We start from the raw sequence: 56,296 nt of genomic DNA on the forward strand, positions 1-56,296 counted from the left end.
GAGCTTGCCGAACTGCCGGATGTGGCAGCGGTGATCAGTGGCCTTGTGGCTACGCGCCCGGGCTCCACGCCTTAATCGTCGTGTTGATCTTCTTCAGCTCATCGGCAACATCATGGATGTCCCGCGTGTCCAGGGTGGTGACGTCGCCGAAGACGGCGAGGTCGAGGAGGTAGACCTCCGGCGTGACCACGCCAAATGGCCCGGTGCACGCAACGGTTGCTGTGTACTCCATGGGTTCCGTGGAGTTGACGCGGTTGGGTCCGGTGTCCAGGAAGGCCGTCAATCGCTGACCTGGCGGGAGCGTGGGGATCCCCTTCTTGAACATCGTCACCTCAGCGATGACGTAGCCCTCCGATGGCTTGGCGCTCGTCAGGGGCGGGTCAAACACGATCCTGACGTCACGCGCCACAGACTGGCCGACGTTCTGGACAACCACGTTGAACGTCTTGCGGATAACCTCGAACGAGACGACGACATGCGGCTCGAGGCTCTCGCGGCGCGCCTGGATGGCCTGTTGAACTTGCTTTTCAGCGGCTTCGGTTTGACGCCGAGCCAGCTTGAGGGTGATCGGCGCCGCAACAATGGCCACCAGCAACGCGACGCAAGCAACGATGAACGACCACCATTCGACTGTCATGTTCGGACGGTAGCCATACACCGTGAGTGTCCTGCCTGGATTCGGCCGAATGACGGCATGCCGAAGGCCGGTACCCGGGCCTGCGCGCTCCGGGTACCGGCCTTTCGCATGACCCATGGCCCGGGGCGGGGGCGTGTGGGTCGGCCCGCGTCTGTGCGGCGCGGGGTTGGTCGTCCGCGGCCTGTGGGGGCCGGTTGTGGCGCGCGGACGACCGTCTTAGGGGCAGGGCCGGCGGTGGGCTCCCTGATTCCCAGGTGCCGGCCCCGCGTCCGTGGTGGCCATGGCGCGCTCGCGCGCGGCGTTGCCACTGTTAAGGCGCTCCTCGTGGAACGCGGCGAGGTCGAGGCCGAGCAGGCGTACGGCGAGTTCGCGGGCGGGTTCGTCGAGGACGGCGAGGAGTTCCCGTACCCGGGCGACGACCTGGTCGCGGTCGAGGAATACGAACCGGTACTCGCCGTCAGGGCAGACGAGCGTGATCGCTGCGGAGTCAGGCTCACCACCGCGCGAGACCTCGAGAACGTCCAGGATCACGAAGCGCCCCCGTGGTTGTGGTTGGCAGTGTGGAGTTCGGGTCGGCACACGGGACACCGGCACGCTGGGTAGGCCATGGTCGACGGCATCAGGAGTTCGCCGGCGACGACCGTCCGCGGGGCGGCGAGTTCGGTCCGAGCGCCAGTGCCCGGCTGCACGCGATACACCCCGATCGTCATCTGATGGAGGCGTGGCACGCATCCGAGGTCGTCCATTGCCGTCGTCTCCCGGGTCGATGGGTGCGCTGCTGTCCAGCAGGGTGCCGGTGCTGGAGCGTGGGCGGGACGCTTGCAAAACGGGCGCAGATGCGCGCGATTCACACGGGGTGTGAACACGCCGTCGTTACGCTCGACATGAGAGCAGCGAAGAGCCGACGAGGCGGGGGCAGCATGAGCCCGAACAGTTTGCTGGGGGCGCTCCTTGACGAGGCCGGCGTCTCGCGGGCGGGACTCGCGAAGCGCGTCAACGACCTTGCCGCGGCGACCGGCCGAACGACCCGGTACGACCACACATCAGTCGGTCGTTGGATTCGCGGGCAGCGCCCACGGCCGTGGGTGATCGAGCTGGTCCGCACCGCCGTCGGGGAGCGTCTGCAACGCCCGGTGTCCGTCGAGGACATCGGCATGGCGGCACCCGGAAGCGTCGACCCCACCACGGTTCCGCTACCGACATTCGTGGAGAGGGTCCCCGCGCTGTGGCGTGCCGATCAGCGGCGCCCGGACGAACGCGACGACGCCCCGGCGACCGGGATGGACGCGATCGCTCCGGTGTGGCAGTGGGAGAACCCGCCCGACGACCGCGACGTCTCGCACCGCGGGAGCACCCGTGTCGACCGCGACGACCTCGAGGTGCTGCGCGCCGCGCGGACGCACTACGAAGCGATGTACCGACAGGCCGGCGGACTCGCCGCGCACCCGCGAGTCCTCGGCTTCCTGACCGACTACGCCGCACCCGCGATCCGCGGCAGCTACAGCGACACGACCGGCCGCGAACTCCTGCGCGCCGTCGGGGGCCTGGTCGCGGTCGCGGGTATCTGCGCGTACGACTCCGACCGGCAGGGCACCGCACAGCGCTACTTCCACCAGGCGCTCCGGATGGCCAAGGCCAGCGGTGACCGCGGGTTCGGCGGGTACGTGATCGCGCTGCTCGTGAACCAGGCGCTGTACCTGCGCGAGTACCGGCAGGCCACAGCTTTCGCGCAGGCTGGCATCCGGACCGCAGGACCGCATCTGTCCGCAGCGCTTGCGGCTGACCTCTACGTCATGCAGGCAAAGGCGTACGCGAGGATGCGCGACCAGGCCGGCGCACACCAGGCGATGCGGCAGGCAGAGCAGGAAGCATCGTCGATCCGCCGCAGCGAGGAGCCGCCCGAGACCGCGTACGTACAGCCGGGTCTCGTCGAGGCACAGTGCGCTGAGACGCTGCTCAGCCTCAACGACCCCGCCGCCGCCCAGGCGTACGCCGAGGAAGCCGTACGCGTCGACGCTCACGCCCGTGGGCGCGTTCACCGGCTGGGGACGCTGACGAGCGTTGCGGTCGCCTGTGGCGACGTCGACCGTGCGGCGACGACGGCAAGCGCGATGCTCGACGCGTTGCAGGGCATGGAGTCCCGTCGACTCCACGACCACCTTCGTGGCGTACATCGCCGCCTCGCGCGGCACGCCGACGCCCGACCGGTACGCGACGTTGTCGACAGGGTCGAGACTGTCCTTGCGATGCCTGTCTGAGGCAGGCCACCCCGGCGCAAGGAGTCGACACCCGATGCAGTGGCGCAACCTCGGCGAACGCGACGTCTACAGCAACCAGTGGTTCACCATCAAACTCGCCGACGTCGAGCTGCCCGACGGTCGGCATCTTGACCACTACCTGTTGCGACAGCGCCCGGTCGCGCTGGCAACGATCGTCGACGACCAGGACCGTGTTCTGCTGCTCTGGCGCCACCGGTTCATCACCGACACGTGGGGGTGGGAGCTGGCGGCCGGCGTGGTCGACCCCGGCGAAACGATCGAGGACGCGGCGCGGCGCGAGATGGTCGAGGAGACCGGCTGGCGCCCCGGGGAGCTTCATCACCTCGCGACTGTCGAGCCGTCCAACGGGTTCTCCGATGCGGCGCACCACATCTACTGGTCGGCCACCGGTGAGTACCTCGGCCCGCCTGTCGACGACTTCGAGTCGGACCGTGTCGAGTGGGTGCCGCTCAAGGACGTCCCGGACATGGTCGCCCGCGGAGAGGTTCGGTCCGCGAATGCGGTCGCCGGCCTCCTGATGCTGCACCGCCTCCGGGGCCTATAAGGCCCGTAAGGGGCGCAAGATCGCTGGTCGCGGCCTTGCGCCCCTCATGCGGGCCCCGCATGATCCTTACGGGTTCCCCGTGATTTCTTCCGCCCCCCTTACCCCGGTTCCCCCAGCCTGTGGGCAGCGGTTTCGACGTCGTCCCGCCGGTATCCGCGGCGCGTTCCGGCCCCGGGGAAGTGCATGGGGTTCGGGGTCACGCCGAGCGGGCGGAGCAGGGTGGCGAGGTGGTCGACGTCGTCCGCCTGGTCGAGCTTGTCCGCCAGCTCTGCCGACGTGATGCGGTCGCGGCCGTCGCCGATGATGTCGAGGACGTTCCGCAGCAGCACCGCCCGCGGGTCGTCGTCGCCAGCACCGGGCAGCGTCCCGGCCTGCTTGCGCAGCTCGTACGCGCGGCGGGCGACGTCGTCGGCGTGCGCGTCCGGGGTGTAGAACCCGCGGACCCGGGTCGGGGTCGAGGACTCCGACAGGAACAGGCCGGCGCCCTGGTGTTCTTCGGCGAACTCCATGGCGTTGAACCCGCGGCCGGCCATGCCGCGCCCGAGGATGGTGTCGGACATCTCCGGTGTCGAGCAGCGTCCGGCCCACCGGTATTTGATCAGGTCGCGCAGGAACGACGGGATCACCTTGTCCTCCGGCTTCTGGGTGAGCAGCACCGGCACGATGCCCGCCGCGCGTCCCTCGGCGGCGATCTTCCGCAACAGCTCCTTGATGGTCTTGCCGTGGTCGGGGTCGAGGCACAGGCCGGCCAACTCGTCGATCCACAAGAACAGCAGCGGCAGGCCCATCGCGGGGTCGAGCTTCTTGGCGCCCGCGGCGAGGATGACGTCGTACCGGCGCCCCATCTCCTCGACCGCGTCCTCGAGGAGCGCCACCACACTCGCCGCGTCGTCCGGAACCGACAGGCGCGTACAGATCGGGTGCCACGCCATCGTGTCGACGCCGCGTTTGACCGGGGTCAGCCACAACTCGGCGTGCGGGTCGAGGCCCACCGCCATGAGCAACGCCAGCGCGCTCATGCTCTTGCCCGCCCCGGGTTGCCCGCCGTACAGGAACGAGCCCTCGAACGCCGAGACGGTCACCGGGCGGTCGCGGATGTCGCGGAACAGCTCGACCCGGCCCCACATGTCCGTCTGCCCCGCACCGGGGCGCGCGAGCGGGTTCGTGGGCGAGTCGCCGGTGAACGGGTGCTCGTTGTAGACGCGCAGCAGAACCCGCCCGCCGTGGCCGCGTACGTGCGCGAGGTCGACCTGTGCGGGGTCGGTGCCGAACGCGGACGCCAGCTCGGCGCCGCGCCTCACGGCCTTGTCCGCCGGGACCCCGCCCGGCAGCTCGACCATGGCCACCCATGCCGTGCCGTCGCTCGCCACCGGGCCGACCACCCGCACGGCGCCGAGCTTCGCCGCGGCGAACGCTTCGCGGACGGCCTTGCTGCCCAGACGTCCGGTCACCAGTGCGGGCCCGGTGTCGGCGGGTACGCGCCTGCGCTTCTCGACCGCGGCGGCCGTGCCGAACACCGCGGCGCCGAGCAGGTACGGCGTGGCCGGCCACTGCGCGACGTCGCCGACGGTGCCGAGCAGGCCCCCGACGGGCCCAAGATGGTCGAGGAGCCACCCGACCGGCTTGTCAACGACCGGCAGCGCATCAACCGCCGTGAACCCGGCCGTCCCGCCGACCGACCACGTGAGCGTCTTCCGCCGCCGCGCCCGGATCTTCTCGACCATCTCCGGCTTCTCGGCGCGGTGGTCGGCGTACTCGTCGGCGCGCACCCACCGCCACAGGAGACCGGCGCCCCGCGCGGTACCCGCCAGCCCAAGTACGAGCGTCTGCCCGGCCACCCTGGCGACCACCACGGGCGCCACCCGACGACCACCCGTAACCCGGTGCACGAGCCGCTTGGCGGTCGTCGAGGTGGTGTCATTGACACCACCTGCGGTGGTCGTCTTGATGGTCGTGCGACCGGCCGCCGCGGCGACCAGCGGGACCGTGGAGCGTGTCACGACCGCGCCCTCGACGAGACCGGCCTGACGCAGCATCTCGTCGGTGTCGACGACCGGGATGGTTACATTTGTAACCGTTGCCTGGGGTGCGAGAGCACCGGACGGGCGGCCGTGCACGAACTCCGGCTCGTCCTCCGGCCGGTGCTGGATGACCTCGGTCACCGGCCCGCCCCCACGACCTCGCGCCGCAGCTCGACCGCACGCCGCCGGGAGACGCCGAGCGTGGTCCGCAATGCGTCGACGGTCACCGGCCGGCGCGTGGTCTGCAGCGCGTCCCGCTGCAGCTTCCGCGCGGCCCGCCGCAGCTCGGTGTCAGACAAGACCTGTTGTCCGATGGCCTCGACCGCGTCGAGGTCAGGGATACGCGCGGTCTGCGCACCCTCCGCAGTGAGGGTCGGGACTACTCCCGACCCTTCGGTGACCGTGGCGATATGAGCACGGTTCCGACTGGCATCTGTGGTCGCCTGGACCGTGGTTGCGTCTGCGCGCGTGACGGAACCCGCGGCCGGGAATACGAGCGGCTGGTCGACCACCGGCGCGACCATCTCCCCGGGATCCCGGGAAGTTTCCGGGTGGTCGTGCGCCTGGTCGTCGAGTCGGTCATCCCGTACCGGTGCCGACGACCACCCGGCGACCACGGCGGGTGCATGGGGTCGGTCGGCCGGCGCGCTGTGCGTGGGGTCGGTCATCTGGTCGTCGAGGTGGTCGTCTGCCCGGTCGTCCCACGGGGCCCGCCACGGCTCTTCCCACGACGACGGCTCGTCGGCGGAATCGGTAACAATGTCAAAGGTTTCCGCCCCGGCGGCGACGGGGTCGGTACTACCGACGTCATCAGCGCCGACCATTTTCGCGGCGCCCCGAAGATGGTCACCCGCCGCCGCGGCGACCTCGAGGGGGATGGCATCCGTACCGCGGACGTCGTCGACGACGACCTCGAGGTGAGGGTCTCCAGACTGTGGAGACCCGTGGGCGCGCCCGTCGTCGAGCAGGACGTGAGTGCGCCACAGCACCAGCGGCGCCAGCGACGACACCGCCACGACCACCCCGACCGGCGGCCCGCCCGGCGGGAGCAGGTGCGCCGTCGCGTTCGCGCCGATCATCACCAGCACCGCGGGCAGCACCTCGCGCCGCGCCCGGATCGCCGCGACTGCGTACGCGTCCAGGCACACCGGCCCCGCCGCGGACACCCACCGGCCGAACCCGCACCCGGCGTACAGGGCGTACTCGCCCGCCGCCGTCAACACCACCGCCGCAAGCAGCGCCAGCCACGCCAGCGCCCACGACACCCTGTCGACCCTCACCGGCTGGCCTCCCCGTGCGCGCTGGCGACGGCGTCGACCAGGCTGCCGAGCATCGAGGCCAGTTGGCCGTGCCCGCCCGCGTAGTCGAGATCGCTCAGGCCGGCCTGCCGCCGCGCCTCGATCTCGCCGAGCAGGCACCGGGCCCGCTCAGCCACGGCCACCAGGTACCGGACCGCGTAGTCGTCCGCCGGGAGCTCGGGGCGCGTCTCGTTGCTGCTCATGCCCGCCCCCGCTCGTCACGGGTCCACGCGAACGGCTCGGTGTGCTGCGCCCGGTTGTAGACCTCGATCGCCCGGCCGTCGCACCCGGGGAGCGGGTAGACGCGCGGGCGGATGAGGGACGCGTACAGCCGCGCGCCGTGGTGCACGCACGCGGACGCGTCGCCGCCGAACTGGTCGAGGATGCGCACGATGACCAGGCCCTCGCAGGGGTCGGGGTCGTCGGCGTGCGCGGCCGGGCAACGGGCCGGAGGGGGTTGTACGTTGCTCATCACGAGCGGACTCCTTGCGGATGAAGGGTCCGGCCGTAGGCCCCGGTCGAGGTGTTACCGCACCTCGCCGGGGCCGTCTCGTTCCCGTACACATGCCGTACACATGGGTCCGAGACTGGCCGGGATAACGAGGGATATGGCGGGATGCCATATCCGCAGGTCAACCGGCCTGTGAGGCTCTTTGCGCTGGTCAGGGGATCAACCGGAATGCCCTCGTAATGCGTAGGTCAAGGGTTCGATTCCCTTAGGCGGCTCCGAACAGGCCAGGTCAGACACTGTCTGACCTGGCCTTTTGGTTTTGTGTGCCTGGTGGGTCACGCCGGGTTCGGGGTTCCCGGCCGGGTCGGCGGAGGGTGCCGAGGTACTGGACGGCGCGGTAGGCGGACGCGAGGGCACCGTCGACGGAGCCGGGGGCGGCCTGGTCGGTGGTGGCGACGGTGAGGCGGCCCATCGGGGTGCCGATGATCCGCGATGCCGTCCTGCATGATCTCGACGGTGTCCGCGCGGAACCGGTCGCCGAGGCGCAGGCCGGCACGGCGCTCGACGAGTTCCGGGATCTGCTCGGCGCCGCGGTCGCGCTCCCACCACAGGGCGCCGGTGACGCGCGCGGTGGGCAGGCCGCGTTCGACCGCCTCCCCACCCCGTTGTCGTAGGGTCGCGGTATGGCGGAGCGCGTGGTCCCCGAGCCGCAGCGGCGGCGCAGGCGGCCGACCAAGCAGGGCACGGTCCTTTCGCAGGAACTGATCGTCGAGACGGCGTTGCGGCTGGTCGGTCGGCACGGGGCCGACGCGTTGTCCGCCCGGCGCCTCGGGGCGGCGCTCGGCGCCGATCCCACGGCCATCTACCGCTACTTCCGCAGCACCGACGACCTCCTCCTCGCCGTCGCGGACGAGCTGCTCGGCCAGGCCCAGGAGGGCTGGACCGCCACCGGCGACTGGCGCGAGGACCTGCGCGAGCTGGGCCTGCGGCTCTACGCCGCGTACGCGCGGCACCCCCAGGCCGCGCTCCTGGCGGCGCACCGCACCACCGGCCGCGGCAACGAGATCACGGCGGTCGAGACGTTGCTCGGCGTGCTGCGCTCGGCCGGATTCCCCGACGCCGAGGCCGTCCGGATCTACCACGCCTTCGCCGACCAGACCCTCGCGTTCAGCTCCCTGCGCGCGGCCTCCGTCGCCCTGCCCCCCGAAGCCCTGGCCGCGGACCGGAAGGTCTGGCGGGAGACGTACGGCCGTCTCGACCCGGACGCGCACCCGAACATCGCGGCGACCATGACGCTGCTCGAGACCGAGATGGCGGGCAGCGGCTATCCGGCCGCGCTGGAGCTGCTGCTCGACGCCGTCGAAGCCCGCCTCGCCGCCGGGTCGCCCGCCGGAGACTGACGCCACAAGGCGTCAGCCGTGGTGGCCGCCCCTCGCGTTCGGAGCGGGGACGCGGGGGAGGAACGCGGCGGCGGCCAAGCCGATCAGGGCGAGGGCGGCGAGCGTGATCATGGCCGCCGCGTAGGCGTGCTTGGTCAGGCCGGCGACGAGGATCGTTCCGGCGATGGCGGTGCCGAGCGAGGAGCCCAGGTTGGACACGCTGCGGGACAGCCCGGAGATCTCGCCCTGCTGCTCCTCGCGGAAGCTCGACTGGACGACGTTGACGGACGGCGTGAGCATGATGCCCAGGCCGAGTCCGATCATGAGGAGCCCGGGGGCGAACGCCCACGGGCTGGGGGAGCCGGCGACCAGGCCGAGCAGGACGCCGATGCCCAGGATCGTGTGGACGAATCCGACCATGATCAGCGTGCGTTGCGACCGCCGCTTGGCGAGCCGCTCGGCGGCCAGCGACGACGCGAGGATGCCGAGCGTGGCGGCCGTGAAGATCACGCCGGTCTGGATCGCGTCGTATCCGCGCACGACCTGCAGGTAGGCGGCCACCACGAACGACGTCCCCATGAGGACGAGCCACTGGATGTTCTGGGTGACGAGGCCGAAGTTGGAGGTGCGGACGCGGAACAGGCTCGTGGACAGCAGCGGTTCCTTCCCCGCCCGTTCCATCGCGCGCGCGGACCGGAAGAACCACAGCAGCACGAGCGCGCCCGCGACCAGCAGGCCCAGCGTCAGCCAGAGGTTGTTGTCCGCCGCCAGGATGCCCGTGACGACGAGGACGAGGCCGACGGCCGACAGGACCGCGCCCTTGACGTCGAACGGCCGTTCCGGATCCGGGGGCAGCGGGTCCACGATGCGCCGGCTGAGCCACAGGATCCCCACGATCACCAGCGCCTGGAAGACGAACGCCGCGCGCCAGCTGATCGCCGACGTGATGAGCCCGCCGATCAGCGGGCCCGCGGCGGCACCCACCCCGCCCATCGCCATGATCGCGCCGAACGCCCGGGCGCGTGAGGTCAGGTCGGGGAACAGGAGCGTCGTGAGGATGTAGACCGGCGGGATCAGCAGGGCCGTTCCGACGCCTTCGAGGATCGAGTTGCCGAGGATGAGCACCCCGAGGCCGGGCGACACCGCGCTCAGCAGCGCGCCGACGCCGTAGACCGCCAGGCCGACCAGGAAGCACCGCTTGCGGCCGAAGATGTCGGTGGCCTTGCCGCCCGGGATCATCAGCGCCGCCATGACCAGGAGGAAGATCGTGATGGCGACCTGGACCCCCTGGACGGTCGTGTCGAGGTCATGGCTGATGTCGTTGATCATCACGTTCATGTTGGAGCCGGCGAAGCTGCAGATGAACTGCGCGAGGGCCAGCGGAACCAGGACACCACGGGGTGCGCTCGCCGTGCCCGGCGACGGGTGGGAGGCGTCCGTGCTGTCCATCGGGCCCGCCTAGAAGTGCTTCCGCGGCGACCTGGCGTCCGCGGCGTCGAGTTCCTCGTCCAGCGCCATGGCGGCGGTGACGAGCGCGAGATGGGTGAACGCCTGCGGGAAGTTGCCGAGTTGCTCACCGGAAGGGCCGATCTCCTCGGCGAACAGGCCCACGTGGTTGGCGTAGGTGAGCATCTTGTCGAAGGCGTACCGGGCCTGCCCGGTCCGGCCGGAGCGGGCGAGCGCGTCGACGTACAGGAAGCTGCACAGGTTGAACGTCCCCTCGGAGCCCCGCAGTCCGTCGGGAGAGGCCTCCGGGTCGTACCGGTAGACCAGGCTGTCGCTGACCAGTTCCTCGTCCATGGCGTCGAGCGTGCTGAGCCACGCCGGGTCGTGCGGGGAGATGAAGCCGACCCTGGGCATGAGCAGGAGCGAGGCGTCCAGGACGTCGGCGTCGTAGTGCTGCACGAACGCCTTCCGCTTCTCGCTCCACCCGCGGTCGGTGATCTGGCGGAATACCGCGTCGCGTTCGAACGTCCAGCGCCCGACGTCGGCCGGGCGGGAGAACTGCGTGGCCAGCCGGATGCCGCGGTCGAAGGCGACCCACGTCATCAGGCGGCTGTACGTGAAGTCCTTTCGGCCGCCGCGGGTTTCCCAGATCCCTTCGTCGGGCTGGTCCCAGGTGTCGGCGAGCCAGTCCAGCATGGACGACATCGCCTTCCAGCCGTGGATGCCTCCCATGTCGCGGGACTGGGCCAGCGCGTCGGCGGCCTCGCCGTAGATGTCGAGCTGTATCTGGTCGGCGGCCGCGTTGCCGGCCCGTACCGGTGCCGAACCGCGGTAGCCCTCGAGGTGGTCCAGGACCTCCTCGGTCAGGTGCGGGTCGCCGTCGACGCGGTACATGATCTGCAGCGGCGAACCCGACGCGGTGCTCCCGGCTTCCAGGCGTTCGCGCATCCAGCGGCGGAAGTCCTGTGCCTCCTGCGTGAATCCGAGGTCGACCAGGGTCCTGACCGACAGCGAGGCGTCCCGGATCCACGTGTACCGGTAGTCCCAGTTGCGCTCGCCGCCGATCTGTTCGGGCAGTCCCATCGTGGCCGCGGCGATCGGCGCGCCGGTCGGCGCGTACGTGAGCAGCTTGAGGGTGATCGCCGAGCGGTTGACCATGGTCCGCCAGCGGCCCCGGTACGTCGACGAGCGCAGCCACTCCAGCCAGAACCCCCAGCACGACTCCAGCCGGGCGCGGATGCCGTCCGGCGTCGGCGGAGGAGGAGGGGGGCCGCCCGCGGTCATGCTGGTGAGGACGACCGCGGCCGTCTCGCCGGCGGACAGGGTGAAGCGCGCGGTGATGTCGTCATCGTCCGACCGCAGCACGACGGGCCCGCCGGCGCTCTGGATGTAGAGGTCCTGACCCGCTCCGCTGAAGACCGCCGACGCGTCGTCGATCATCGTGAGGTCGTGCCGCGCGCGGCCGTAGTCGAAGCGGGGCCGGCAGATGAGGGAGAACGGCAGGCTGCCGCGCACCACGCGGGCGACCCTGATCAGGGTGTGCCGGTCGGTGGCCGCGGCCCCGGCGAGCGGCTCCATGAAGTCCGCGACCTCGCCGACGCCGCCGGGCCCCATGAAGCGCGTGACGAGCACGGCGGTGTCCGCGAGGTAGAGCTGGCGGACCGTACCGGCCTCCGAGTCCGGCAGGTCCGCCGCGAGCCGGCAGAAGCCGCCGCGGTCGCTGTCCAGCAGGGCCGCGAACACGCTGGGCGAGTCGAAGCGCGGCGTGCACCACCAGTCGACGACTCCGTCCGACGACACGAGCGCCGCGGTCTGCAGGTCGCCGACCATGCCGTGGTCGGCGATGGGCGGATAGCGGTTCACGGCGCTCTCCTCCGGTCGGCCGACTACCAGCATCCACCGGGGTGCACAGGCCCGCATTTCGGCGCAGGCCGTCGGAAAGTCGACCGCTGGCGGGCACGTGAACGTCACCGACGGTTCACGTGCCCCTGGGAGGTTCTGGGCGTTTGCAGGAAAGACCCCGATTCGAGGAGCCACTCGATGCGCATTCCGCGCACCTCCACCCGCCGCCTGGTGGGCGGCACGGCTGTCGTCGCCGCGGCCGCCGTCGCGGTCACCGTTCCGTTCACCGCCGGCGCGCACTCGTCGAAGGACGACGTCCGCGACGCGGTCCAGGGCGGCAAGGCGAAGAACGTCATCCTGCTCATCGGTGACGGCATGGGCGACTCGGAGATCACCCTCGCCCGCAACTACACCGTGGGCGCGGCCGGCCGGCTGAGCATGGACGGCTTCCCGCTGACCGGCGCGTACACGACGTACGCCGTGCACGCCGACAAGACGCCGGACTACGTGACGGACTCCGCCGCGTCGGGCACCGGCTGGGCGACCGGCCAGAAGACCGTGAACGGCCGCATCTCCAAGACGCCGGACACCAACCAGCCGCTCCAGACGATCCTGGAGATCGCGCAGCAGAGCGGCTACGCGACCGGCAACGTCACCACCGCCGAGCTCACCGACGCGACCCCGGCCGTGCTCGACTCGCACGTGGCCGACCGCGGCTGCCAGGGCCCGGCCGACATGAAGAACTGCCCGACCGACCTGATCTCGGCGGGCGGCGGCGGCTCGATCGCCGAGCAGACCGTCAACCACAAGGTCGACGTGCTCTTCGGCGGCGGCAAGCAGCGCTTCGACCAGACCGTCACCGAGGGCCGCTTCAAGGGCCAGACGGTGCTCCAGCAGGCCCAGCAGCTCGGCTACCAGGTCGTCACCGACAAGGCCGGCCTGCAGGCCACCAAGCCCGGCGCCCCGGTGCTCGGCCTGTTCGCGACCGGCAACCAGCCCGTCGAGTGGACGGGTCTGAACGCCGCGGTCGGCGGCACCACGCCGCAGCGCTGCACCGAGTCGAACCCGAAGCGCCCGGCGGCCACGCCGAGCCTCGCCGACCAGACCGCCAAGGCGATCGAGCTGCTCGAGGCCAAGGGCAAGGAGCGCGGCCGGGACCACGACAAGGGCTTCTTCCTCCAGGTCGAGGGCGCGTCGATCGACAAGCAGGACCACGCGGCCGACCCGTGCGGCCAGATCGGCGAGACCGCCGCGTTCGACAAGGCCGTCAAGCTCGCCCGCGACTACGCGGCCAAGCACCCCGACACGCTCGTCGTGACGACCGCCGACCACGGCCACACCAGCCAGATCGTCCCGCTGGAGGCCACCCCGCCCGGCCTGTCCTCGACGCTGGTCACCAACGAGGGCCAGCAGCTCAAGGTGAACTACTCCACCAACACCCCGGGCCAGTCGCAGGAGCACACCGGCACCGAGGTCCGCATCGCGGCCCAGGGCCCGCAGGCGTACCGCGTGCTGGGCGTGACGAACCAGACCGACCTGTTCACGACGCTGCGCGAGGCGCTGCGCACCCGCTGAACGCCCTGACGGGCACCGGCGCGCGAGGCCCCGCCTCGGCGCCGCGGAACCACCCCGCGGGGGGCGGCCGCCGGCCGGGCCCCCCGCCCCCCGTTCCGCCCCCCGGGGCACGGCCGCGGCGCGCCGCGCTGTGGTAGCACTGCGGGTATGAGCGGCGAGGCCGGCGGGCGGGCCGGGTACCACCACGGGGCGTTGCGGCAGGCGCTGACGCAGGCGGCTCTCGAGCTGCTGGACGAACAGGGCCTGGAGCAGGTCACCGTGCGCGAGGCGGCGCGGCGGGCGGGGGTCTCGCCGGGTGCGCCCTTCAGACATTTCGCGGACCGGCAGGCGTTGTTGGACGCGGTCGCGGACTGGGTGCTGGACGACTACGTGCGCTGGCAGACCGCGGCGCTCGCGGACGCCGAGTGCCACGCGATGCGCGCGTTCGGCCTCGGGTTCGTGCGGTACGCGATCCGCTACCCGCACCGGTTCACCCTGGCGCGCTCGCGCGTGTTCACGGCCTCGCCGACGCCCGAGCTGCGCGAGCGGCTGTTTGGTATCGAGCAGTTCCTCACCGAGCTCATCCTCGCCGACCAGGAGGCCGGCGACCTGCGCCCGGGCGACCCGGTCGTGGTGGGCCTCGCCGGCCAGGCGCTGGTGTACGGGCTGTCCCAGATGATCGTCGACGGCTACCTCCCGGCCGACCGCGCCGAGCAGTTGGCCGAGAGCGTCATCGACACGTTCGGGATCGGCATCGCCAACCTCGGCTGACGGCAAGGTGCTTCCCCGCAGACAGACCGAACACCCGCCGGTGCGGGGTGTCTTGACCGCATGTCGGCCCCTTGATGTAATCGACGATTACATACCGGATGGGGGAAGCATGTTCGCCAAACCGACGCCCGGCTACACGACCGCAGCGACCGAAGGCGACACGGTCGTCCTGCTGATCGGCATGCGCATCAACCACTTCTGGGCCGTCCACCAGTGGCCGGCGGTCATGTACGCGATGCTGCGGATGCTCCGCGAACTGGCCAAGCAGCCCGAGCGCGGGCTCAAGAGCCGTGTCCTGCTGACCGCTTCGCCCCGCACGTACTACGTCGTGCAGTACTGGGAGTCCAAGGAGAAGCTCTACCGGTACGCGTCCGCGCCGGACGGCTTCCACCACACCGTGTGGGGCATCGCGAACCGCAAGCAAAAGGCCGGCCGGCTGCGGCAGCACGTGGGCCTGTGGCACGAGGCGTACATCGTGCCCGAAGGCGGTTACGAGGCCGTCTACTTCGACATGCCGGCGTTCGGCCTGGCGGCCGCGCACGGCGTGCTGCCGGTCGAGGGGCGCGGGCGGCGGGCGGCAGACCGGCTCGCGTTCCGTTCGACCGCGCGGGGCGGCGCGGCCGAGGACACCGGCATCCCGGAAACCGAGGTCTCCACCGCCAAGGAGGCCGTCCCGGTCGGCGGGGACAGCGCGGACTGAACGCGAACCGACCCCGTGCCGACACGGCGTGCGGCGCCCCGGACCGGCCCTACCCGCCGGGGCCGCCGCACGCCGCCGGGTCGGCGTCCCACGGGAGTTCCGGCGGCGGGGTGGTGCGGCGCACCCGGGCGCGGGCGCTGCGAGCGAGGCGCTCCGCGGCGGCCGGGGAGGAGCTGAGCAGGGCGCCCAGCTCGGTGTACGGCACGGCGAACACGTCGTGCAGGATGAACGCCATGCGTTCGTCGGGCGTCAGCGTCCCCAGTGCGTTGAGCAGTGCGAGCCCCACCGAATCAGCGAGCAGCGCAGCGAGTTCGGGCTCGGGCGGGTCCTCGTGCCCGATCGCCGGCTCGGGCCGGTGACCCCCTGCGGGGCGGGCGAGCAACGCGTCCAAGGACGCCCCGACCACGGCGCTGGTGAGCCACCCGGCGACGCTGTCGCCGCCCTCCGCCTGCCCCAGCCGCGTCCGCGCGGCCCACAAGGCGGCCTCGGCCTCGCGCCCCGACCCGAGCATGCGCCGCGCGACGGCGCGCAGCCGGTCGCGGTCCTGGTCGAAGCGACCGACCAGCCAATCCTCTTCGCCCACGTCGCCGCACTCCTTCCGGACGCCGGGCCGGCGCGTGTCCGCGTGCCCCGGCGCCGCGGCGGCATGATCAGCGTACGGCGGCCGGCTTGGGCGCGGGCCTCTCCGAGCGGGCCCGACGCGGCCCGGGGGGATTCTGTAGCGAGTGCTATAGGCTGGCCGCATGGCGACCACGACCCGGGCCACCGGCCCCGCGAAGCGCGGCAGGCCCCGCGGCTTCGACCGCGAGGCCGCGCTCGCGCAGGCCACCCTGCTGTTCTGGGAGCGCGGGTACGAGGCCACCTCGATCGGCGAGCTGACCCGCGTGATGGGCATCAACCCGCCGAGCCTGTACGCCGCCTTCGGCGACAAGAAGGCCCTGTTCGGCGAGGTCGTCGCCACGTACGGCGAGACGTTCGGCGCCTTCACCGGCCGTGCGTTGGAGGAGGAGCCCACCGCGTACGGCGCCATCGCCCGCATCCTGCGCGAGGCCGCCGCCGTCTTCGCCGACCCGACGCACCCGGCCGGCTGCATGATGATCAGCGCCTGCACGAACGTGGCCCAGCAGAGCGACGAGATCGAAGCCGACCTGCGCGCCCGCCGCAACGCCAACGTCGACGCATGGGAGGCCCGCATCCGCGCCGCCCGCGACGCCGGCGAAACCACCCCGGACACCGACCCGGCCGGGCTCGCCGGTTTCTACGCGGCCGTCTTCCAGGGCATGTCCCAACGCTCACGCGACGGCGCGACGCGCGAGCAGCTCCGAGCGATCGCCGACCTCGCCATCGCCGCCTGGCCGTCGCCGCGGGCCTGACGAGGCCTCACGGAGTTGCCGCCCGCGACCCGAGACCCCTGACCCGAGACCCGCGACCCGCGACCCGCGACCCGCGACCGGTGACCGGTGACCCGTGACCGGTGACCCGCGACCCGCGCGGGCCGCCGTGGCGCTTCTGTCGGAGCGCGCGAGCGGCCACCTGCGGTCGACGGGCCCGACGTGACCTTTCCGGCCATCGGGGTCTCGCGCGGGAGCGGCGACGCGCAGTCCGCGCGGCGCGTCGTGACGCCGCACCCTGAGCACGGTTCTCGCGGGTCGGAAGGCACCGCGACGAGCCCTGGCGCAGGAGTCGGCCGCTGCCACTGACCGTGTCGGGGAGACCGGACCACGCAGACCAGTCGTCTCGACGTCGCTCCCGCCATTCGACCTCGCGCAGGTCGGACGCCGGCGCCCGCAAGGCGTCGGCGCCACCTCGTCGTCAGGCGCGGCGCGGATACCGCGTCGTCAGGCTCGGCGCCCCTGTCCGCCCGGCGGCACAATGGGCTTATGCCTCGCATGCGCAAAGGCACTGCGGCACTGGGTAGTTCAGTCTTCTTCGCCCTCGCGCCCGGCATGGTCGCAGGGGTCGTGCCGTGGTTGTTGACCGGGTGGGGGAGCGGCGGCACCGGGCCGTTCGGCGGTGCGGTGCGGTCGGTCGTCGTGTTGTGCGGCGGTGTGCTGCTCGCGGGCGGGGCGGGGGTGCTCGTCCACGCGTTCGTGCGGTTCGTCGTGGAAGGGCTCGGGACGCCGGCGCCCGTCGCCCCGCCTGTGCACCTGGTCGTCGGCGGGCTGTACCGCTACGTCCGCAACCCCATGTACATCGCCGTCGTCGCGGCCGTCGTCGGTCAGGCGGCGGTGCTGTGGCGGGGTGTGCTCGTCGTCTATGCGTTGGGGCTGTGCGTGTTGTTCGGCGCGTTCGTGAAGGGTTATGAAGAGCCCGCGCTGAGGCGCCGCTTCGGGGTCGAGTACGACGTCTACTGCGCCCGGGTCAGGGCCTGGGTGCCGACCGCACCCAGGCCCTGAACCCCGTCACGCCGCGCGCAGGCCGCGGAGGCGGCGCCGCACCGGACGCATCCTGTGCCGGATGGGCTTGTTCGGGACGTCCGCGGCGGGTTCCTCGTCGGGTGCGGCGGCCGCGGCGAGCACCTGCGCCGGGATCGGCGCGGGGATCGGCTCGGGTGCGGGGTCGGGGGCCGCGACGAGGACCGGCGGCGGGGTGGGATCGGCGGTCTGCGGCGGGCTCTCGTCCTGCGTGCCGGGCGCGGGGGTGCGGCTGCCGGTGGCTCCCGGCCCGAGCATGCGTTCCTCGAACCAGGCGAGGCCCGGTATGAGGCCGAACATGACGAGCGGGGCCACGAGGGCGAGGACGAGGTACATGTGCGCCGCCTGAGTTCGGAGGTGAAGGCCGCGCCACGCCCCGGTGGATCCGGGCGGGAGGCGGCCTCGATGCCGTACCGCTTCTTCTGACGACTAACCGAGAGCTATTCGGCCAAACGTGTCATTTTGGCAAAACGCCCACTCGGATAGTGCTCATGTGTGATCTAGATCGATCGTATGCGGACACACAGGAACTTTCCTGGCGAGAAGGGCCGTCCCGGGTGACGGCAAGCCGATGGTTGACGCGGGCCGGGCGTGCGGGTGACGGTGGGGCGGTGAAAATACGCGTCGGCGTCGGGCTCGGTCCCCGGAATCCCGCTGACGAGGTCTCGTTCGGGGCGCTCGTCGACCGTTGTGAAAAGCTCGGCGTCGATTCGCTGTGGCTGCCCGACACCGTCACCAGCGACCTGCCCGACCCCCATGTGGGCATGGCCTTCGCGGCCGGCCGCACGGCGCGGCTCAAGCTCGGGACCGGGGTCTCGGTCCTGCCCGGGCGCAACCCCGTGGCGGTGGCGAAGGAGCTGGCCACGCTCGCCGATCTCGCGCCGGGGCGGATCCTGCCCGCGTTCGGACTGCAGCACGCGCGGGCGTTCGAGCGGCCCTTGTTCCCCGCGCCCGGGCGCCGCGGCGACGTGTTCGACGAGGCGCTGACGCTGCTCCGCCGCCTGCTCGGCGAGGAGCAAGTGACGTTCCAGGGAGCCTTCTTCGCGTGTGAGGGCATCACCGTCCGGCCCCGCGTCGAGCGTCCGCTCGACCTGTGGCTCGGGGGAAGCGGGCCCGCGGCGCTGCGCCGGGTGGGGCGGCTCGCGGACGGGTGGCTCGCGGCGACCGTGACGCCCGACGAGGCGGCGCGCGGCCGGGTCGCGATCGAGGCCGCGGCGGCCGAGGCGGGGCGGGTCGTCGAGGACGACCACTTCGGGCTGAGCCTCCCGGTCGCGTTCGGCGACTATCCGGAGGCGCTCGTCCGCACGCTCCGCGAGCGGCAGCCAGACGTGGATCCCGCGCAGCTCGTGCCGGTCGGCTGGGCGGCCGCGCGCCGGTTCGTGCGGGACTGCGTGGCGGGCGGCATCAGCAAGTTCGTGATCCGCCCCGCGACCCCGCCCGCGTCGTGGGAGGCGTTCCTGGACGAGTTCTGCCAGGAGATGTCGCCGCTCGAGACGTGACGGACCGCCGGAGCCGAGGGCCCGCGAAACCGCGTTTCCTGGCGCGCGCATTCTGGTGACAGACCTGAGACATAGCGGGTGCAACCTGAGCTTCGGCTGATCGCGTCAATCGGGCAGAAGCGCACGACACACGCATCCATGCAGGTCAATGAGGGGTTGAAGGGCTTTGAAGAAGACACGCATATCGGTGGCCGCGGCGGTGGCGGTAATTCTGGCCGCCTCTGCGTGCAGTTCCGGCTCTTCGTCAGACAAGAACGACGCCAAGGCGCAGCCTTCGGTGTCGGCGAGCGCGGCGCCTTCCTCGGCGGCGGCGTCCCCGGCCGGATCGCCGTCGACCTCGGCGCCCACGACCAGCGCGAGCGCGTCGCCGTCCGCGTCGGCGAGCTCGTCCGCACCCGCGACCAGCGCCTCACCGACCGCGAAGCCGACGACGGCCAAGCCCACGACGAGCAAGCCGACCACCAGCAAGCCGGCGACCACGAAGCCGCCCGCCAAGCCCGCCGCCGGCAACCTCGACGCGCGCTGCATGACCGGCCGCGCGATGTGCGTCGACAAGACCACCCGCCGGCTGACCTGGGTCATCGACGGCGTTCCGCAGTACTCGACGGAGGTGCGCTTCGGCTCGGCCGAACTGCCCACCCGTGAGGGCGCGTTCACGGTCCAGTCGAAGTCGAAGGACCACGTCTCGACGATTTACCACACGTCGATGCCGTACGCGATGTTCTTCAGCGGCGGCCAGGCCGTGCACTACTCGCCGGACTTCGCCGCCAACGGCTACAACGGCGCGTCGCACGGCTGTGTGAACGTCCGCAACAAGGCGCTGATCCAGCAGCTGTTCAACGAGGCGCGGATCGGCGACAAGGTGATCGTGTACCGCTCGTAGCCGACCGACGGACGTACGTGGAAGGGCGGCGCCACCCTGCGGTGGCGCCGCCCTTCGCGTGTGCGCGGTCAGCGCGCGAGCACGGCGTCCAGCAGTCGGCGCGCCTCGGCGAAGAACTCCGGCGCCTCCTTCGGCTCCGCGCAGAACGCCTGGATCGGCAGGTGCACGGCGGTCGCGCCGGCCGCGACGACCTCGGGCACGTTGTCGATCGTGCGGGCGAGGTCGAAGCGCCCGTCGTCGCCCTTGACCATCGGGACCGGGCCCTGGACGCGCAGCGCCGCCGGGTCGCGCCCGGCGTCGGCGAGCGCGGCCCGGACGGTCTCGACGTCGCGCGCCATGTCCTGCGTGGACAGGCCCATGATCGGGATCCAGCCGTCGCCGGAGTCGACGATGCGGGCCAGGTTGCGCTTGTTGAGGCTGCCGCCGATCCAGAGCGGAACGCCGCCCGGCTGCACGGGCTTGGGCTCGCAGTAGGTGTCGGTGAAACCGACCGTCGGCGACTCGAACGCGGCCGGGGTCTGCGTCCACAGCGCCTTGCACGCCGCGAGGGTGTCGGTGAGCAGCTGTCCGCGCCGGTCCCAGGCGAGGCCGGCCGCGTCGTACTCCTCGCGCTGCCATCCGGTGGCGACGCCGAGTTCGAGGCGGCCGCCGCTGATCTGGTCGATGGTGGCGGCCGTCTTCGCGAGCAGCGTCGCGCCGCGCAGCGGGGCGATGAGGATGCCGGTCGCGAGCCGGATCCGCTCCGTCACGGCGGCGATCGCGCTGAGCAGGCTGAGCGGTTCGGGCCACGCGGCCTCGGGCGGGGTGGGGAAGCGGCCCCACACGTACTTGTCGGTGTGCGGACCCATGACGACGTGGTCGACGAGCACGACGCGGTCGACGCCGGCGTCCTCCGCGGCGCGCGCGACGTCGATGAAGCCGCGCCAGTCGCCCTGCGGCCATGTGCCGAAGTTGGGCAGGCCGATGGACAGTTGTACGTCGGTGCTCATGAGTCCTCCAGTGCCGGTACGAGCGTGTGCGGCCGGTCGGGGTCCGGCCAGGTGCGGGGTGTGGATCGGGCGTTCGAAGTGCGTCACGGCCGGGCCGGCGGGACGCGGCCGGCGCGTGCGGCGTCCACCACGGCGTCGCCGAGCGCGGCCCGGGCGTACGCCTCGAACGACGGGGCGGCGCGCAGTTCGTGGCCGCCGTCGACGGCGATCGACTGCCCGGTGGTCCACGACGACTCGGGGCCGGCGAGGTACCGGACGGCCTCGGCGATGTCGTCGGGCAGACCGGTGCGTCCGAGCGGCATCTGGGCGACGAAGTCCGCGACGAGCGCCTCGTCGCGGAAGATCCCGGAGTCCTCCTGGGAGCGGACGAGGCCGGGGCGCACGGCGTTGACGCGGACGCCCGCCGCGCCGAGTTCGTCGGCGGCGACGCGGACCAGCGCCTCGAGCCCGGCCTTCCCGGCCGCGTAGCCGGCCAGGTAGGGCCACGACAGCCGGGCCGACACGGTGGAGACGGCGACGATCGAGCCGCCGCCGGACGCGGCGATCGCCGGCGCCGCGTACTTGACCGCGAGGAACGCGCTGACGGTGTTGCGCCTCAGGTCCTCGGCGAAGGCGTCGTCGTCCATCGCGAGGATCGGGGCCAGGGTGCCGCCGCCGACGGTGGCGACGCAGATGTCGAGGCGGCCGTCGGGGCCCTCCTGGCTCGCGGGGGCGGTGGCCGCCGCCACCGCGGCGCGCACGCCGTCGGCGGTGCACGCGTCTCCGGCGACCCACCGGACCTCCGCGCCGTCCGCGGCGAGGGCGCGCAACCGGTCGGCGGTCGCGGCGAGTTCGGCCTCGCGGCGGGCGGTGAGGGTGACCGAGCAGCCGTCGCGCAGCAGCCGTGCCGCGCAGGCGGACGCGATGCCGCCGCTGCCTCCGGTGACGAGCGCCATCCGGCCGGCGAGGGGGAGCTCGCCCGGGCGGGGGAGTGGTCCGGTCATCGATGGACCGCCTTTCGTGCCGTGCTGCGTCGGTGGTGCCTGGTTCCTGCGTGGTCCTGGGCGGGCGCGGTCCCCGGCACCCGACGGCGGATCTGACTCATCGTCAGTCCGCCTGCCAGGCCGTTATATCGCAAAACATTCGAGCTGTAATCATTCGGGCTCGCACGATAGGGTCCCGCTCATGACCGAGCGCGAAACGGGTGGCCGGCGCGGTGTGGTGCCGCAGGGCGCGGGCCTGCCCGGCCTGACCCCGCTGCTGTACGCCGCGACCGCGCGGCTCGACGCGCACTTCGCGGCCAGCGCCGCCGCGACCGGACTCACCTCCGCACAGGCCAACGCCGTGTACGAGCTCGCCGAGCCGGCCGGCATGCGCGAGCTCGGCCGCCGCATGTGCTGCGAGCCGCCCAACGTCACCTTCGTCGTCGACCGCCTGGAAGAACGCGGCCTGGTCCGCCGCGCCCCGCTGCCCGGCGACCGGCGCGCAAAGCAGGTGCTGCTCACCGAGGAGGGGCACGCGGTGCGCGCCGCGCTGCTGGAGCGGCTCGCCGTCGAGCCGCCGCTGCGCGGCCTGTCCGACGCCGACCGCCGCACGCTGCGCACCCTGCTCGCGCGGGCGCTAGACGCCGACGGCGGGCCGGCCGAGGCCGCGTACGCCGTGACCTCGGACGCACGCCAACCGGAATGACGGATTGCGTCAAGCATCTGGCTCTCGACGGCCCGTGACACTAGCCTGACGCTCCATCAGCTCCACTGGGCACGGGGCGTCCGCCGGGCCGCGGGCGCCGGATCAGGAGAACCGCATGGCTGTGTTCGCGCTTCGCTTCGACTTCCGGAACCCGGCGTTCGCCGGCACCACCATGGGCGAGCGCTACGCGGCCGCGCTGGACATGGTCTCCTGGGCCGAGGAGCGCGGCTTCATGATGGTGACCCTGTCCGAGCACCACGGCTCCGCCGACGGCTACCTGCCGCGCCCGCTGCCGATGGCCGCCGCGATCGCGTCGCGCACCAAGAACATGCTGGTCACCATCGCCGCCATCCCGGCCCCGCTGCACGACCCGCTGCACATGGCCGAGGAACTGGCCGTCGTCGACCTCATCAGCCAGGGCCGGGTCAGCGTCGTCCTCGCGAACGGCTACTACGGGCCCGAGTTCGCGATGTTCGACCGGTCGCTGAAGGACCGCGCCAAGCTGACCACCGAGATGGTGCACACGCTGCGCGCCGCGTGGACGGGTGAGCCCTTCGAGTTCCGCGGCCGCACCGTCCAGGTCACGCCCACGCCGTTCCAGGCGGGCGGCCCGGCGATCATCCTCGGCGGCAGCGTCGAGGCGGCGGCGCGCCGCGCGGCCCGGATCGCCGACGGCTTCATGCCGTCCAACCCGGACCTGTGGGAGTTCTACCGCGACGAGAAGCTCAAGCTCGGCCAGGAGGACCCGGGCCCGTACTTCGGCGGCGACACCGGCTTCCTGCACCTGTCCAAGGACCCCGAGGCGGACTGGGAGCGCATCGCGCCCTACGCGATGCACGAGGTCAACGCCTACGGCGAGATGATGGCCGCGGCCGGCACCGAGGGCGCGGGCGGCTACGCGCGGGTCGACAGCGTCGAGGCGCTCAAGGCGACCGGGCAGTACCGCGTCATCACCCCCGAGCAGTACGTCGACGAGCTGAAGGCCGCCGGCGACGTCGCGTTCGGCCTGTTCCACCCGATGATGGGCGGCATCCCGCCGGAGCTCGGCTGGGAGAGCCTGCGCCTGCTGGAGACCGAGGTCATCCCCAACCTGTGAGCACCGGTGCCCCGGGGCCGGCCCGTCCGGCCCCGGCGGCCCGCTAGTGCCCGGTGGGCGCGCCGGCCACCAGGTCCTTGAACCTGTCCCACCACGTGCGCTCCCCGGGCGGGAACCGGCGGAGCGCCTTCTCGCGCTTGCGTGAGCCCTCCGGGTAGCGCCAGCGTGCCCACGGCGAGTCCGGCTTTGCGATGCGCGCCGTCCCCACCATGGCGACGAACGGCACCAGGATGCCGATCAGCCCCGTGGACACCTTGCCCTTGAAGATGGCCGCGAGGGCGAACGCCAGGTTGATCGCGATCACGAAGAACGCCACCGGCACGCTGTCGCCCGGGCCGATGTCGAACGGGTTGGCGCCGAGCATCAGCAGCAGGCCGATCCCCGCCGCGCCCAGGACGGCGTTGACCGACTTGCGGCCCTCGGCCGACCAGTAGACGTCGTCCATGTAGACCCACAGCGCGAACTCGTCGAGCGTGAGCGCCGCGCCGGCGCCGAACAACGCCGCCAGGATGCCGCGGGCGACGCCGCCCGGCTCGTACGCGAACTCCGCCGCACCCGCGATCAGCATCATGAAGATGCCGAACACCTGGTGGTGGACGTGCACCCCGCCGCCGCCGATGTTGCGGAACGGCCCCTTGCCGGCCCGGATCATCCGGGTGATGGTGCGGGTGAGCAGGAACGTCAGGATGAACGCGAGGACCATCCAGCCGATCGCGTGCCGCACCGGGTTGGTGTCCGTGCTGACCTTCACGTCCGCCGGCGCGGCCGCTATGACGACCGTCCGGAAGACCGGCTCGGCGGCGGTGTGGGCGGTGGTGAGGTACGCGTGCATCCGTCGTCTTGCCCCGAACTTTCTGGATGAGCCGGTTTCGATACATGATCGAGTGTGCTGGAGCCGTCCACCTCACGCTGTAAGGAGCGCCGGGCATGTCCCTCCCAACCACCTCTACGGCCGTCAGCTACCCCGCCGGGGAGGTCACCGGCAAGTCCCCGGTGCTCGCGGTGCCCGTCCTCCCGGACGGCAGGTGGGCGGTGGTCGTCGCCGAGACGCCCTTCCACCCGCTCGACCACACGTGGCCCGACCAGCCCGCCGACTCCGGCACGCTGACCGTCGCCGGCCGCGAGCTGCCGGTCGTGGACTGCCAGACCGGCGGGGTCGGCCCGGACGGCGAGTTCGCGGTGGCCGCCGAGATCCCGGTGCGGCGTGGCGACGAGGCGTGGGCGTGGCTCGTCCTGCACGTCGTCGACGCGGTGCCGGGCGTCGAGCCGGAGTCCCTGGTCGGCGAGGACGCCGTGCTGTCGGTGGACGCCGAGCGCCGGGCCGCGCTCAGCGCCGGGCACACCGCGTGCCACCTGATGGCGTTCGCGCTCAACGAGGCGCTCGCCGACCGCTGGCGCAAGGAGGTCCGCACGGACGCGCTCGGCCGCCCCGACTTCGACCAGCTGGCGATGGACACCTCGAAGATCGCCGAGTGGGCCAGCCGCGATGAGTACCGCATCGGCAAGTCGCTGCGGAAGAAGGGCTTCGGCACCGAGGACCTCGCCGCGGCGCTGCCGGACGTCGCCGCGCGCGCCAACGCGACGCTGGCCGGGTGGCTGGCGACCGGCGCCGAGGTGCGCCTGGAGGTGCCCGACACCGCGCTGACCGCGCGCCGCGTGTGGCACTGCGCGCTGCCGGACGGCGACGCGCACATCCCGTGCGGAGGCAGCCACGCGCACAGCCTGGCCGACCTGGCGTCCGTCGTCGTCGAGCTGGACCTGTCGGAGGACGGCACGGAGCTGGTGGCCCGCACGGCGGTGACGGCGGCGGGCTGAGCCGCCGCGGGGGCGGCGGGAACCGGGTCACGGCGGCCCACGTTACTTCCGGAAAAGATTCTCTTTACTTTTCCATGACCTTGACCGGAAGGCCGCCGTGACCACCCTCAGCCTCGGGCCCGCCTGGCTCGACCCCGAGCACCTGATCTCGACGTTCGGCCTCCTCGGCATCCTCGCGATCGTCTTCGCCGAGTCCGGGCTGCTCGTCGGGTTCTTCCTCCCGGGCGACTCGCTGCTGTTCACCACCGGCCTGCTGGTCGCCGACGGCGAGTACCTCGGGCAGCCGCTGTGGCTGGTCTGCCTCCTGCTGGTCGCCGCCGCGGTCGCCGGCGACCAGGTCGGGTACCTGTTCGGGCGCCGGATCGGGCCGGGCCTGGGCCGGCGCCCGAACTCCCGGCTGTTCAAGCAGGAGAACGTCGCCAAGGCGCACGCGTTCTTCGAACGGCACGGGCCGCGCTCGATCGTGCTCGCGCGGTTCGTGCCGATCGTGCGGACGTTCACACCGGTCGTCGCGGGCGTCGCCGGCATGCGGTACCGCACCTTCGTCGTCTACAACGTCGTCGGCGGCGTGCTGTGGGCGTGCGGCGTCACCGTGCTCGGCTACTTCCTCGGGCAGGTCGGGTTCGTCCGCGACAACGTCGAGGCCATCCTCGTCGGCATCGTCGCCGTGTCGGTGCTCCCGATCGCCGTCGAGGTGCTCCGTGCCCGTGCCGGGCGGGCCGCCTGACCCCGGCGGCGTACAACCGCGTGCTTGGCGGCGGTACCGTCTGCCCATGCGTCCTCACCTCGCCGCGCAGACCTCGCTGCCGCCCCTGTGGAGCCTCGACCGGGTGCCCGGCGCGTCGGCATGGCTGGCGCACACCGAAGACGGCGAGCTGCTCGTCCTGGACGACTCGCTCGCCACCGTGCGGAGGATCGCGCTCCCGAGCGACTGGAAGGGCGGCCACGCGGTCGCGCCCGACCTGTCCTTCGTCGCGGCGTCCGGGCCCGACCGGGTCTGCGTGCTGGACATGACCGGGCGTCAGATCTGGTCGCACCCACACGCCGACTGGGAGTTCGAGGAGTCCGGGTCGTGCGTCGTGAGCACCGACGCCCGCGCGGTGTGGGCCGTGCTGCGCACCGAAGAGGCCGACGTGTGCGCGCTGTTCGACGCCAAGGACGGCACCGTGCGGCGTTCCGCGGCACTGCCGGCGCAGACCGTCGGCTCCGAACTCCTACCGCACCCCGACGGGATCCACGTCGGCGTCGCGTCCGGGCACGGCGACGACGCGTACCGGATCTTCCTCGTCGCCTCCGACGGCACCGGCCCGGCACGCGAACTCCCGGCGTCCGAAGAGCCACGCATCCTGATCGACATCCAGCCCGGCTCGGGGCTCATGCTGACGACGCCGTACGGCGACGGCCCGCTCGCCCTCCTGCGCTCCCCCGACGGCGGCATCGTCGCGGCCCGCCAACCCGGCACCCTGCTGCCGGGCGACGACGAGGTCTTCGACTTCTACGCCGGCTTCCTCGGCCCCGACCGCGTCCTGGCCGCCTCCTCCGACCAGCGCCACCTGGTCTTCTCCGTCCCCGACCTCCGCCCGGTCGCCGAGATCGAATACCCGGACACCACCGAACGCGCCTGGCTCGTCGTCCGCCACGACGGCACCTGGGTAACCGCCGACCCCGACACAGGCCTGGTCCGCCTCTGGCGCGCCGAAACCGGCGTCTTCACCCGCTGACCCCACCCCGACGAACCGCCTGGCGCGACGGCTGTGCGGACGCCGAGCGACGAGGCGGCGGCCCTCGCTCGTCGGCCAGCCGCTCCGCGACGGCACCGGGGTGGCCGCCGACCGCCGCCTGTGGCGTGCGGCGACGGGCGTGTTCATCCGCTGAACCCGGGCCCTGCCCCGACGAGCCGCCTGGCGCGACGGTTATGCCCGCGCAGCCCCTGCGCGGTCGCTCGCTGCACCCGACGGGCTCGCGCTTGCTGCGCGGCTCCTCCCGCCGGGCGGGCGACGCTGTCGAGCTGGTCGGCGATGCGGCAGCGCTCGCTTGCTGGCCGTCCGATGCGGGACGGCGCCGGAGGTAGTGCCTCTGCGGCCCGGGTGACCCGCGGCGATCTCGCCTGCCCTTTCGCGGCCTGCGCCCGCCCCGGCACGCAGGCTTGCGCTGCCGTCAGCTCCACGGGTGGCTCGTTCACGGCCGGAGGCCGGTCTGTCGGCTGATCGGGCTAAATGTACATCTCGTGATGCGGAAGTCACTCAATGTAACTAGCGTGACTGGTGTGACCCACAAGCGGAATGCCTTGTTCCGGTCGGTTGCCCGTGGGGCGCCGCCGGTGGGGTTTGCGCTGGTGTTGCTGGCCGGGCCTGCCGTTGCGGATGACCCGGGTGGGTATCCCGGCGCCGACCAGGTCGCCCGCGCGCAGCGCGAGGTGCACGATCGGGCCGCTGACGTCGACCGGATCCAGGGGGAGCTCGACCGGGCCCGAGGTGAGCTCGATCGGCTCGGGGTGGAGGCTGCGCGCGCTGTTGAGGCGCACAACGGGGCGCAGGCGCGGGCTCGGAACGCGGGGGTGGCGTTGGAGGCGGCGCAGGCCGGGGTCGTGGCCACGGGGGCGGCCGCCGAGGAGGCCCGTGTCGGGCTCGGGCGGCTCGCGGCCGAGTCGTACCGTCGGGACGGCGGGACCCGGCTCAGCGCCCTGGGCGTCCTGCTCGACTCCGGTACCCCGGCGGACGCCGTGCTGCGGGCCGAGGCCGTCCGGCGCGCGCTGCACGAGCGTGACGAGACCGTGCGCCGCAGCGCCGACGCCGCCAGGCGGGCCGCCACCGCGCGGCAGGCCGCCGCGGAGGCTTCCCGCGTGGCGCGTGACGCCGCGGACGCGGTCGCCGCGGCGTACCGGGCGGCCGCCGACAAGGTCGGCGAGCAGGAGCGCCAGGTCCAGGACTTCGCCGCCCGGCAGACCCGCCTCGTGGCCGAACTCGCCGCCGCGCGCGGGACGTCCGTCGAACTGGAGCGGCAGCGCCAGGAGGGCCTCGCCGCCGAGGCGCAGCGCAGGGCCGAGGAGGAGGCCCGCCGCCGCGCGGAGGACCGTGCCGCGCAGGCCCGTCGGGACGAACCGCGGCGCGACCAGGGGCAGTCCAGGCCCCGCCCGGGCGGTTCGGCGCCGGTGCGCGCCGGCGCGGCGGCCGCGATCGCGTACGCGAAGGCGCAGCTCGGCAAGCCGTACGTATGGGGCGGCGAGGGCCCGGACGGCTTCGACTGCTCGGGCCTGGTGATGCAGGCGTGGCGCCGCGCGGGCGTCGAGCTGACCCACTTCGCCGCGACGCAGTACGCCGAGAGCCGTCCGCTCCGCTACGCCGACCTGCGCCCGGGCGACCTGCTCTTCTGGACCGAGACCCCGCGTGCCCAGGACATCCACCACGTGGCGATGTACCTCGGCGACGGCCTGATGATCCAAGCCCCGAACCCGGGCGCCGTGGTCAAGGTCAGCGGCATGTTCTCCATGGGCACGCCGGACTTCTATGCGCGCCCCTGAGCCCCGCCGGCCGGACGCGCGAGGGCGGCCGCCGGAAGCTCCGGCGGCCGCCCTCATGTGCAGCGTGTGCGGGTCAGTGGTGACCCGACTCCTTGAGGCGCTTGAACGACGCCTCGACCTCGGCCTCGGCCTCGGTGCGGCCGACCCAGTCGGCACCCTCGACCGACTTGCCGGGCTCCAGGTCCTTGTAGACCTCGAAGAAGTGCTGGATCTCGAGGCGGTCGAACTCCGGCACGTGGTGGATGTCGCGCAGGTGCTCCATGCGCGGGTCCGTCGCCGGGACGCACAGGACCTTGTCGTCGCCGCCGGCCTCGTCGGTCATGCGGAACATGCCGATCGCGCGGCAGCGGATCAGCACGCCGGGGAACGTCGGCTCCTCCAGCAGCACCAGGGCGTCCAGCGGGTCGCCGTCCTCACCCAGGGTGTCCTCGATGAAGCCGTAGTCGGCCGGGTACCGCGTCGAGGTGAACAGCATGCGGTCGAGCCGGATGCGACCGGTCTCGTGGTCCACCTCGTACTTGTTCCGCGAACCCCGAGGGATCTCGATGGTGACGTCGAACTCCAAGGCTCCTCCATCCATGGTCGGGCGGGATTGTTAGGGTCTGTCCGTAAAGTCCGCAGTGCATCCAGCAGGACACCCTGCGGACTGCGGACACCCGGCCGCCTAGTAGGGACGGTGGGCGGTGTGGCGGCGGGGGAGTCCCGCACCCCCGGGAGGGTGACGGGAGTCCTGCCGGAACCCCGAACAGAACCTAGTCTGCTGACAGTGTCTCGCATGCCCGAGCGGGCTGCCGAAGCGGACCGTGGTTTACGACTGTCGAAAGGGGTTGGTCGCGCGTGCCCAGGGTGAGGACGGTGGCCCTGGCGGCGACCATCGCCGGTGTCCTGCTCGCCGTTCTCGCGGTGTGGGCAGCAGGTCCTTGGCGTAACGGTTATCGCGTTTCCGAGCACCACGGAGAGCACGGCGACAGCGGCGCCGGAGTGCCCGCGCAGGCGGCCGGCGCGTATCCGGGCGGCGGTGCGAGTGAGAGGCGTATCACAGCGCCGGTCCTCGCCCCGGTCGACGAGAACCCCGCCGGGCCCGCCCCGACCGACGCGGGCGTGCAGCAGGCGCTCATGCCGCTGCTCGCCGACCCGCTGTTCGGCGGCAAGGGCAAGGTGGCGGTCTCCGTCGTCGACGCGGTCACCGGGCGCCCGCTGTTCGCCTCGGACGCCGACCGCGGCGCGACCCCGGCCTCCACGACCAAGATCACCACGGCGGTCGCGGCGCTCGCCGCGCTCGGCCCCGACAAGCGGATCGCCACCCGCGTCGTCGCCGGCTCCGAGCCCGGCACCATCGTGCTGGTGGGCGGCGGCGACCCGACGCTGTCCGGGCTCGACGGCAAGGCGTACGCCGGCGCCTACAGCCCGGCCCGCCTCGACCAGCTCGCGCTCGCCACCGCCGACGCCCTGCGCGCGGCCGGCGTCACCCAGGTCAAGCTGCAGTACGACACGTCGCTGTATACCGGCCCGGTCAGCCACCCCATCGGCGTCAACGACAACATCGCCCCGGTCGTCCCGCTCATGGCCGACGAGGGCCGCGTCGACGCCACCAAGACCGCCGTACCCGGCACGCGCCAGACCGACCCCGCCGGCAAGGCCGCCGACCAGTTCGCGCAGCTGCTCGCGAAGCAGTCCATCGCGGTCAACGGCAAGGCCACGGCCGGCACCGCGCCGCCCGCCGGTGCCCCCGGCACACCCGGCGCCGAGCTCGCCGCCGTGCAGTCCCCGCCGATGGCCGCCGTCGTCGAGCAGATGATGACCGCGAGCGACAACGACATCGCCGAGGCCCTCATCCGCCAGGTCGCGCTCGCGAAGGGCAGGCCCGCCTCGTTCCAGGGCGGCACCGAGGCCGTGCGCGACGTCCTGACCGGGCTCGGCGTCAACCTCGGGCAGATGGCCCTCAACGACGGCAGCGGCCTCAACCGCGCCAACAAGCTGCCGCCGGCCGTGCTCACCCAGCTGCTCACCCTCGCCTCGTCGCCCGCCCACCCGACGCTGCGCCCCGCCCTCACCGGCATGCCCGTCGCGGGCTTCACCGGCACCCTCACCGAGCGGTTCGACGCCAAGGGCGCCACCGACGCGGCCGGGCTCGTCCGCGCCAAGACCGGCTCGCTGACGGGCGTGAGCACGCTCGCCGGGATAGTGCGCGACAAGGACGGGCGGCTGCTCGCGTTCGCGTTCCTCGCCGACCAGATCCCCGGCAACGCCGAGGCCGCGCGCACCCCGCTCGACAAGCTCGCCGCCGCGTTGGCCGACTGCGGCTGCGGCACCGCGCCGCCCGCCGCGCCGCCCGCCGCGCCGCCGGCCGTACCGTCCGGCGCCGCGGCCGGATGACCCGGCCCCGATCCCGCCGCGCCGCGGCGGATTCGCCTCGAACGCCGGGCCAAACGGCTCTCCTGCGCAGCGCGGGGACCGCTGTTGCACGTACGGTGGCCGTATGACGAGCGGTGCGGACATGATCGACTGGGACCTGGCCGTCGCGACGGCGAACCGGCTGGTGCGTTCCGGGCCCGAGGTGACACGGGACGAGGCCCGCGCCGTCGTCGCCGAACTGCGCGTGCACGCCGGCGAATCCGAGGGCCACGTGCGGACGTTCACGCGCCTCGACACCCGCGGCAACGACACCCCCGTGCTCGTCGTCGACCGGCCCGGCTGGGTGCGCGCGAACGTCGCGGGCTTCCGGCACGTGCTGCGGCCGCTGCTGGACAAGATGAACGAGCGCCGCGAGACCATCCCCGGCGGCAACGCGCTGTCCGGCGTCGGCAGCAAGGTCACCGGCGTCGAACTCGGCACGCTGCTCTCGTTCCTGTCCGCGCGCGTCCTCGGCCAGTACGAGACGTTCGCGCCCGGCGTCGGCGACCCGACCCCCGACGGCCCCGCGCCCGCCGGCCGACTGCTGCTGGTGGCCCCCAACATCGTCCAGGTCGAACGCGAACTCGACGTCGACCCGAGGGACTTCCGGCTGTGGGTGTGCCTGCACGAGGAGACCCACCGCACCCAGTTCACCGCCGTGCCGTGGCTGCGCGACCACCTCGAGCAGGAAGTGCACGCTTTCCTCACCGAGACCGAGGTCGACCCGGCCGCGATGCTGCGCCGCTTCCGCGAGGCCGCGCAGGCCCTCGTCGGCGCCCGCCGGGACGACGCGCAGCAGGACACCTCGCTCGTCGAACTCGTCCAGACCCCCGTGCAGCGCGAGATCCTGCACCGCATCACGGCGGTGATGTCGCTGCTCGAGGGCCACGCGGACTACGTCATGGACGGCGTCGGCCCGCAGGTCATCCCGACCGTCGCGGAGATCCGCGAGAAGTTCCAGCAGCGCCGCGCGCGCGGCACCGGCCGCCTCGACCTCGCGCTGCGCAGGCTGCTCGGCATGGACGCCAAGCTGCGCCAGTACCGCGACGGCGAGCGGTTCGTCCGCACCGTCGTCGACCAGGTCGGCATGGAGGGCTTCAACCGGGTCTGGACGTCGCCCAACACGCTGCCGACACGCGCCGAGGTGGCCGATCCGCAGACGTGGGTCGACCGGGTGCACGGGACGCGCTCGGGAACCAACTGAGAGTATCCGGGCGACTACTTTCCGGTGCGACACTCCGAAAGCTTCACGCGGTCGGGCCAGTGCGTGCCGTAGCTTGGAGAGAAGGCTCGGGCCCGCTTTTTCGCGCCCCGCCACGGCACCACCGCTGAGCGCCGCCTCATGTCGCGGCCCCGGCGCCGTCCGCCCGTCGCCTGCCTTACTCCAGCGCCCGTGACACCCCCAGGAGGAGCACGTGGGACCGCATCCCGCCGTCGCCGCGACCCGGGTCGCCGTCCGCGATGTTCTGCGCGCCCTGCACCCCGGCGACCTCGTCCTGGTGGCGTGCAGCGGCGGGGCGGACTCGCTCGCGCTCGCCGCCGCCACGGCGTTCGAGGCGCCGCGGGCCGGCATCCGCGCGGGCGCGATCACCGTCGACCACGGGCTGCAGCCCGGGTCCACGCGCCGCGCCGTCGACCTCGTGCCGCGGCTGCGCGAGCTGGGCCTCGACCCGGTCGAGGCGCTCGGGGTCAGGGTGGGCCGGCGCGGCGGACCCGAGGCGGCGGCGCGCAACGCGCGGTACGAGGCGCTCGACCTGGCCGCCGCGCGGCACGGTGCCGCCGCGGTGCTGCTCGGGCACACCCTCGACGACCAGGCGGAGACCGTGCTGCTCGGGCTCGCCCGCGGCTCGGGCGCGCGCTCGCTGGCCGGCATGCCCAAGGTCATAGGCCACTACCAACGGCCCCTGCTGGGCGTGGCGCGCGACACCACCCGCGCGGCGTGCGTCGCCCAGAACCTCGCGACGTGGGACGACCCGCACAACGCGGACCCCGCGTACACCCGCGCCCGGGTCCGGCACGACGTGCTGCCCGCGCTGGAGAAGGCGCTCGGCCCCGGCATCAGCGAGTCGCTGGCCCGCACCGCCCGCCTGTTCCGCGACGACGCGGACGCGCTCGACGCGTGGGCCGACCGCGCCCAGGCCGAGGTCACCCGGGACGACGGCGGCCTGGAGGTCGCCGCACTCGCCGAACTGCCCGCCGCGGTCCGCCGCCGGGTACTGCGCCGCACCGCCATCAGCACCGGCTCGCCGCCCGGCGACCTGTTCGCCCGGCACATCGACACCGTCGAGAGGCTGGTCACCTCGTGGCACGGCCAGGGCCCGATCAACCTGCCCGGCGGCGTGGAGATACGCCGGCGATGTGGAAAGCTTCTCTTCCACCGACCCTCATAAGCTTCGCAAGCTTGAACGGAAGAGCACTGGTGGACGAGAAAGACATGGGCACCGACCTCGCTCGCGTGCTGGTCACCGAGGACGAGATCAACGCCAAGCTGCGCGAGCTCGCCGAGCAGATCGACCGCGACTACGAGGGCCGGGACGTCCTGCTCGTCGGGGTTCTCAAGGGCGCCGTCATGGTGATGGCGGACCTGGCCCGCGCCATGCACTCCCCGGTCAAGATGGACTGGATGGCCGTCTCGTCCTACGGCTCGGGCACCAAGTCGTCGGGCGTCGTGCGGATCCTCAAGGACCTCGACACCGACATCGCCGACCGCCACATCCTGGTGGTCGAGGACATCATCGACTCCGGGCTCACCCTGTCGTGGATGCTCGCGAACCTCGCGTCGCGCGGCCCCGCGTCGCTCGAGGTGTGCGCGTTCTTCCGCAAGCCCGAGGCGGCCAAGGTCGACATCCCGGTGAAGTACCTGGGCTTCGACATCCCGAACGAGTTCGTCGTCGGGTACGGCCTCGACTACGCCGAGCGCTACCGCAACCTGCCCTTCGTCGGCACGCTGGCGGAGCACGTCTACGCGGGCAACAAGCCGCACTGACCCCGCGGATCCGGCGGATCCGGCCCCCGTTCGGGCAGCATCCGGAATAGCGTCCGACCGCTCCGGGAACAAGGGAACGGTTTCCTCTCGTTGGAGGGACCAGCGGGAGTCGTTCGACCGTGCCGCTTCGCCCGCAGGGCGAAGCGCGGCGCGGTGCCGCGGCGACCGCCGGTGTACCTTCATACGCAGTGACACTTCGTATGCGACTCGTGTGCGACACCGGACAGGGCAGTGAGCCTGGGGGCCAGCAGGTCTCCGGGTAAGGAGCTGGCAGGAGGGACGGGGCGGCTTTAGCCCCGCATGAATGGACGTCAAGCGCATTTTCCGCGGGCCGATCATGTGGGTCGTGCTCGCCGTACTTGCTGTCTTCGTCCTGATGCAGCTCGTCGGTTCGTCGAGCGGCTACAAGGGTGTCGACACGAGCCAGGTCATTTCGGCGATCGACAAGCAGCAGGTCCAGAGCGCCAAGATCATCGGCGGCAACGACCAGGCCGTCGAGCTGTCGCTCAAGAAGGACCCGGCCACCGGCAAGCAGATCAAGATCGACGGCAGCAGCAAGATCAAGTCGTCGTACCTGAACGACCAGCAGGGCGCGACGATCGCCGACAAGCTGACGAATGCCGCCGCCCAGGGCCAGATCCCGGACGGCTACACCGTCAAGATCGGCAAGCAGAGCGCGCTGGTCAGCATCCTGTTCTCGCTGCTCCCGTTCGCCCTGATCGTGATCGTCTTCCTGTTCCTGATGAACCAGATGCAGGGCGGCGGGTCCCGGGTCATGAACTTCGGGAAGTCCAAGGCCAAGCTCATCTCGAAGGACACTCCGAAGACGACCTTCGCGGACGTCGCGGGCGCCGACGAGGCGGTCGAGGAGCTCCACGAGATCAAGGAGTTCCTGCAGGAGCCCGCGAAGTTCCAGGCGGTCGGCGCGAAGATCCCCAAGGGTGTGCTGCTGTACGGCCCGCCCGGAACCGGTAAGACGCTGCTGGCGCGCGCCGTTGCGGGCGAGGCCGGCGTGCCGTTCTACTCGATCTCCGGCTCGGACTTCGTCGAGATGTTCGTCGGTGTCGGCGCCTCCCGCGTCCGCGACCTGTTCGAGCAGGCCAAGGCGAACGCCCCGGCGATCGTCTTCGTCGACGAGATCGACGCGGTCGGCCGGCACCGCGGCGCCGGCCTCGGCGGCGGCCACGACGAGCGCGAGCAGACGCTCAACCAGCTGCTCGTCGAGATGGACGGCTTCGACGTCAAGGGCGGCGTCATCCTGATCGCGGCCACCAACCGGCCCGACATCCTCGACCCCGCGCTCCTGCGCCCGGGCCGCTTCGACCGGCAGATCGCCGTCGAACGCCCCGACCTCGAAGGTCGCCACTCGATCCTCAAGGTGCACGCCAGGGGCAAGCCGGTCACCGAGGACGTCGACCTCAAGGCCGTCGCCAAGCGGACCCCGGGCTTCACCGGCGCCGACCTGTCGAACGTGCTCAACGAGGCCGCGCTGCTCACCGCGCGCGGCAACCAGAAGCTGATCGACAACAAGGCGCTCGACGAGGCGATCGACCGCGTCGTGGCGGGCCCGCAGAAGCGCACCCGCCTGATGAGCGACAAGGAAAAGAAGATCACCGCGTACCACGAGGGCGGCCACGCCCTGGTGGCGCACGCGCTGCCGAACACCGACCCGGTGCACAAGATCACGATCCTGTCCCGCGGCCGCGCGCTCGGCTACACGATGGTCCTGCCGGAAGAGGACAAGTACTCCACGACCCGCAACGAGATGCTCGACCAGCTGGCGTACATGCTGGGCGGGCGCGCGGCCGAGGAGCTGGTCTTCCACGACCCGACCACCGGTGCGTCGAACGACATCGAGAAGGCCACCGCGCTCGCCCGCGCGATGGTCACGCAGTACGGCATGACCGAGCGGCTCGGCGCCATCAAGTTCGGCCAGGACGGCTCGGAGCCGTTCCTCGGCCGTGAGATGAGCCACCAGCGCGACTACTCCGAAGAGATCGCGGCTATCGTCGACGAAGAGGTCAAGCGGTTCATCGAGGGCGCGCACAACGAGGCGTGGGAGATCCTCGTCGAGAACCGCGACGTGCTCGACAACCTCGTGCTCGCCCTGCTGGAGAAGGAGACCCTCGACCGCCACGAGGTCGCGGAGATCTTCACCCCGGTCGTCAAGCGGCCGGCCCGTCCCGCGTGGACCGGGTCCAGCCGCCGCAAGCCGTCCAGCCGCCCGCCGGTCATGACCCCGAAGGAACTGACCGTCAACGGCAGCAACGGCGCGGGCGCCCTGGCAGGGGGCGTGACCTCGGGATCCGGAAACACCGGCGGTGCGCCGGGCACGGGAGTGTCCGAGGGGCCGTCCGACGCTGGAGAGAGCTGAACGTGACGATCGACCCTGTCACCCTCGAAGAGGGCGGCGCCGTCGGCGAGTTCGACCAGGACCGCGCCGAGCGGGCGATACGCGAGCTGCTGATCGCGGTCGGGGAGAACCCCGACCGCGACGGGCTCAAGGACACGCCCGCCCGGGTGGCCCGGTCGTACCGCGAGATATTCGCGGGGCTGCGGCAGAACCCCGAGGACGTGCTGACCACCACCTTCGACCTCGGCCACGACGAGATGGTGCTGGTCAAGGACATCGAGGTGTACAGCTCCTGCGAGCACCACCTGGTGCCGTTCCACGGGGTCGCGCACGTCGGCTACATCCCGTCCGAGGACGGCCAGATCACCGGCCTGTCCAAGCTGGCCCGGCTGGTCGACGTGTACGCCAAGCGCCCGCAGGTCCAGGAGCGGCTGACCACACAGGTGGCGGACGCGCTGGTGCGCATCCTGCGGCCGCGCGGGGTGATCGTCGTCTTCGAGTGCGAGCACATGTGCATGACCATGCGCGGCATCCGCAAGCCGGGCGCCAAGACCGTCACCTCGGCGGTCCGCGGCCAGCTGCTCGACGCGGCGACGCGCGCCGAGGCGATGAGCCTGATCCTGCAGCGCTGACCCCGCAGAGACGCCACACAGACGTCGCACCTACGCCACACACCGGATGGATGTCCGGTGTGTGGCGTTTTGGCGTGCTTTCGTGGTTGCGGTGGCCCCACGGCGCGCTGCCAAGCCTGATCGGACCGGACCCCCTTTGCCCCTACGCTTGGGTGCCATGACAGCGACGACCGAGTCCGAAGGGGGCACCGTAGGCCAAGGCCTGGAGCACCGACGCACCGGACCGAGGCCACCCCTGGTGAGGGGGCTCCCGGACTTCGGCCGCTGCGCGGTCATGGGCGTGGTCAACGTGACCCCCGACTCCTTCTCCGACGGCGGCCTGTGGTTCGACCCCGCCGAGGCCATCGCGCGCGGCCACGAGCTGCTCGCGCAGGGCGCCGACCTGATCGACGTCGGCGGCGAGTCGACCCGGCCGGGCGCCGAGCGCGTCCCGCTGGACGAGGAGCTGCGCCGCGTCGTGCCGGTGGTGCGCGAGCTGGCCGACGCCGGGGCGGTGGTCAGCGTCGACACGATGCGCGTCGAGGTGGCGCGCGCCGCGGTCGAGGCGGGCGCCCTGGTGGTCAACGACGTGAGCGGCGGGCTCGCCGACCCGGCGATGGCGGCGTTCGTCGCCGAGGCGGGCGTGCCGGTCGTGGTGATGCACTGGCGCGGGCACAGTCGCGACATGCAGGACAAGGCCGCGTACCACGACGTGGTCGAGGACGTGTGCAAGGAGCTCGCCGAGCGCATGGACCGGGTGGTCGCCGCCGGGGTCGACCCCGACCTGGTGATCCTCGACCCGGGGCTCGGCTTCGCGAAGAACGCCGAGCACAACTGGAAGCTGCTGGCGCACTTGGAGGCGCTCATCGCGCTGGGCCGACCACTGCTGGTGGCGGCGTCGCGCAAGGCGTTTCTCGGCCGGCTGCTCGCCGACGACCAGGGGCTGCGCGCACCGCGCGGCCGTGACGACGCGACCGCCGCGGTGACCGCCCTCGCGGCGGCCGCCGGGGCCTGGGGGGTAAGGGTGCACGAGGTTCCGGCCTCGCGTGACGCGGTACGGGTGGCCGCTGCCTGGCAGGCGGCCCGATGACCGGGCCGGAGGACGAGCTGCTGTCCCCGGACGCGGTGGAGGTGCGCGACCTCAACCTCGCGCTGTGGACCGCCGTCGAGGAGGGCGACCTCGACCGGCTCGGCGCCATATGGGCCGACGGCCCGGACGCGTCGACCATCACATGCGTGCACCCGGGCTGGCCGGTGCTGCGCGGCCGCACCGAGGTGCTGCGGTCGTACGCCCTGATCATGGCCAACACCAGCTACGTGCAGTTCTTCCTCACCGACGTGCAGGTGACCCTGGACGGCGACGTCGCGATCCTGTCGTGCACGGCGAGCCTGCTCACCGGCATGGGCGAGGAGGATGGCGGCGACGACGCGGGCTTCGCGGGCGGTCAGGCGGTCGTGACGAACATCTTCCGGCGCCGCGACGGCGAGTGGCGGCTGTGGCTGCACCACGCCTCGCCGGTGCTCGCGGAGACGGACGCCGAGGAAGAGATCTAGCCGTTCGCGCGACAGGGGATGAAGACGGGGTGTACGGGTGTTGGCGATTGCGTAGCACCCCGTCCGAGCAGGCCGTTGGGCACCCCACCCGGGGAATCCTGTCGGCCTGCCTGGGTACATTCGTAGGGCACCAAGGCGATCGAGCACCATCGAGCAGCCCCCGAGTGCGCCGGACAGGAACGTTGTGCGCCGAGGAGGGCGAGACCTGATGCTGGACCGCGTCGCGTTGCGGGGACTCAAGGCCCGGGGCCACCACGGGGTGTTCGACCACGAGCGTGAGGAAGGCCAGACGTTCATCGTCGACCTCGTGCTCGGCATCGACACGCGGCCCGCGGCGGCCGGCGACGACCTGGAGCTGACCGCGCACTACGGCGTCATCGCCGAGGAGGTCGTCGCGGTCGTCCAGGGCGAGCCGGTCAACCTCATCGAGACGCTGGCGCAGAAGATCGCCGACGCGTGCCTGGCACACAAGCAGGTCGAGGAGGTCGAGGTGGTCGTGCACAAGCCGGACGCCCCGATCACCGTGCCGTTCGACGATGTGACCGTAACGATTGTTCGGAGTCGTGTGTGACGGATCTGGGGACGGACACTCTGATGCGGATGCAGGCCCTCAGCGGCCCGCACCGCGCGGTACTTGCGCTCGGCAGCAACCTGGGCAACCGGAGAGAGAACCTGCAGGGGGCGATCGACGCCCTCGCGGACACCCCGGGGATCCGGGTCAACGTCGTCTCACCGCTGTACGTGACCGAGGCGGTGGGCGGTCCGGAGGACCAGCCGGACTACTTCAACGCGGTCGTCCTGGTCGACACGTTCCTGCCCCCGGAGATGCTCCTGGACCGGGCGAACGCCGTCGAGGAGGCCTTCCAGCGGGTGCGCGCCGAGCACTGGGGCCCGCGCACGCTGGACGTGGACATCATCACCTACGCCGAGCAGGTCTCCGACGACCCGCACCTGACGCTGCCGCACCCGCGGGCGTACGAGCGGGCGTTCGTGCTCGCGCCGTGGCTGGACGCGGACCCCGACGCCGAGTTGCCGGGGCGCGGCCGGGTCGCCGACCTGCTGGCGAAGCTGGGCACCGCGGGCGTCGAGCGGCGCGACGACCTGGAGCTGAGGCTCCCGGAGTGAAGCCGACGCGTCCCACCGTGCTGCTCGGCGTCGCCGTGGCGACCGGCGCGCTGGCGTACGGCGGCATAAACCTGTGGCTGACCCGAGGCACGCCCCCGGGCGTCCCGGTGCTGGCGCCGTTCGTGCTGCTGCTGCTCGCGGGGGTCGCGCTGGCGACCGGGCTGGCGCTGCGCTCGCGCTTCAAGGCGCAGCGCGAGCGGCGCGTGGACGCCAAGCCGGTCGATCCGCTGACGGCCGCGCGGGCGGTGGTGTTCGCGAAGGCCAGCTCGCTGGTCGCGGCGCTGATCGCGGGCCTGTACGGCGGGTACGGCCTGTACCTGTGGATGCACCTGGACAACGAGGTGCGGCGCCAGCAGGCCGCCCGCTGCGGGTACTCCGTGGGCGCGGCGGTGCTGCTGGTGCTGGCGGCGCTGTTCCTGGAGCGGGTGTGCCGCGTCCCCGAGGACGAGGACAAGCCGCCGAACGGGGCCCAGGGCTCGAACCGGCACTGAGTCCGTCCCGACCGTTTCCTTCTCGCGCCGCCCGCGACCTCGCGGGCGGCGCGCGTCGTTCCCGGCGACGCCGCCCGGCTGTTGCCCGAAAGGGCACGTCCCGGGGCCCGAAGGGGCGGCCGGAACTCGTGGCTACCCGCGAGTACCGCTGCCACGGATCGATGTGCCAGTGACATTGTCGACACATAGTCAGCAATCGGTGTGGCGTTATGCGTTCGCCCATCCGGCCGCGTTAATGTCACCTTCATGTCTCGTGGACGTCACCGCCAGTCCTCCGCCCTCCAGCGCATATCCGTGCTGGCCGGGGCACTCGCGCCCGCACTCGCCGCAGTGCTGCTCGCCCTTGTCGGCAGCGGCGCGACGCTGCTTCGCGTCGCCGTGCTGTGCGCCGTGGCGTCGACCGGTGGTGTCGCCGCGATCCTGTGGCGCAGCCGCCGCGGATACGGCAACGACCTCGCGCGGCGCCGCCGCGACGGCGAGCGCCTCGCCGAGTCGCTGACCGGCGCGACCGCCGCGCGCGAGGAGACGCTGCGCCGGCTCGCCGACCGGGAGCGTGAACTGGCCACCGCGCGCGAGCGCGAACGCGGCCTGCGTTCCGGCATCGACAAGCTGCAGAAGGCCCTCCCGCCGCGCCCGGTCGCCCTCACCCCCGAGCTGTTCGCGCGCGGGGCGGCGGCACTGACCGCGCTCGAACGTCAGGCCCGCGAACGGCACCGGGCGCAGGCCCCGGCGGCTCCGGTCCGGCACCGGCCGATCTCCGTGGACGGGCTCGTCCCGGCGTACGCCGCAGGCATGTTCGGTGCGGCGGCCCCGCGTTCCGCGGCCCCGAAGCCTGCGGCCTCCGCTCCCGCCACTCCGGCGCCGGCTCCGGTGGCGCCGCGTCCCGTGGCGGCCCCGCGTCCGATGCCCCGGATCGCCCCGCCGCAGGCCGTCCCCGCGGCACGCGTGCCCGAGCCGCGCCTCGCCGCCGAGTTGGTCCCGCTGCGGCCGGCGCCGAGCGGGGTGGCGGTCCCGGCCGTGCCGGAGGAGCCGGCCGAGGACCTCGACCTGGGCGTCGAGGCGCTGGAACCCGCTGTCGCCGCGATGCCGGCGGACCCCGCGGACCCCGCGGACCCGGCGGAGGCGGTCGCCCGCGTCGTCCAGGACGTCGCCGACACCGTCCGGAACACGAACGCCCGGCTGGCGCTCGTGACGGGGGAGACGTCGTTCGACTTCTTCGGGCGCCCGGCGCACGTCGAGCCCGAGCCGGAGCCCGTCGACGCGGTGGACGACGCGCCGGTGGACGCCGTGGTCGAGGCCGAGGGCGTCGTCGAAGCGGTCGAAGCCGAAGAAGCAGTCGAAGCCGAAGAAGCGGAAGAGGCCGTCGTGGCCGCGATCGTGCCCGTGCCGGTCGTCCCCCGACAGCTGGTCACGCACGAGCCGCGCACCGGCCGGGCGATCCCGGTCGACCTGACCGCGCACGACGACACCGAGCAGCTGCCGCGCATCGTCGACGACCGCAAGCACGCCTGAGCCGACAGGCGACGGGCCGATCCGTGTGGGCGGGTGCCGAAAGGCCCCGCCCACCGTCATGTACCGGTCACTTGTCGATGTCGCCGACGACGAAGAACATCGAGCCGAGGATCGCGACCATGTCGGCGACCAGCGTGCCCGGCAGGAGCTCCGACAGCACCTGCACGTTGTTGAACGACGCCGAGCGCAGCTTGAGCCGCCACGGCGTCTTCTCGCCGCGCGACACCAGGTAGTAGCCGTTGACGCCGAGCGGGTTCTCCGTCCACGCGTACGTGTGCCCTTCCGGCGCCTTCAGCACCTTCGGCAGCCGCAGGTTGATCGGCCCGGGCGGCAGCGTCTCGAGCCGGTCCAGGCACGCGTCCGCGAGATCGAGCGACACCTCCACCTGGTCGATCAGGCAGGAGAACCGGGCGAGGCAGTCGCCCTCCTCGCGGGTGACCACGCGCAGCACGTCCGTGAGTTCGCCGTACGCGAGGTAGGGCTCGTCGCGGCGCAGGTCGAAGTCGACGCCGGACGCGCGGGCGATCGGGCCGCTGACGCCGTACGCGTGCACCGTCTCGCGGCTGAGCACCCCGACGCCCTTCGTGCGGGCGCGGAAGATCTCGTTGCCGTGCACGAGGTCGCGCAGCACCGGCACGCGCCCGCGCACCCCGGCGACCGCGGCGCGGGCCCGGCCGAGCCAGCCGGCGGGCAGGTCCTCCTTGAGCCCGCCGACCCGGTTGAACATGAAGTGCATGCGGCCGCCGGAGATCTCCTCCATGACGGCCTGGATCTCCTCGCGGTCCCGGAACGCGTGGAAGATCGGCGTGATCGCGCCCAGTTCGAGCGGGTAGGAGCCGAGGAACATCAGGTGGCTGAGCACCCGGTTGAGCTCGGCGAGCAGCGTGCGCGCCCACACCGCGCGCTCCGGCACCTCCATGCCGAGCATGCGCTCGACGGCGAGCACGACGCCGAGTTCGTTCGCGAACGCGGACAGCCAGTCGTGCCGGTTCGCCAGCACCAGGATCTGCCGGTAGTCGCGCACCTCGAACAGCTTCTCGGCGCCGCGGTGCATGTAGCCGATGATCGGCTCGGCGGTGATGATGCGTTCGCCGTCGAGCACGAGGCGCAGGCGCAGCACCCCGTGTGTCGACGGGTGCTGCGGACCGATGTTGAGCACCATGTCGGTGGTGTCGAGCTGGTCCGCGCCGATCCCGACGCCAACGGTGGCCTCTGTCATGTCAGCGATTTTGCCAGGGAACCGGATTCCTGCCCGGAATGTGCGGCAACGGTCCGCGATGGGGCGACCTACGCTTGGGCCATGGATCACGCGCTGGCCCCGCCCGAGGCGGCATGGCACCCCGTGTCGGAGCAGTTGTTCCGGGTCCGGCGGTTCGTGCTGCTGGTGGTCGCGGTGCCGCTCGGCGTGGCGGGCGCGGTGGTCGGCGGGATCTTCGTGGGGACCTGGCTGGCGGGGCTGATCGGCGGCCTCCTGGCGGTCGTGCTGGTGTGGGCGGTCGTGGCGCTGCGGCGCAACCAGCGGTCGTGGCGGTACGCGGAGCGGGCCGACGACCTGTTGATCGCGCACGGGGTGATGTGGCGGCGGCTCGTGGTCGTGCCGTACGGCCGGATGCAGTTCGTCGACGTGACGGCCGGGCCGGTCGAGCGGCGCTTCGGGATCGCCAAGATCAAGCTGCACACCGCGTCGGCGGCCACCGACGCCGTGGTGCGCGGGCTGCCGCCCGAGGAGGCCGCGCGGCTGCGCGACCGGCTGGCCGAGCGCGGCGAGGCCCGCTCCGCGGGACTGTAGGCGGCGGCGCATGGCGATCGACCAGGACGCTGCGGTGTCGGGACCGGGTGTGCCCGGCGGGAACGCGGTGCCGCGGCGGCTCCATCCGCTCACCCCGGTGGCCCGGGGATGGAAGGCGATGGCGCTGGTCATCGCGGTCTTCGGACAGCACGCCGCGCGCACGAACGAGACGCGGCTCGGTGCGGCCGTGGCCGGCTCGGTGTTCGTCGCGGCGTTGTTGTGGGGGCTGCTGAGCTGGGCGTTCACGGTGTACCGGATCGAGGCCGACGACCTGCGGATCGACTCGGGGGTGCTGTTCCGGCGGACCCGGCACGTGCATCTGGGGCGGCTGCAGGCCGTCGACGTGGTGCGGCCGTTCATCGCCCGGCTGCTGGGGCTGGCCGAGCTGAAGCTGCAGGTGGCGGGCGGGGACTCGGCAGAGGGGTCGCTCGCCTATGTGCGCGAGGCCGACGCTCAGGCGCTGCGGGCCGAGCTGCTGGCGCGGGCGGCGGGGGTGCGTCCGGACGCGGGGGAGGCGCCGGAGCGTCCGCTGGTGGTCGTGCCGATGCCGGTGCTGATCGGGTCGGTCCTGCTGTCGTTCGGGACGTGGATGTTCCTGGTCCCCTCGTTCGTCCTCATCGGCTTCGCGATCGGCACGCACAGCTCGGCGCTGCTGCTCGGCTTCATCCCGCTGCTGATCGCGGCGTGGCAGTTCTCGGTCGGGCGGGTGCTGCGCTACTTCGACTTCACGCTGTCGGAGTCCGCCGACGGGCTGCGGCTCGCGCACGGGCTCATCGAGCACCGGCACCAGACCGTGCCGCCGGGGCGGGTGCAGGCGGTGCGGCTCGTGCAGCCGCTGCTGTGGCGGCCCAAGGGATGGGTGCGCGTCGAGGTCAACATCGCGGGCTACGGGCACCGGGAGGACAACGAGCACCAGGAGTCCACGCTGCTTCCGGTCGCGCCGCGCGCGGTGGCGCTGGGCGTGCTGGGGCGGATCCTGCCGGACGTGGACGTCGACGCGGTGCCGCTGACGCCCGTGCCGAAGCGGGCGCGCTGGCACAGCCCGGTGCGGCGGCTCGGCATGCGGTGCGGGGCGGACGACAAGGTCTTCGTGGCACGGCGCGGCGTGCTGCGGCGGGAGACGGACGTGATCCCGCACGCGAAGGTGCAGAGCGTGCGGCGGACCCAGGGTCCCTTCGAGCGGCTGCTCGGGCTGGCGACCGTCCACCTGGACTCGACGCCGGGCCCGGTGCACGTCACGGCCTCGCTGCGGGACTCCGTCGAGGCGGCGCGGCTGGTCGACGAGCAGGCCGAACGGTCCCGGATCGGGCGCCGGGGAGAGGGGCCTCACAGATGGTCTGCGGCCTCCGGGGGTTCCCCTGAGGGGAACCGTCGCTAATATCTGACGCATCGTCATATTCTCCGGGAGGTCACGATGAGTCAGGTGCCAGCCCCGCTGGCCGGAGTGCGGATCATCGAATGCTCGATGCTCGGCCCCGCCGCGATCACCTCGGCCCTGGTCGACCTCGGTGCCGAAGTCATCAAGATCGAGCCGCCGAACGGCGACTACATCCGCGACATGACGTGGCCGATCATCGAGGGCGTCTCGCTGATGCACCTCCACATCAACCGCGGCAAGAAGTCGCTGGTCCTCGACCTGCGCAAGCCCGAGGCCGTGGCCACGTTCAAGGAACTGGTCAAGGACGCCGACGCGGTCATCGAGGCCATGCGTCCGGGCGGCCTGGCCAAGCGCGGCATCGGGTTCGAGGACCTGAAGGAGATCAACCCGAAGATCGTCTTCTGCACGATCTCGGGCTACGGCGCGACCGGGCCGTACCGCGACATGCCGTCGCACGGTGTGGCGTACGACACGTGGGCGGGCGTCGTGAAGCCGGCGTTCACCGACGAGGGCCACCCGTACACGCCGGAGCACGCCTCAATCGGCATCCACGCCGGCCCGCTCTTCGGCGCGCTCGGCGTCCTCGCGGCGATCATCCGGGCCCGCGCCACCGGCGTCGGCGGCCAGATCGACATCGCGCAGTCGGACGCCGCGGCGGCCATGGACTGGCTGCGCAGCGAGACGTACAAGGCCTACGAGCGCCCCGAGTCCGAGGTCACCGGCAACAAGACCGACAACTACGTGCGCCGCGCCCCGGGCACCGCCGGCATGACCGAGGGCGTCCGCTACCAGATGTACAAGTCGTCGGACGGCTACGTGCTGTTCATGGCGTCCGAGCAGTCGCTGTGGAAGAACTTCTGCGAGGCCGTCGGCCGCCCCGACCTGTTCGAGAAGTGGCCCGGCTCGACGTACGCCGACCACGCGGTGGGCAACCTCGAACTGCGCGACGAGCTCCGCAAGATCTTCGAGACCCGCACGTCGCTCGAGTGGCTGGCCTTCGGCAACGAGGCCAACACCCCGATCGCGCCGGTCAACGACCCGAAGACGATCGCCGCCGACCCGCAGTTCCAGCACCGCTTCACGTGGTTCCCCAAGGAGGAGCTGGGCTCCGACCAGCTCTCCTCCCCGATCCACTTCGTCGGCGAGGAACTGCCCCGGCCGTTCAAGGCCCCGACGATCGGCCAGCACAGCGACGAGGTCCTGGCGGACCTCCTCGGCTACGACGAGGCCAAGATCGCCGAGCTCCGCGACGCGGGCGCCCTCGGCAAGAGCTGACCTCCACCGCATCGCGCCGGCCGGGCGCGGGACGGGCCGTGCGGCCCACCCGCCCCGGCCGTTCGCGTTTTCACGGCTCGGGTGTCCAGTCCGGCACCCAGGTGCCGGTGGTGCCGACGCCGGCCGCCGTGGCGGCGAGGTGGGCGCGGAGCGCGGCCAGCCCGGGGTGCGGGTTGTCGCGGTGCCACAGGAGCGAGTGCGGGTACACGGGCGCCGGGTCGGTCACCGGGATGCGGCGCAGGCCGTGGCCCGCGGGCCAGACGAGCCGGGTCTGGTCGCCCATGAAGGTCGCCAGGGCCGGGGTGTCGGCGACGGTGTCGAGGAGCGCGTCGGAGCCGAAGTTGGGGCCGGTCGCCTCGATGGTGAGGCCGAACTCGGCGACGAGGTCGTCGTAGTAGGCGGTCCACTCCGTCCCCGGGACGAGCCCGGGCATCCAGATCCGGTGCCCGGCGAGCTGGGCGACGGTCACCGACCGGGCGGACGCCAGCGCGTGGCCGGGGCCGGTGAGCAGCTCGAGCCGCTCGTCGAGCACCCGGACGGACGTGATGTCGTCGGGCAGCGGCCGGCCGGGCACGCCGACGGCGCGGAAGGACGCGTCGATCGTGCCGGACCGGATGGCGGCGACGGCGGCGTCCATCTCGAACAGCATCACCACGTCGAGGTCGGTGTCGGGGTGCGCCCGGTGGAAGGCGCGCATCAGGCCCGACCCCGCCCCGCGCGACGAGAGGATGTCGACGCGCAGCGGACGGCGGCCGGCACGCACGGACTCGACCGCGCGCTCGGCGACGCGCAGCAGTTCCCGGGCGTGCGGCAGGAACGCCTGCCCGTCGATCGTGAGCTCGGCGCCGCGCGGCGTGCGCGTGAACAGCCGCACGCCGAGGGTCCGCTCCAACGCGGCGATGCGCTTGGACACCGCCTGCTGGGTGACGGCCAGGTCGGTGGCGGCGTCCTGGAAGCGCCCCGCGTGGGCGGCGACGACGAAGGTCCGCACGGCGTCGAGGTCCATGCCGACACCCTAAGGGCACAACCACAGGTTGTGGCCAGGCGTCCTCTCGGTTGTTTGATCCCAGGACCTACCGCTCGCTTTGATGCTTCCGATCGCGGATCGGTTGTGCAGGCGGGCGGCAAGGGGGTCGGGGATGGGACACGGGAACCGCTTGGGGCGGTCGTTCGGATGGCTGTGGGCGGCGTACGGGACGAGCGCGCTCGGCACCTGGCTCGCCTTCGGGGCGTTCCCGCTGATCGCCATCCAGGTCCTGCACGCCGGGCCGGCCGAGGTGGCGGCGCTGTCCGCCGTGGGAGCGGCGGTGGGCGCGGTCGTGGCGGTGCCGCTCGGCCCGTGGGTGGAGTTCCGCCGCAAGCGGCCCGTGCTGATCGGCACGGACCTGGCGCGGTGCGCGGCACTGCTGACCGTCCCCGCCGCGTACGCGCTCGGCGTGCTCACCTTCGTCCAGCTCCTCCTGGTCTCGGTCGTCGTCGCGGCCGCCGACATCACCTTCCGCGCCGCCTCCGGCGCGTACGTGAAGACGCTGCTGCCGCGCGAGCACCTGCTCGTCGCCAACGCCCGGTTCGAGTCCACGGCCTGGACGACCACGATCATCGGGCCGCCGCTGGGCGGCGCGGCGATCGGACTGCTCGGCCCCGTGGCGACCGTGGTGGCCGACGCGGCAAGCTACCTGCTCTCGGCCCTGGGCATCCGCGCGACGGGCGGCGACGAGCCGCGGCCCGAACGCCGCGAGGCCGCGCGCATGCGCGCCGGCGACCTGCTCGACGGCTGGCGGTACATCCTCGCCGACCCCACGCTCCGCCCGCTGTTCTTCAACACCGCCCTGTTCAACGGCCTGGTGATGGCCGCCGAACCGCTGCTGGCCGTCCTGATGCTCCGCCAACTCGACTTCGCCCCATGGCAGTACGGCCTCGCCTTCGCCGCACCCGCGATCGGCGGACTCCTCGGCTCGCGGCTGGCCCGACCGCTCGTCACCCGCTTCGGGCAGCACCGGGTCCTGACCGCGACCGCGACGCTGCGCGCGGTGTGGCCGGTCGGCCTGGCCTTCATCGGGCCGGGCACCGGCGGCCTGCTGCTCGTGATGGGCGTCGAACTCGGCCTGATCTTCTGCTGCGGGGTCTTCAACCCCGTCTCCGCCACCTACCGCCTGGAACGCACCGCGAACGACCGGGTCGCCCGCACCCTGTCCGCCTGGTCGGTGACGACCAAGGCCACGACCGCGCTCCTCACCGCCGTATGGGGCGTGCTGGGCGCCCTGCTCGGGCCGCGTACCGCCATCGGCCTGGCCGGCGTACTCCTGCTGGCGACGCCGCTGTTGCTTCCCCGGCGCGCCGCGGCACCCCACGCCGAGCCGGAGTCCGCGCCCAGCCGCGCCTGAGCGCGCACTCACCTCCAAGGAGAGATCATGACCGCCCCGATACCGCCGCTCGACCCGCGCACGACCGCACTGCTCGTCATGGACTACCAACAGGGGATCCTCGCCTCGCTCCCCGGCCCGTCCGACCCTGAAGCGCTGCTGTCCCGCGTCGCCGGGGCCGTCGCCGACATCCGGGCGCACGGCGCCGTGATCGCCTTTGTGCGCGTCGGATTCACCGAACCCGACTGGGCGGCGGTCCCGTCGGCCAACAAGTCCTTCTCCGTCCTGGCCGAGCACCGCCTCATGCACCACGCGGACGCCGCTGCGGACTTCCACCCCCGACTCGCTCCCGAGGCGGGCGACATCACCGTCCGCAAGACCCGCTTCGGCGCGCTGTCGACGACGGACCTCGACGCGCGGCTCCGGGACCGGGGGATCACCACCCTGGTCGTCGCGGGAATCAGCACCAGCGGCGTCGTCCTGTCCACCCTCACCGACGCGGCCGACCGCGACTACCGGCTCTACGTCCTCTCCGACGCCGTCGCCGACCCGGACCCGCACACCCACCAGGCCTTGATGACCGGGGTGTTCCCGCGCCTGGCCCACCTGATCGACACGGCCGGGTTGCGCGCGCTCCTCGCGTGAGACCGGCGGGTTCAGCGGATGTTTATCGCGCTGGGTGACGCTGCGCGGCGGGTCCGTGCCATCGGCGGCGACGGGCCGAATCCCACTGGAAGGTGAGGCCCGTGGCGCCGACGCGTGCGTACAGGCGTGTCCGACAACGAGGGAAACCACCCGCGCTGACACTGGCGTTGGCGCTCCTGCTGGCACTGTTCACAGTGCCCGCGGTGGGGACGCGGGCGGTGGCGGTGGCGCCGGCCGATCTGCACCCGTGCCTCAGCACCCTGCAGAACGACCACCCGCCGACCTACGTGTTCCGGGGCGTCGCCCGCTACCAGGCCGACGACGGAACGAGGCGGGTCGACGGCGATTACCGCGGCGTGCCGGGTGCCGAGCCCGTGCTCAACGTGCAGAAGTCGCCCGACTACGTGTTCCAGTACGGTTTCACAGCACGCGGCAGGGACTACGACCTCCGAACGCACGTGAAGGGCGACACGTCCACCGGGCACGGCACCGGCAGTTCCGGGTACATCAGCACCAGCCGGAACATCGAGCAGGCGATGAAGTTCGCGACCATGGACCAGAGCGCGCGCATCGTCCGACCGGGCAGCGACACCGAGGAATACCTGCACGAGGGCTGGGTGTTCGCGGTCCGGTTCAACAGCAATATGTTCTACGTGCCCGACCAGTTCGCCTACGACTTCGTCGGAGGCGTGAACCTCGCCCTCGAAGAGGAATGGGCGGCGATCGGCCGCATCAGGCCGGGCGATGTCCTCGGCGCCAAACTCGTCCGGATGATCTCGCAGGTCGACCCCGTCACAAAGAAGGAAACGGACGGGCCGATCCAGTTCGTCTCCGCGGACTGGCGCACCAACGTCTTGTACGAGCAGTCCGCGCACGACATCACCGCCCAGGAGCTCGCCGACCTCGGCTGGACCCCGGAAACGTATGTGACCAACGAGTCGTCGCTCGCCGCCCCGAAATTCGCGGAGTGCAGGAAACTGACCCGGCCTGGGACCACGTGCCCGACGCCGGCCGCGACGCCGACCGCGCAGAACGCGCTCGCGGTCGAGGAGATGGCGGCGGAGACCGAGACGCCTCGCCCGCAGGACGGCGTGAAGGTCCAACTCTCCGCGCAGGCCTCGGCCTACAGTCCGACGTTCGACCTCGACGTCCGAAGCGGCGTCCCCAGCAACGGCCAGACCGTCCAGTCGTATGCCCGTAACTGCACCGCTTCGCAGGACTGGACGTTCCGTGCCGCGCAGGACGGCACGTACACGCTCGAGTCCGCCCTCGCCAAGGACATGGTCCTCCAGCAGGACCTCTACACCCACACCGGCATCCTGTGGCCGGTCGACAAGGACGCCGCCGGCAAGCCGGCCCCCGCGCCCAACCAGCGTTGGTCGCTCAAGGACACCGGAGACGGCGGTTACACGGTCGTCAGCGCCGCCGACCAGCAGTGCCTGACGATGGCCGGCGAGCAGGGCAAGGGGCTGACCGCGAAGGCCTGCGACGGCAGCGCGTCGCAGCGGTGGAAGCTCGACGTCCCGTGCACGCCGCAGCCGCCGAAGCCCGACCCCAAGCCGGTCCCCGGCTTCCCGACCGCCACATGGCCGACCGTGAAGGACCGTCCCGACCTGACGTGGCCGTCCATCCCCGGCTACGTCGCGATCCCGTGGCCCGCGGTGCCCGGCTACCCGGACATCCCGATGCCGGGCCACCCCGACCTGCCCGAGATCCGCTGGCCGGGCTTCCCGACGCTGCCGCAGCAGACGTGGCCGGCGATCCCGGGCAGTCCCGAGGCGAAGTGGCCCGCCGTGCCCGACCATCCCGACATCGCGTGGCCGCCGATGCCGGGCCGGAAGGACGTGCCGTGGCCGGTGCTTCCGCTGCCCGGCAACGGGCCCGACGGGGACAAGCCCGGCACCCCGGTCGTCGTCCCCGGCCTGCCGAAGCCCACGCCGCCGGTGGTGAAGGACCATCCCGAGCTGCCGTGGCCGACCGTGCCCGGATTCGACGGCGTGCTGTGGCCGTCCGTCCCGGACAATCCCGACGTGCCGTGGCCGGGCCACCCGGACATGCCGCCGATCCCGTGGCCGGGCGCTCCGGTGATACCGCCGTTCGGCTGGCCGAGCCTGCCGAGCTTCCCGTGGTGGCACTGGCCGTCTATCCCGAACTTCCCGAGCATCCCGTGGCCTTCGCTGCCCAACATGCCGAACGTGCCCCAGCCGTCGACGGCCGCCAACGCGCCGAGGATCCCGACGGAGCCCAAGCAGCCCACGACCGAGCCCGATCGTCCGGACCCGTGCAAGCCGGACCCGACCGACCCCACCGACCCGACCGACCCGACGAACCCCACCGACCCCGGAACCCCCAAGCCCGGCACCGGCCCCGTCGTCGCCCCGCCCGTCCGCGCCGGCCAGGTCGCGCTGATGGTCTCCGGCAACAACGGCATGGTCGCCGACCTGGACATGTCCCGTACGGCGGCCGGCACCGCGATCAAGGCTCTCGCCCCCAACAACCAGGACGCGCAGCGCTGGGCGTTCCGTGACGCGGGCAACGGCCGTTGGATCCTGGAGACCTTGCTGACCGTCCCGACCACCCAGCCCGGCCAGGGCATGGTCATGGACCACAACCCGAACACGCACCGCACGCACCTGATCCAGAACATGCCCGGCAACGTCAACCAGCACTGGGCGTTCCGCGACGCCGGCGGCGGCATGTTCTGGGTGACCAGTGACACCGACGGCAACTGCCTGACAGCGACCGCTTCCCAGGAGGCGCTGGCGATCCAGGCATGCGACGGAACCGATCGGCAGAAGTGGCGCCTGGGTGCCGTCTCCGAGGCCCCGCCGCCCCCGCCGAAGGACCTCGGCCCGTCCGTCGTGCCTCCGGGCGTCGGCGACAACCGCGTGGTGACGCTGCGTTCGAACAACAGTGGCATGGTCGCCGACCTGGACATGTCCCGTACGACGGCCGGAACCGCGATCAAGTCCCTCGCCCCCAACGGCCAGGACGCGCAGCGCTGGGCGATGTGGGGCGCGGGCAACGGCCGCTGGATCTTCGAGACGCTGCTCACCGACGGCAAGGCGCAGCCGGGCCAGGGCATGGTCATGGACCACAACCCCGGAACCCACCGCACGCACCTGATCCAGAACATGCCCGGCAACGCCAACCAGCAGTGGACGTTCCACGACGCGGGCGGCGGCTGGTTCTGGATCAGCAGCGCGACGGACCGCAACTGCCTGACGGCGACCGGCTCCCAGGAGGCCTTGGCGATCCTGGCCTGCGACGGCACCGACCGGCAGCGGTGGCGGCTCGACAACGCCGCGGACGGCCCCAAGCCGCCCGCGCCGGTGATCGGCCCGATCGTCTACCCGCCCGGCGTGGGCAACAACCGGGTGGCGATCCTGCGTTCGAACAACAACGGCATGGTCGCCGACCTGGACATGTCCCGTACGACGTCGGGGACCACGATCAAGTCCCTGGCGGCGAACGGCCAGGACGCGCAGCGCTGGGCGTTCTGGGAGTCCGGGGGTGGCCGCTGGATCATCGAGACCCTGCTCACCGACGGTAAAACGCAGGCCGGCCAGGGCATGGTCATGGACCACAACCCGAGCACGCACCGCACCCACCTGATCCAGAACATGCAGGGCAACGCCAACCAGCACTGGGCGTTCCACGACGCCGGAGGCGGCTGGTTCTGGATCACCAGCGACACGGACAACTCCTGCCTGACCGCGAACAACTCCGGTGAGGCGCTGGGCGTGTGGGCGTGTGACGGCAGCGACAGGCAGAAGTGGCGCCTCGACAGCGTCACGAACGGCCCGCCGCCGCCCGCCCAGCCGCCGACGAACCCGCCCACCAACCCGCCGACGAATCCACCGACAAACCCTCCGACGAACCCGCCGACCAACCCCACCCAACCGACGAATCCGCCGCCCGGCTGCCAGACCGGGGGCACGCAGAACGGCGGCACGCTCTACGCCGGATACACGATGTGCCGCGGATCTGTGCTCTGGAACGGCGACACCCATCTGGAGATGCAGAACGACGGGAACTTCGTTCTGTACTACGACGCTTATGACGCGTTCGGCAGGCAGCACACGTTCGCGTTGTGGGCGGCCAACACGGCCGGCTGCGGCCAGCGGTTCACCGTCGAGGGCAACGGCGACATCGCGGTGTACAACGGCTCGAACGGCAAGTGCTGGGCCACGAACACCGGCGGCCGCCTCCGCTGGGGCGACCACCCCGAGCTGCACGTCGGCACCGACGGCAACCTGAGCCTCTGGTCGGTGGACCCGACGGGGGCCGTGTTCGGGGACAACCTCCTCTGGACCACCAACACCCGCCAGAAGGACAGCCCCGGCTGCCCGCCGAGGCCGCAGCAGTGCTGGTGACCACGCCAACTAAGCGGACATGACAACCGGTGGCCCCGCCCGTTCCTCGTGAACGGGCGGGGCCACCGCCGTTCCTGCCTCAGAACAACGCGTCGGGCTCCGGCGGCGGTTCGGCCGAGGGCGCCCGCAGCGGAGCCGTGAACGCGGCGTCCGGCGACGCGGGCGTAAGCGCCCAGCCGTTCATCAGCCTCACGTCGAGCAGCACGAGTCCTTGCGCGGTCGTCAGATACAGGTCCGTCCCGACCGCGTGAGCCACCGCACCGGCGACCGTCACCCCCGGCACGAGCGGTTCGACGACCGGGCACGGCGCGATCCCCGATTCCGGCGGCGCGTACGCCGGACAGTGGTCGATCGGCGCGAACTCCTCGTCCGAGCTGAGGGATTCCGGCCACCCGGCGGCCTTCAGCGCCGCGGTACGGGTGGCCGTGAGCCGCGCCGCCCGCTCCTCCGCCGACCCCGGCGCGACCCGCGAGGGCCGCTTGGCTTCCGTCTTGACCCGGTCGGGCAGTCCGAGCGCTGATCCCAGGACGTGCTCGGCCCGCCGTGTCGCCGGCAACGGCCCCTCGGCGATGAAGAGCGAGCTGAGCGCGCCCTGTTCGAGGAGTCGGGCGGTGCCGCGGGCGGAGGCGGTGATGCCGACCTTCACCAGCTCGGGCCCGTGGTAGGCGAGATAGACCCGGTACGGCTGCGGGTCGTCCAGCCGCGTGTCCGCCGCGACGGACGAACTGCGGTCCAGCGCCGCGCAGTCCGAGCACTGGTCGCTGCGTGACGAGGCCGTGAGGAGGGCCGACGCCGGACACGGAATCGCCCGCCCGTGGCGCCACACCCCCATGCACCGCCGGTCGGCCCCGACCGTGAAGGCGATCGGCGCTCCGGGCCCGGTCGGGCTGTCGGCGGTCGCGGCGGGCGAGATCCGGGCCCAGCGCAGCGCAGGGGAGCCGTCCGCCCACCGCAGCCCGACCGGTCGCCAGGCCGAGAGACTGTCCGCGGATGTTGTGGTCTCGCCGGTCACCGTACGTACTTCCCTTGTCATGCCGTCGGTCGGCCGTAGCGGCCGAAGCGGCCGCGACCTCGTCCTACCCCACGCCCGCCAGCACCCGCGGCACGTCGGTTCCGACGCCCTGGACCACCCACCGGAAGTCCCCGAGCCCGCCGCGTGCCGTCAGCTCGCCCGCCTCGCCCGCGTCGCGTAGGGCGGCCAGGTAGGCGCGCGGGTTGGTGCGGGCCAGCTCGTACGGCGGCCGGCCGCCCTGGACCCCCAGCGCGTGCAGGGCGGTGCGCTGGGACAGGTGCACCGTTCCGGCGGCGCCCGCCGCCTCGCCCGCCGCCGCGACCGCGTCGACGGCGACGTGGCAGGTCACGTCGCACGTGCCGTCCGGTACCGGCTCGACGACCCGGCCCTGCCGGTAGCCCGCGAGGCTGCCGTGCGTCGGCCGGGTGGTGCGGTCGTGGCCGTAGTCGATGGCGACCGCGAGGCCGCCGCCGCTCGCGGTGAGGCGGCCGAGCGCGGTGGCCCACGCGTCGTCGCGGGGCGCGCCGATCTCCGCCCGGGTGCCCGGCTCGGCGCCCTTGACCGGCCACCACCGGTCGAGCCACGCCGCGTCGGGGCCGACGACCTCCGCGCCGAGCCGTTCCCGGCCGGTGCCGGACTCGACCTCGACGACCCGGGCGACCCCGTGCCCGTCCACCTCGGCGACGTCGACCGGGACGTTGTCGAGCCACTCGTTGGCGACCAGCAGCGCCGGCTCGTCCTCGGGCACCTCCGTGCCCCAGCCGATCGACGGCGGCAGCGCCTCGGGCCGGGCCGCCACGTCGACGCCGTGCAGCGCGAGCGCCGGATCGTGGCGCCGCAGGGCGACCAGCAGCTCGCCGCGCCCCGCGCCCACGTCCACGACGCGGCGCAGCCCGGCGGCCCGCGCGAGCCGCGCCAGAGCCACCGCGAAGAGCGGGGACGCATGCACTGACGTGCGGAAATGTCCTGCGGGGCCCTCCGGCCGCAGATAGAACCCGCCGGCCCCGTACAGGGCCCGGTGCGTGGCATCCCGCCAGGTCGACCAGGTGTTCATCGGCGACGACGCTACAGCGCCAGCGCGTCCGCCGTAGCCGTACCCGCGCACCCTGATCGAACTCTTAATGTGGATATGTGCAACGCGTCTATGCCTGGCTCCGCGCGCGCCCGCTGTTGGTCGACACGGCGTGGGCGGCGCTTTTGCTTGCGCTGAGCCTGCTGGAGATCCTGACCGACACGCTTCCCGGCAACCGCGCCGTGATGGCCGGCATCCTCGCGGTGCTGTGCTGCGCGGTGGCGCTGCGCCGTACGGTCCCGGTCTTCGTGCTTTTCCTGACGTTCGCGGCGGGGGTCGTCCAGCTCGCCGCGGACATCGAGCCCGGGATCATGGACTTCGCGATGCCGGTGGTCGTGTACGCGGCGGCGGCCTACGCGCCGCGCTGGGCGTCCCGGCTCGCGCTCGCCGGCTGCTTCATCGCGCCCACCGCCGCGTCCGCCCGGTGGCTGGATCTGCCCAACACGACCGTCACCCACACGATCATCCTGTTCCTCCTGCTCACCGGCCCCTTCGTGATCGCGTGGGTGCTGGGCGACTCGATGCGCACCCGGCGCGCGTACTACGCGGAGCTG

The 56,296-nt window shown here is 72.3% G+C and carries 55 protein-coding genes and 1 pseudogene (2 of these 56 only partly in view); 36 read left to right on the forward strand and 20 right to left on the reverse strand.

Features of this window, described 5'->3' with window-relative positions:
- On the forward strand, positions 1-75 hold the 3' portion of the coding sequence (locus QI554_RS17555; protein WP_281470945.1) for a bifunctional DNA primase/polymerase. It extends 552 nt beyond the left edge of the window; only the last 75 of its 627 coding nucleotides appear in the window; the start codon falls outside the window, past its left edge; it ends in the stop codon at positions 73-75.
- Here the strand turns inward: QI554_RS17555 and QI554_RS17560 are convergent.
- The gene (locus QI554_RS17560) at positions 50-637 is read right to left on the reverse strand and encodes a hypothetical protein (RefSeq protein WP_281470946.1); all 588 of its coding nucleotides are present in this window, start codon (positions 635-637) and stop codon (positions 50-52) included. The genes QI554_RS17555 and QI554_RS17560 overlap by 26 nt on opposite strands.
- Before the next feature lie 216 nt (positions 638-853).
- Positions 854-1,168 carry a hypothetical protein gene (locus tag QI554_RS17565; RefSeq protein WP_281470948.1) on the reverse strand — a complete coding sequence of 105 codons (315 nt, stop codon included), beginning with the start codon at positions 1,166-1,168 and terminating at the stop codon, positions 854-856.
- A gap of 389 nt (positions 1,169-1,557) precedes the next feature.
- Between QI554_RS17565 and QI554_RS17570 the strand changes: the two genes are divergently transcribed.
- On the forward strand, positions 1,558-2,895 hold the full coding sequence (locus tag QI554_RS17570) for an NsdA family TPR-like regulatory protein (protein WP_281470950.1): 1,338 nt from the start codon (positions 1,558-1,560) through the stop codon (positions 2,893-2,895).
- Between the two features lie 34 nt (positions 2,896-2,929).
- The gene (locus QI554_RS17575) at positions 2,930-3,460 is read left to right on the forward strand and encodes an NUDIX hydrolase (RefSeq protein ID WP_281470951.1); all 531 of its coding nucleotides are present in this window, start codon (positions 2,930-2,932) and stop codon (positions 3,458-3,460) included.
- 98 nt (positions 3,461-3,558) lie between these two features.
- Here the strand turns inward: QI554_RS17575 and QI554_RS17580 are convergent, their stop codons facing one another.
- From QI554_RS17580 to QI554_RS17600, 5 genes and pseudogenes are all read right to left on the reverse strand, one after another.
- Positions 3,559-5,622 carry a hypothetical protein gene (locus QI554_RS17580; RefSeq protein WP_281470952.1) on the reverse strand — a complete coding sequence of 688 codons (2,064 nt, stop codon included), beginning with the start codon at positions 5,620-5,622 and terminating at the stop codon, positions 3,559-3,561.
- Positions 5,619-6,761, reverse strand: coding sequence for a hypothetical protein (locus QI554_RS17585; protein WP_281470953.1), 1,143 nt, complete (start codon positions 6,759-6,761; stop codon positions 5,619-5,621). Before QI554_RS17585 ends, QI554_RS17580 begins: the two co-directional genes overlap by 4 nt.
- The gene (locus QI554_RS17590; RefSeq protein ID WP_281470954.1) at positions 6,758-6,982 is read right to left on the reverse strand and encodes a hypothetical protein; all 225 of its coding nucleotides are present in this window, start codon (positions 6,980-6,982) and stop codon (positions 6,758-6,760) included. The genes QI554_RS17585 and QI554_RS17590 overlap by 4 nt, the downstream gene beginning before the upstream one ends.
- Positions 6,979-7,251: a hypothetical protein gene (locus QI554_RS17595; protein WP_281470955.1), complete on the reverse strand. Its 273-nt coding sequence runs from the start codon at positions 7,249-7,251 to the stop codon at positions 6,979-6,981. Before QI554_RS17595 ends, QI554_RS17590 begins: the two co-directional genes overlap by 4 nt.
- Before the next feature lie 461 nt (positions 7,252-7,712).
- Positions 7,713-7,883 (reverse strand): annotated as a pseudogene (locus QI554_RS17600) (amidohydrolase); the annotation flags it as partial.
- A gap of 30 nt (positions 7,884-7,913) precedes the next feature.
- Between QI554_RS17600 and QI554_RS17605 the strand changes: the two are divergent.
- Positions 7,914-8,630 carry a TetR/AcrR family transcriptional regulator gene (locus QI554_RS17605; protein WP_281470956.1) on the forward strand — a complete coding sequence of 239 codons (717 nt, stop codon included), beginning with the start codon at positions 7,914-7,916 and terminating at the stop codon, positions 8,628-8,630.
- A 12-nt stretch (positions 8,631-8,642) separates the two neighbouring features.
- Here QI554_RS17605 and QI554_RS17610 read toward each other — a convergent pair whose 3' ends face one another.
- Both QI554_RS17610 and QI554_RS17615 read right to left on the reverse strand, forming a co-directional pair.
- Positions 8,643-10,058 (reverse strand): MFS transporter, encoded by a 1,416-nt coding sequence (locus QI554_RS17610; protein ID WP_281470957.1) that lies wholly within the window; start codon positions 10,056-10,058, stop codon positions 8,643-8,645.
- Between the two features lie 9 nt (positions 10,059-10,067).
- The gene (locus QI554_RS17615) at positions 10,068-11,918 is read right to left on the reverse strand and encodes a glycoside hydrolase family 15 protein (RefSeq protein ID WP_281470958.1); all 1,851 of its coding nucleotides are present in this window, start codon (positions 11,916-11,918) and stop codon (positions 10,068-10,070) included.
- A gap of 177 nt (positions 11,919-12,095) precedes the next feature.
- Between QI554_RS17615 and QI554_RS17620 the strand changes: the two genes are divergently transcribed.
- The 3 genes from QI554_RS17620 (at position 12,096) to QI554_RS17630 (ending at position 14,922) form a co-directional block, all read left to right on the forward strand.
- Positions 12,096-13,472 (forward strand): alkaline phosphatase, encoded by a 1,377-nt coding sequence (locus QI554_RS17620; RefSeq protein ID WP_281470959.1) that lies wholly within the window; start codon positions 12,096-12,098, stop codon positions 13,470-13,472.
- Positions 13,473-13,619: 147 nt separating this feature from the next.
- Complete coding sequence (locus QI554_RS17625) at positions 13,620-14,222, forward strand: TetR/AcrR family transcriptional regulator (protein WP_281470960.1); 603 nt, start codon at positions 13,620-13,622, stop codon at positions 14,220-14,222.
- Between the two features lie 109 nt (positions 14,223-14,331).
- Positions 14,332-14,922: a DUF4188 domain-containing protein gene (locus tag QI554_RS17630; protein ID WP_281470961.1), complete on the forward strand. Its 591-nt coding sequence runs from the start codon at positions 14,332-14,334 to the stop codon at positions 14,920-14,922.
- 49 nt (positions 14,923-14,971) lie between these two features.
- Here the strand turns inward: QI554_RS17630 and QI554_RS17635 are convergent, their stop codons facing one another.
- Positions 14,972-15,505, reverse strand: coding sequence for a sigma factor-like helix-turn-helix DNA-binding protein (locus QI554_RS17635; protein ID WP_281470962.1), 534 nt, complete (start codon positions 15,503-15,505; stop codon positions 14,972-14,974).
- 160 nt (positions 15,506-15,665) lie between these two features.
- Here QI554_RS17635 and QI554_RS17640 point away from each other — a divergent pair, with 160 nt between their 5' ends.
- Positions 15,666-16,295 (forward strand): TetR/AcrR family transcriptional regulator, encoded by a 630-nt coding sequence (locus tag QI554_RS17640; RefSeq protein WP_281470963.1) that lies wholly within the window; start codon positions 15,666-15,668, stop codon positions 16,293-16,295.
- A gap of 507 nt (positions 16,296-16,802) precedes the next feature.
- Positions 16,803-17,318 carry a methyltransferase family protein gene (locus tag QI554_RS17645; RefSeq protein ID WP_281470965.1) on the forward strand — a complete coding sequence of 172 codons (516 nt, stop codon included), beginning with the start codon at positions 16,803-16,805 and terminating at the stop codon, positions 17,316-17,318.
- Between the two features lie 6 nt (positions 17,319-17,324).
- Here the strand turns inward: QI554_RS17645 and QI554_RS17650 are convergent, their stop codons facing one another.
- Positions 17,325-17,672, reverse strand: coding sequence for a hypothetical protein (locus QI554_RS17650; RefSeq protein ID WP_281470967.1), 348 nt, complete (start codon positions 17,670-17,672; stop codon positions 17,325-17,327).
- A 275-nt stretch (positions 17,673-17,947) separates the two neighbouring features.
- On the opposite strand from QI554_RS17650, the gene QI554_RS17655 reads away from it, so the two are divergent.
- Both QI554_RS17655 and QI554_RS17660 read left to right on the forward strand, forming a co-directional pair.
- Positions 17,948-18,835, forward strand: a complete 888-nt coding sequence (locus QI554_RS17655) for a TIGR03854 family LLM class F420-dependent oxidoreductase (protein WP_281470968.1) — start codon at positions 17,948-17,950, stop codon at positions 18,833-18,835.
- Between the two features lie 166 nt (positions 18,836-19,001).
- The gene (locus QI554_RS17660) at positions 19,002-19,718 is read left to right on the forward strand and encodes a L,D-transpeptidase (RefSeq protein ID WP_281470969.1); all 717 of its coding nucleotides are present in this window, start codon (positions 19,002-19,004) and stop codon (positions 19,716-19,718) included.
- Positions 19,719-19,786: 68 nt separating this feature from the next.
- On the opposite strand, the gene QI554_RS17665 is transcribed toward QI554_RS17660, so the two are convergent.
- Both QI554_RS17665 and QI554_RS17670 read right to left on the reverse strand, forming a co-directional pair.
- A complete protein-coding gene (locus QI554_RS17665; RefSeq protein WP_281470970.1) occupies positions 19,787-20,707 on the reverse strand; it encodes a TIGR03619 family F420-dependent LLM class oxidoreductase in 921 nt (306 codons plus the stop codon).
- Positions 20,708-20,790: 83 nt separating this feature from the next.
- On the reverse strand, positions 20,791-21,690 hold the full coding sequence (locus QI554_RS17670) for an SDR family NAD(P)-dependent oxidoreductase (RefSeq protein WP_281470971.1): 900 nt from the start codon (positions 21,688-21,690) through the stop codon (positions 20,791-20,793).
- A gap of 181 nt (positions 21,691-21,871) precedes the next feature.
- Here QI554_RS17670 and QI554_RS17675 point away from each other — a divergent pair, with 181 nt between their 5' ends.
- Together QI554_RS17675 and QI554_RS17680 are read left to right on the forward strand one after the other, a co-directional pair.
- The gene (locus tag QI554_RS17675; protein WP_281470972.1) at positions 21,872-22,375 is read left to right on the forward strand and encodes a MarR family winged helix-turn-helix transcriptional regulator; all 504 of its coding nucleotides are present in this window, start codon (positions 21,872-21,874) and stop codon (positions 22,373-22,375) included.
- A 115-nt stretch (positions 22,376-22,490) separates the two neighbouring features.
- Entirely contained in the window at positions 22,491-23,471 is a 981-nt protein-coding gene (locus tag QI554_RS17680; RefSeq protein ID WP_281470973.1) for an LLM class flavin-dependent oxidoreductase, read from the forward strand.
- 43 nt (positions 23,472-23,514) lie between these two features.
- Here QI554_RS17680 and QI554_RS17685 read toward each other — a convergent pair whose 3' ends face one another.
- On the reverse strand, positions 23,515-24,303 hold the full coding sequence (locus QI554_RS17685) for a hypothetical protein (protein WP_281470975.1): 789 nt from the start codon (positions 24,301-24,303) through the stop codon (positions 23,515-23,517).
- Positions 24,304-24,398: 95 nt separating this feature from the next.
- Between QI554_RS17685 and QI554_RS17690 the strand changes: the two genes are divergently transcribed.
- From QI554_RS17690 to QI554_RS17700, 3 genes are all read left to right on the forward strand, one after another.
- Complete coding sequence (locus tag QI554_RS17690; protein ID WP_281470977.1) at positions 24,399-25,286, forward strand: alanyl-tRNA editing protein; 888 nt, start codon at positions 24,399-24,401, stop codon at positions 25,284-25,286.
- 97 nt (positions 25,287-25,383) lie between these two features.
- Positions 25,384-26,013 carry a DedA family protein gene (locus tag QI554_RS17695; RefSeq protein ID WP_281470978.1) on the forward strand — a complete coding sequence of 210 codons (630 nt, stop codon included), beginning with the start codon at positions 25,384-25,386 and terminating at the stop codon, positions 26,011-26,013.
- A 46-nt stretch (positions 26,014-26,059) separates the two neighbouring features.
- Entirely contained in the window at positions 26,060-27,007 is a 948-nt protein-coding gene (locus tag QI554_RS17700) for a YncE family protein (protein ID WP_281470979.1), read from the forward strand.
- Positions 27,008-27,525: 518 nt separating this feature from the next.
- Here the strand turns inward: QI554_RS17700 and QI554_RS17705 are convergent.
- Entirely contained in the window at positions 27,526-27,810 is a 285-nt protein-coding gene (locus tag QI554_RS17705) for a hypothetical protein (protein ID WP_281470980.1), read from the reverse strand.
- A gap of 33 nt (positions 27,811-27,843) precedes the next feature.
- Here QI554_RS17705 and QI554_RS17710 point away from each other — a divergent pair, with 33 nt between their 5' ends.
- Positions 27,844-28,806 (forward strand): C40 family peptidase, encoded by a 963-nt coding sequence (locus QI554_RS17710; protein WP_281470981.1) that lies wholly within the window; start codon positions 27,844-27,846, stop codon positions 28,804-28,806.
- A gap of 73 nt (positions 28,807-28,879) precedes the next feature.
- On the opposite strand, the gene QI554_RS17715 is transcribed toward QI554_RS17710, so the two are convergent.
- A complete protein-coding gene (locus tag QI554_RS17715) occupies positions 28,880-29,371 on the reverse strand; it encodes an inorganic diphosphatase (RefSeq protein WP_281470982.1) in 492 nt (163 codons plus the stop codon).
- Positions 29,372-29,643: 272 nt separating this feature from the next.
- On the opposite strand from QI554_RS17715, the gene dacB reads away from it, so the two are divergent.
- The 12 genes from dacB to QI554_RS17775 all read left to right on the forward strand — a co-directional run bounded on the left by dacB (position 29,644) and on the right by QI554_RS17775 (position 41,832).
- Positions 29,644-31,182 carry a D-alanyl-D-alanine carboxypeptidase/D-alanyl-D-alanine endopeptidase gene (gene dacB / locus QI554_RS17720; protein ID WP_281470983.1) on the forward strand — a complete coding sequence of 513 codons (1,539 nt, stop codon included), beginning with the start codon at positions 29,644-29,646 and terminating at the stop codon, positions 31,180-31,182.
- A gap of 121 nt (positions 31,183-31,303) precedes the next feature.
- Positions 31,304-32,404, forward strand: coding sequence for a zinc-dependent metalloprotease (locus QI554_RS17725; protein WP_281471040.1), 1,101 nt, complete (start codon positions 31,304-31,306; stop codon positions 32,402-32,404).
- Between the two features lie 211 nt (positions 32,405-32,615).
- The gene (tilS, locus tag QI554_RS17730) at positions 32,616-33,590 is read left to right on the forward strand and encodes a tRNA lysidine(34) synthetase TilS (RefSeq protein WP_281470984.1); all 975 of its coding nucleotides are present in this window, start codon (positions 32,616-32,618) and stop codon (positions 33,588-33,590) included.
- Between the two features lie 29 nt (positions 33,591-33,619).
- Positions 33,620-34,186 (forward strand): hypoxanthine phosphoribosyltransferase, encoded by a 567-nt coding sequence (hpt, locus tag QI554_RS17735; protein ID WP_281470985.1) that lies wholly within the window; start codon positions 33,620-33,622, stop codon positions 34,184-34,186.
- Positions 34,187-34,490: 304 nt separating this feature from the next.
- Positions 34,491-36,560: an ATP-dependent zinc metalloprotease FtsH gene (gene ftsH / locus QI554_RS17740; protein WP_281470986.1), complete on the forward strand. Its 2,070-nt coding sequence runs from the start codon at positions 34,491-34,493 to the stop codon at positions 36,558-36,560.
- 8 nt (positions 36,561-36,568) lie between these two features.
- Positions 36,569-37,171, forward strand: coding sequence for a GTP cyclohydrolase I FolE (gene folE / locus QI554_RS17745; RefSeq protein WP_425528001.1), 603 nt, complete (start codon positions 36,569-36,571; stop codon positions 37,169-37,171).
- Between the two features lie 238 nt (positions 37,172-37,409).
- Positions 37,410-38,240 (forward strand): dihydropteroate synthase, encoded by an 831-nt coding sequence (gene folP, locus QI554_RS17750; RefSeq protein WP_281471041.1) that lies wholly within the window; start codon positions 37,410-37,412, stop codon positions 38,238-38,240.
- Positions 38,237-38,704 (forward strand): nuclear transport factor 2 family protein, encoded by a 468-nt coding sequence (locus QI554_RS17755; protein WP_281470989.1) that lies wholly within the window; start codon positions 38,237-38,239, stop codon positions 38,702-38,704. Before folP ends, QI554_RS17755 begins: the two co-directional genes overlap by 4 nt.
- Positions 38,705-38,915: 211 nt before the next feature.
- The gene (gene folB / locus QI554_RS17760; protein WP_281471042.1) at positions 38,916-39,275 is read left to right on the forward strand and encodes a dihydroneopterin aldolase; all 360 of its coding nucleotides are present in this window, start codon (positions 38,916-38,918) and stop codon (positions 39,273-39,275) included.
- A gap of 23 nt (positions 39,276-39,298) precedes the next feature.
- Positions 39,299-39,829 (forward strand): 2-amino-4-hydroxy-6-hydroxymethyldihydropteridine diphosphokinase, encoded by a 531-nt coding sequence (gene folK / locus QI554_RS17765; RefSeq protein ID WP_281470991.1) that lies wholly within the window; start codon positions 39,299-39,301, stop codon positions 39,827-39,829.
- Positions 39,826-40,320 (forward strand): DUF3180 domain-containing protein, encoded by a 495-nt coding sequence (locus tag QI554_RS17770; RefSeq protein ID WP_281470993.1) that lies wholly within the window; start codon positions 39,826-39,828, stop codon positions 40,318-40,320. Before folK ends, QI554_RS17770 begins: the two co-directional genes overlap by 4 nt.
- Before the next feature lie 246 nt (positions 40,321-40,566).
- Positions 40,567-41,832: a hypothetical protein gene (locus QI554_RS17775; protein WP_281470995.1), complete on the forward strand. Its 1,266-nt coding sequence runs from the start codon at positions 40,567-40,569 to the stop codon at positions 41,830-41,832.
- Positions 41,833-41,899: 67 nt separating this feature from the next.
- Here QI554_RS17775 and QI554_RS17780 read toward each other — a convergent pair whose 3' ends face one another.
- Positions 41,900-43,051: an NADH-quinone oxidoreductase subunit D gene (locus QI554_RS17780; protein ID WP_281470997.1), complete on the reverse strand. Its 1,152-nt coding sequence runs from the start codon at positions 43,049-43,051 to the stop codon at positions 41,900-41,902.
- An 81-nt stretch (positions 43,052-43,132) separates the two neighbouring features.
- Between QI554_RS17780 and QI554_RS17785 the strand changes: the two genes are divergently transcribed.
- The 3 genes from QI554_RS17785 to QI554_RS17795 are packed head-to-tail and all read left to right on the forward strand — an operon-like array spanning position 43,133 to position 46,274.
- Positions 43,133-43,621, forward strand: a complete 489-nt coding sequence (locus QI554_RS17785; protein WP_281470998.1) for a PH domain-containing protein — start codon at positions 43,133-43,135, stop codon at positions 43,619-43,621.
- Between the two features lie 10 nt (positions 43,622-43,631).
- On the forward strand, positions 43,632-44,999 hold the full coding sequence (locus QI554_RS17790) for a PH domain-containing protein (protein WP_281470999.1): 1,368 nt from the start codon (positions 43,632-43,634) through the stop codon (positions 44,997-44,999).
- Positions 45,000-45,035: 36 nt separating this feature from the next.
- Positions 45,036-46,274, forward strand: coding sequence for a CaiB/BaiF CoA transferase family protein (locus QI554_RS17795; RefSeq protein ID WP_281471001.1), 1,239 nt, complete (start codon positions 45,036-45,038; stop codon positions 46,272-46,274).
- A gap of 70 nt (positions 46,275-46,344) precedes the next feature.
- Here QI554_RS17795 and QI554_RS17800 read toward each other — a convergent pair whose 3' ends face one another.
- Positions 46,345-47,280 (reverse strand): LysR family transcriptional regulator, encoded by a 936-nt coding sequence (locus QI554_RS17800; RefSeq protein ID WP_281471004.1) that lies wholly within the window; start codon positions 47,278-47,280, stop codon positions 46,345-46,347.
- Positions 47,281-47,413: 133 nt separating this feature from the next.
- On the opposite strand from QI554_RS17800, the gene QI554_RS17805 reads away from it, so the two are divergent.
- The 3 genes from QI554_RS17805 (at position 47,414) to QI554_RS17815 (ending at position 53,658) form a co-directional block, all read left to right on the forward strand.
- Positions 47,414-48,658, forward strand: coding sequence for an MFS transporter (locus QI554_RS17805; protein WP_281471006.1), 1,245 nt, complete (start codon positions 47,414-47,416; stop codon positions 48,656-48,658).
- A 27-nt stretch (positions 48,659-48,685) separates the two neighbouring features.
- On the forward strand, positions 48,686-49,282 hold the full coding sequence (locus tag QI554_RS17810) for a cysteine hydrolase family protein (protein WP_281471008.1): 597 nt from the start codon (positions 48,686-48,688) through the stop codon (positions 49,280-49,282).
- A 203-nt stretch (positions 49,283-49,485) separates the two neighbouring features.
- Positions 49,486-53,658: an RICIN domain-containing protein gene (locus QI554_RS17815; protein WP_281471009.1), complete on the forward strand. Its 4,173-nt coding sequence runs from the start codon at positions 49,486-49,488 to the stop codon at positions 53,656-53,658.
- Positions 53,659-53,737: 79 nt separating this feature from the next.
- Here QI554_RS17815 and QI554_RS17820 read toward each other — a convergent pair whose 3' ends face one another.
- Positions 53,738-54,670, reverse strand: coding sequence for a DUF2797 domain-containing protein (locus QI554_RS17820; RefSeq protein ID WP_281471010.1), 933 nt, complete (start codon positions 54,668-54,670; stop codon positions 53,738-53,740).
- 64 nt (positions 54,671-54,734) lie between these two features.
- Entirely contained in the window at positions 54,735-55,724 is a 990-nt protein-coding gene (locus tag QI554_RS17825) for an SAM-dependent methyltransferase (protein WP_281471011.1), read from the reverse strand.
- 77 nt (positions 55,725-55,801) lie between these two features.
- On the opposite strand from QI554_RS17825, the gene QI554_RS17830 reads away from it, so the two are divergent.
- Positions 55,802-56,296 carry the start of a sensor histidine kinase gene (locus QI554_RS17830; RefSeq protein ID WP_281471012.1) on the forward strand. It continues 735 nt past the right edge of the window, so 495 of the gene's 1,230 nt are visible here — the first part of the coding sequence; the start codon lies at positions 55,802-55,804; the stop codon falls past the right edge of the window.

This window comes from Yinghuangia seranimata (assembly GCF_029953285.1).
GTDB classification, from domain to species: Bacteria; Actinomycetota; Actinomycetes; order Streptomycetales; family Streptomycetaceae; genus Yinghuangia; species Yinghuangia seranimata.

Bases quoted from the DNA above. Each gene is read 5' to 3' on its own strand.
- QI554_RS17700 (WP_281470979.1), top strand. From the start codon at position 26,060: ATGCGTCCTCACCTCGCCGCGCAGACCTCGCTGCCGCCCCTGTGGAGC.
- QI554_RS17560 (WP_281470946.1), bottom strand. From the start codon at position 637: ATGACAGTCGAATGGTGGTCGTTCATCGTTGCTTGCGTCGCGTTGCTG.
- QI554_RS17825 (WP_281471011.1), bottom strand. From the start codon at position 55,724: ATGAACACCTGGTCGACCTGGCGGGATGCCACGCACCGGGCCCTGTAC.
- QI554_RS17630 (WP_281470961.1), top strand. From the start codon at position 14,332: ATGTTCGCCAAACCGACGCCCGGCTACACGACCGCAGCGACCGAAGGC.
- QI554_RS17775 (WP_281470995.1), top strand. From the start codon at position 40,567: ATGTCTCGTGGACGTCACCGCCAGTCCTCCGCCCTCCAGCGCATATCC.
- QI554_RS17610 (WP_281470957.1), bottom strand. From the start codon at position 10,058: ATGGACAGCACGGACGCCTCCCACCCGTCGCCGGGCACGGCGAGCGCA.
- QI554_RS17755 (WP_281470989.1), top strand. From the start codon at position 38,237: ATGACCGGGCCGGAGGACGAGCTGCTGTCCCCGGACGCGGTGGAGGTG.
- QI554_RS17665 (WP_281470970.1), bottom strand. From the start codon at position 20,707: ATGAGCACCGACGTACAACTGTCCATCGGCCTGCCCAACTTCGGCACA.
- QI554_RS17670 (WP_281470971.1), bottom strand. From the start codon at position 21,690: ATGACCGGACCACTCCCCCGCCCGGGCGAGCTCCCCCTCGCCGGCCGG.
- QI554_RS17645 (WP_281470965.1), top strand. From the start codon at position 16,803: ATGCCTCGCATGCGCAAAGGCACTGCGGCACTGGGTAGTTCAGTCTTC.
- QI554_RS17805 (WP_281471006.1), top strand. From the start codon at position 47,414: ATGGGACACGGGAACCGCTTGGGGCGGTCGTTCGGATGGCTGTGGGCG.
- QI554_RS17590 (WP_281470954.1), bottom strand. From the start codon at position 6,982: ATGAGCAGCAACGAGACGCGCCCCGAGCTCCCGGCGGACGACTACGCG.
- QI554_RS17640 (WP_281470963.1), top strand. From the start codon at position 15,666: ATGGCGACCACGACCCGGGCCACCGGCCCCGCGAAGCGCGGCAGGCCC.
- QI554_RS17620 (WP_281470959.1), top strand. From the start codon at position 12,096: ATGCGCATTCCGCGCACCTCCACCCGCCGCCTGGTGGGCGGCACGGCT.
- QI554_RS17810 (WP_281471008.1), top strand. From the start codon at position 48,686: ATGACCGCCCCGATACCGCCGCTCGACCCGCGCACGACCGCACTGCTC.
- QI554_RS17790 (WP_281470999.1), top strand. From the start codon at position 43,632: ATGGCGATCGACCAGGACGCTGCGGTGTCGGGACCGGGTGTGCCCGGC.
- QI554_RS17690 (WP_281470977.1), top strand. From the start codon at position 24,399: ATGTCCCTCCCAACCACCTCTACGGCCGTCAGCTACCCCGCCGGGGAG.
- QI554_RS17685 (WP_281470975.1), bottom strand. From the start codon at position 24,303: ATGCACGCGTACCTCACCACCGCCCACACCGCCGCCGAGCCGGTCTTC.
- QI554_RS17725 (WP_281471040.1), top strand. From the start codon at position 31,304: ATGATCGACTGGGACCTGGCCGTCGCGACGGCGAACCGGCTGGTGCGT.
- QI554_RS17605 (WP_281470956.1), top strand. From the start codon at position 7,914: ATGGCGGAGCGCGTGGTCCCCGAGCCGCAGCGGCGGCGCAGGCGGCCG.
- QI554_RS17625 (WP_281470960.1), top strand. From the start codon at position 13,620: ATGAGCGGCGAGGCCGGCGGGCGGGCCGGGTACCACCACGGGGCGTTG.
- QI554_RS17795 (WP_281471001.1), top strand. From the start codon at position 45,036: ATGAGTCAGGTGCCAGCCCCGCTGGCCGGAGTGCGGATCATCGAATGC.
- QI554_RS17650 (WP_281470967.1), bottom strand. From the start codon at position 17,672: ATGTACCTCGTCCTCGCCCTCGTGGCCCCGCTCGTCATGTTCGGCCTC.
- QI554_RS17595 (WP_281470955.1), bottom strand. From the start codon at position 7,251: ATGAGCAACGTACAACCCCCTCCGGCCCGTTGCCCGGCCGCGCACGCC.
- folK (WP_281470991.1), top strand. From the start codon at position 39,299: ATGCGGATGCAGGCCCTCAGCGGCCCGCACCGCGCGGTACTTGCGCTC.
- QI554_RS17785 (WP_281470998.1), top strand. From the start codon at position 43,133: ATGGATCACGCGCTGGCCCCGCCCGAGGCGGCATGGCACCCCGTGTCG.
- QI554_RS17575 (WP_281470951.1), top strand. From the start codon at position 2,930: ATGCAGTGGCGCAACCTCGGCGAACGCGACGTCTACAGCAACCAGTGG.
- QI554_RS17780 (WP_281470997.1), bottom strand. From the start codon at position 43,051: ATGACAGAGGCCACCGTTGGCGTCGGGATCGGCGCGGACCAGCTCGAC.
- QI554_RS17570 (WP_281470950.1), top strand. From the start codon at position 1,558: ATGAGCCCGAACAGTTTGCTGGGGGCGCTCCTTGACGAGGCCGGCGTC.
- ftsH (WP_281470986.1), top strand. From the start codon at position 34,491: ATGGACGTCAAGCGCATTTTCCGCGGGCCGATCATGTGGGTCGTGCTC.
- QI554_RS17800 (WP_281471004.1), bottom strand. From the start codon at position 47,280: ATGGACCTCGACGCCGTGCGGACCTTCGTCGTCGCCGCCCACGCGGGG.
- QI554_RS17675 (WP_281470972.1), top strand. From the start codon at position 21,872: ATGACCGAGCGCGAAACGGGTGGCCGGCGCGGTGTGGTGCCGCAGGGC.
- QI554_RS17680 (WP_281470973.1), top strand. From the start codon at position 22,491: ATGGCTGTGTTCGCGCTTCGCTTCGACTTCCGGAACCCGGCGTTCGCC.